The sequence below is a fragment of the Dyadobacter sp. 22481 genome (assembly GCF_052044875.1).
Taxonomy (GTDB): Bacteria; Bacteroidota; Bacteroidia; order Cytophagales; family Spirosomataceae; genus Dyadobacter; species Dyadobacter endophyticus.
Window position 1 is genome coordinate 1,672,337 of record NZ_JBQENV010000003.1, and the last position, 57,671, is coordinate 1,730,007.

At 49.5% G+C, this 57,671-nt stretch carries 48 protein-coding genes (2 of these 48 running past the window's edge); 29 read left to right on the top strand and 19 right to left on the bottom strand.

Going from position 1 to position 57,671, the window contains the following annotated elements:
* Nucleotides 1-223, bottom strand: the beginning of a protein-coding gene (locus tag ACTJJJ_RS25710; RefSeq protein WP_426292092.1) for an efflux RND transporter periplasmic adaptor subunit. The gene continues 845 nt to the left of window position 1, outside the view; only the first 223 of its 1,068 coding nucleotides appear in the window; it begins with the start codon at nucleotides 221-223; the stop codon falls past the left edge of the window.
* A gap of 238 nt (nucleotides 224-461) precedes the next feature.
* Here ACTJJJ_RS25710 and ACTJJJ_RS25715 point away from each other — a divergent pair, with 238 nt between their 5' ends.
* Together ACTJJJ_RS25715 and ACTJJJ_RS25720 are read left to right on the top strand one after the other, a co-directional pair.
* Nucleotides 462-6,560 carry an alpha-2-macroglobulin family protein gene (locus tag ACTJJJ_RS25715; RefSeq protein ID WP_440703443.1) on the top strand — a complete coding sequence of 2,033 codons (6,099 nt, stop codon included), beginning with the start codon at nucleotides 462-464 and terminating at the stop codon, nucleotides 6,558-6,560.
* A gap of 1 nt (nucleotide 6,561) precedes the next feature.
* Nucleotides 6,562-7,077 carry an N-acetyltransferase family protein gene (locus tag ACTJJJ_RS25720; protein WP_440703444.1) on the top strand — a complete coding sequence of 172 codons (516 nt, stop codon included), beginning with the start codon at nucleotides 6,562-6,564 and terminating at the stop codon, nucleotides 7,075-7,077.
* A 24-nt stretch (nucleotides 7,078-7,101) separates the two neighbouring features.
* Here the strand turns inward: ACTJJJ_RS25720 and ACTJJJ_RS25725 are convergent, their stop codons facing one another.
* Entirely contained in the window at nucleotides 7,102-8,325 is a 1,224-nt protein-coding gene (locus tag ACTJJJ_RS25725; protein WP_440703445.1) for a DegT/DnrJ/EryC1/StrS family aminotransferase, read from the bottom strand.
* A gap of 153 nt (nucleotides 8,326-8,478) precedes the next feature.
* Between ACTJJJ_RS25725 and ACTJJJ_RS25730 the strand changes: the two genes are divergently transcribed.
* From ACTJJJ_RS25730 to ACTJJJ_RS25740, 3 genes are all read left to right on the top strand, one after another.
* Complete coding sequence (locus ACTJJJ_RS25730; RefSeq protein WP_440703446.1) at nucleotides 8,479-9,765, top strand: hypothetical protein; 1,287 nt, start codon at nucleotides 8,479-8,481, stop codon at nucleotides 9,763-9,765.
* A 79-nt stretch (nucleotides 9,766-9,844) separates the two neighbouring features.
* Nucleotides 9,845-10,135, top strand: a complete 291-nt coding sequence (locus ACTJJJ_RS25735; RefSeq protein WP_188937094.1) for a nucleotidyltransferase family protein — start codon at nucleotides 9,845-9,847, stop codon at nucleotides 10,133-10,135.
* Nucleotides 10,128-10,463 (top strand): DUF86 domain-containing protein, encoded by a 336-nt coding sequence (locus ACTJJJ_RS25740; RefSeq protein WP_426292097.1) that lies wholly within the window; start codon nucleotides 10,128-10,130, stop codon nucleotides 10,461-10,463. Before ACTJJJ_RS25735 ends, ACTJJJ_RS25740 begins: the two co-directional genes overlap by 8 nt.
* Before the next feature lie 41 nt (nucleotides 10,464-10,504).
* Here ACTJJJ_RS25740 and ACTJJJ_RS25745 read toward each other — a convergent pair whose 3' ends face one another.
* From ACTJJJ_RS25745 to ACTJJJ_RS25775, 7 genes are all read right to left on the bottom strand, one after another.
* Nucleotides 10,505-11,347 (bottom strand): glycerophosphodiester phosphodiesterase family protein, encoded by an 843-nt coding sequence (locus ACTJJJ_RS25745; protein WP_440703447.1) that lies wholly within the window; start codon nucleotides 11,345-11,347, stop codon nucleotides 10,505-10,507.
* Between the two features lie 21 nt (nucleotides 11,348-11,368).
* Nucleotides 11,369-13,150 carry a fibronectin type III domain-containing protein gene (locus ACTJJJ_RS25750; protein ID WP_440703448.1) on the bottom strand — a complete coding sequence of 594 codons (1,782 nt, stop codon included), beginning with the start codon at nucleotides 13,148-13,150 and terminating at the stop codon, nucleotides 11,369-11,371.
* 48 nt (nucleotides 13,151-13,198) lie between these two features.
* On the bottom strand, nucleotides 13,199-14,563 hold the full coding sequence (locus tag ACTJJJ_RS25755) for a PhoPQ-activated pathogenicity-related family protein (RefSeq protein ID WP_426292100.1): 1,365 nt from the start codon (nucleotides 14,561-14,563) through the stop codon (nucleotides 13,199-13,201).
* Between the two features lie 24 nt (nucleotides 14,564-14,587).
* Complete coding sequence (locus tag ACTJJJ_RS25760) at nucleotides 14,588-15,883, bottom strand: hypothetical protein (protein ID WP_440703449.1); 1,296 nt, start codon at nucleotides 15,881-15,883, stop codon at nucleotides 14,588-14,590.
* 92 nt (nucleotides 15,884-15,975) lie between these two features.
* The gene (locus ACTJJJ_RS25765; protein WP_426292101.1) at nucleotides 15,976-17,619 is read right to left on the bottom strand and encodes a SusD/RagB family nutrient-binding outer membrane lipoprotein; all 1,644 of its coding nucleotides are present in this window, start codon (nucleotides 17,617-17,619) and stop codon (nucleotides 15,976-15,978) included.
* A gap of 37 nt (nucleotides 17,620-17,656) precedes the next feature.
* Nucleotides 17,657-21,049: a SusC/RagA family TonB-linked outer membrane protein gene (locus tag ACTJJJ_RS25770; RefSeq protein WP_440703450.1), complete on the bottom strand. Its 3,393-nt coding sequence runs from the start codon at nucleotides 21,047-21,049 to the stop codon at nucleotides 17,657-17,659.
* A gap of 296 nt (nucleotides 21,050-21,345) precedes the next feature.
* Nucleotides 21,346-21,543, bottom strand: coding sequence for a hypothetical protein (locus ACTJJJ_RS25775; RefSeq protein ID WP_188937119.1), 198 nt, complete (start codon nucleotides 21,541-21,543; stop codon nucleotides 21,346-21,348).
* 244 nt (nucleotides 21,544-21,787) lie between these two features.
* Here ACTJJJ_RS25775 and ACTJJJ_RS25780 point away from each other — a divergent pair, with 244 nt between their 5' ends.
* From ACTJJJ_RS25780 to ACTJJJ_RS25795, 4 genes are all read left to right on the top strand, one after another.
* A complete protein-coding gene (locus tag ACTJJJ_RS25780; protein WP_440703451.1) occupies nucleotides 21,788-23,212 on the top strand; it encodes a BamA/TamA family outer membrane protein in 1,425 nt (474 codons plus the stop codon).
* A 116-nt stretch (nucleotides 23,213-23,328) separates the two neighbouring features.
* Nucleotides 23,329-23,925: a hypothetical protein gene (locus tag ACTJJJ_RS25785; protein WP_188937124.1), complete on the top strand. Its 597-nt coding sequence runs from the start codon at nucleotides 23,329-23,331 to the stop codon at nucleotides 23,923-23,925.
* Between the two features lie 5 nt (nucleotides 23,926-23,930).
* On the top strand, nucleotides 23,931-24,638 hold the full coding sequence (locus ACTJJJ_RS25790) for a peptidylprolyl isomerase (protein WP_426292104.1): 708 nt from the start codon (nucleotides 23,931-23,933) through the stop codon (nucleotides 24,636-24,638).
* Between the two features lies 1 nt (nucleotide 24,639).
* Nucleotides 24,640-25,545 (top strand): SDR family oxidoreductase, encoded by a 906-nt coding sequence (locus ACTJJJ_RS25795; RefSeq protein WP_426292105.1) that lies wholly within the window; start codon nucleotides 24,640-24,642, stop codon nucleotides 25,543-25,545.
* A gap of 15 nt (nucleotides 25,546-25,560) precedes the next feature.
* Here the strand turns inward: ACTJJJ_RS25795 and ACTJJJ_RS25800 are convergent, their stop codons facing one another.
* From ACTJJJ_RS25800 to ACTJJJ_RS25815, 4 genes are all read right to left on the bottom strand, one after another.
* Nucleotides 25,561-25,929 carry a Uma2 family endonuclease gene (locus tag ACTJJJ_RS25800; protein WP_440703489.1) on the bottom strand — a complete coding sequence of 123 codons (369 nt, stop codon included), beginning with the start codon at nucleotides 25,927-25,929 and terminating at the stop codon, nucleotides 25,561-25,563.
* A gap of 63 nt (nucleotides 25,930-25,992) precedes the next feature.
* Nucleotides 25,993-27,642, bottom strand: a complete 1,650-nt coding sequence (glgP, locus tag ACTJJJ_RS25805) for an alpha-glucan family phosphorylase (RefSeq protein WP_440703452.1) — start codon at nucleotides 27,640-27,642, stop codon at nucleotides 25,993-25,995.
* A gap of 86 nt (nucleotides 27,643-27,728) precedes the next feature.
* Nucleotides 27,729-28,478 carry a hypothetical protein gene (locus ACTJJJ_RS25810; protein ID WP_440703453.1) on the bottom strand — a complete coding sequence of 250 codons (750 nt, stop codon included), beginning with the start codon at nucleotides 28,476-28,478 and terminating at the stop codon, nucleotides 27,729-27,731.
* Nucleotides 28,479-28,574: 96 nt separating this feature from the next.
* Nucleotides 28,575-29,141 (bottom strand): hypothetical protein, encoded by a 567-nt coding sequence (locus ACTJJJ_RS25815; RefSeq protein WP_188937135.1) that lies wholly within the window; start codon nucleotides 29,139-29,141, stop codon nucleotides 28,575-28,577.
* A gap of 235 nt (nucleotides 29,142-29,376) precedes the next feature.
* Here ACTJJJ_RS25815 and ACTJJJ_RS25820 point away from each other — a divergent pair, with 235 nt between their 5' ends.
* Nucleotides 29,377-31,797 carry a TonB-dependent siderophore receptor gene (locus ACTJJJ_RS25820; protein WP_440703454.1) on the top strand — a complete coding sequence of 807 codons (2,421 nt, stop codon included), beginning with the start codon at nucleotides 29,377-29,379 and terminating at the stop codon, nucleotides 31,795-31,797.
* Between the two features lie 77 nt (nucleotides 31,798-31,874).
* On the opposite strand, the gene ACTJJJ_RS25825 is transcribed toward ACTJJJ_RS25820, so the two are convergent.
* A complete protein-coding gene (locus ACTJJJ_RS25825) occupies nucleotides 31,875-32,639 on the bottom strand; it encodes a 3-keto-disaccharide hydrolase (RefSeq protein WP_188937140.1) in 765 nt (254 codons plus the stop codon).
* Between the two features lie 192 nt (nucleotides 32,640-32,831).
* On the opposite strand from ACTJJJ_RS25825, the gene ACTJJJ_RS25830 reads away from it, so the two are divergent.
* The 3 genes from ACTJJJ_RS25830 to ACTJJJ_RS25840 all read left to right on the top strand — a co-directional run bounded on the left by ACTJJJ_RS25830 (nucleotide 32,832) and on the right by ACTJJJ_RS25840 (nucleotide 39,419).
* Nucleotides 32,832-34,679: a family 16 glycoside hydrolase gene (locus tag ACTJJJ_RS25830; RefSeq protein WP_426292109.1), complete on the top strand. Its 1,848-nt coding sequence runs from the start codon at nucleotides 32,832-32,834 to the stop codon at nucleotides 34,677-34,679.
* Between the two features lie 27 nt (nucleotides 34,680-34,706).
* Nucleotides 34,707-36,653, top strand: coding sequence for a c-type cytochrome (locus ACTJJJ_RS25835; RefSeq protein ID WP_188937141.1), 1,947 nt, complete (start codon nucleotides 34,707-34,709; stop codon nucleotides 36,651-36,653).
* 201 nt (nucleotides 36,654-36,854) lie between these two features.
* Nucleotides 36,855-39,419: an ATP-binding response regulator gene (locus tag ACTJJJ_RS25840; protein ID WP_440703455.1), complete on the top strand. Its 2,565-nt coding sequence runs from the start codon at nucleotides 36,855-36,857 to the stop codon at nucleotides 39,417-39,419.
* Here the strand turns inward: ACTJJJ_RS25840 and ACTJJJ_RS25845 are convergent.
* A complete protein-coding gene (locus ACTJJJ_RS25845) occupies nucleotides 39,407-40,780 on the bottom strand; it encodes a sigma-54-dependent transcriptional regulator (RefSeq protein WP_188937143.1) in 1,374 nt (457 codons plus the stop codon). The two genes, ACTJJJ_RS25840 and ACTJJJ_RS25845, sit on opposite strands and share 13 nt — an antisense overlap.
* Nucleotides 40,781-40,919: 139 nt before the next feature.
* Entirely contained in the window at nucleotides 40,920-41,222 is a 303-nt protein-coding gene (locus ACTJJJ_RS25850; protein WP_440703456.1) for a hypothetical protein, read from the bottom strand.
* A 596-nt stretch (nucleotides 41,223-41,818) separates the two neighbouring features.
* On the opposite strand from ACTJJJ_RS25850, the gene ACTJJJ_RS25855 reads away from it, so the two are divergent.
* The 13 genes from ACTJJJ_RS25855 (at nucleotide 41,819) to cysM (ending at nucleotide 54,886) form a co-directional block, all read left to right on the top strand.
* Entirely contained in the window at nucleotides 41,819-42,538 is a 720-nt protein-coding gene (locus ACTJJJ_RS25855) for a ferritin-like domain-containing protein (protein WP_188937146.1), read from the top strand.
* A 27-nt stretch (nucleotides 42,539-42,565) separates the two neighbouring features.
* Nucleotides 42,566-43,357, top strand: a complete 792-nt coding sequence (locus ACTJJJ_RS25860) for a ferritin-like domain-containing protein (protein ID WP_188937147.1) — start codon at nucleotides 42,566-42,568, stop codon at nucleotides 43,355-43,357.
* 225 nt (nucleotides 43,358-43,582) lie between these two features.
* Complete coding sequence (locus ACTJJJ_RS25865) at nucleotides 43,583-44,815, top strand: sulfite oxidase (protein WP_188937148.1); 1,233 nt, start codon at nucleotides 43,583-43,585, stop codon at nucleotides 44,813-44,815.
* A gap of 35 nt (nucleotides 44,816-44,850) precedes the next feature.
* Nucleotides 44,851-45,243 (top strand): hypothetical protein, encoded by a 393-nt coding sequence (locus ACTJJJ_RS25870; RefSeq protein WP_188937151.1) that lies wholly within the window; start codon nucleotides 44,851-44,853, stop codon nucleotides 45,241-45,243.
* 48 nt (nucleotides 45,244-45,291) lie between these two features.
* Complete coding sequence (locus ACTJJJ_RS25875; protein WP_440703457.1) at nucleotides 45,292-45,861, top strand: thermonuclease family protein; 570 nt, start codon at nucleotides 45,292-45,294, stop codon at nucleotides 45,859-45,861.
* Between the two features lie 4 nt (nucleotides 45,862-45,865).
* Nucleotides 45,866-46,513 (top strand): hypothetical protein, encoded by a 648-nt coding sequence (locus ACTJJJ_RS25880; protein ID WP_440703458.1) that lies wholly within the window; start codon nucleotides 45,866-45,868, stop codon nucleotides 46,511-46,513.
* Nucleotides 46,514-46,610: 97 nt separating this feature from the next.
* Nucleotides 46,611-47,852: a hypothetical protein gene (locus ACTJJJ_RS25885; protein WP_440703459.1), complete on the top strand. Its 1,242-nt coding sequence runs from the start codon at nucleotides 46,611-46,613 to the stop codon at nucleotides 47,850-47,852.
* Nucleotides 47,853-47,931: 79 nt separating this feature from the next.
* The gene (locus tag ACTJJJ_RS25890; protein WP_440703460.1) at nucleotides 47,932-49,323 is read left to right on the top strand and encodes a hypothetical protein; all 1,392 of its coding nucleotides are present in this window, start codon (nucleotides 47,932-47,934) and stop codon (nucleotides 49,321-49,323) included.
* Between the two features lie 32 nt (nucleotides 49,324-49,355).
* Nucleotides 49,356-49,865: a GNAT family N-acetyltransferase gene (locus tag ACTJJJ_RS25895; RefSeq protein WP_188937159.1), complete on the top strand. Its 510-nt coding sequence runs from the start codon at nucleotides 49,356-49,358 to the stop codon at nucleotides 49,863-49,865.
* Nucleotides 49,866-49,998: 133 nt separating this feature from the next.
* A complete protein-coding gene (locus ACTJJJ_RS25900) occupies nucleotides 49,999-51,717 on the top strand; it encodes an AMP-binding protein (RefSeq protein ID WP_188937160.1) in 1,719 nt (572 codons plus the stop codon).
* 67 nt (nucleotides 51,718-51,784) lie between these two features.
* Nucleotides 51,785-52,516, top strand: coding sequence for an alpha/beta fold hydrolase (locus ACTJJJ_RS25905; RefSeq protein ID WP_229222991.1), 732 nt, complete (start codon nucleotides 51,785-51,787; stop codon nucleotides 52,514-52,516).
* A gap of 85 nt (nucleotides 52,517-52,601) precedes the next feature.
* Entirely contained in the window at nucleotides 52,602-53,813 is a 1,212-nt protein-coding gene (locus tag ACTJJJ_RS25910) for a lipase family protein (RefSeq protein ID WP_440703461.1), read from the top strand.
* A gap of 200 nt (nucleotides 53,814-54,013) precedes the next feature.
* Entirely contained in the window at nucleotides 54,014-54,886 is an 873-nt protein-coding gene (gene cysM / locus ACTJJJ_RS25915; protein ID WP_188937164.1) for a cysteine synthase CysM, read from the top strand.
* A gap of 82 nt (nucleotides 54,887-54,968) precedes the next feature.
* Here cysM and ACTJJJ_RS25920 read toward each other — a convergent pair whose 3' ends face one another.
* Nucleotides 54,969-55,388 (bottom strand): cytochrome B, encoded by a 420-nt coding sequence (locus ACTJJJ_RS25920; protein ID WP_188937165.1) that lies wholly within the window; start codon nucleotides 55,386-55,388, stop codon nucleotides 54,969-54,971.
* A 68-nt stretch (nucleotides 55,389-55,456) separates the two neighbouring features.
* On the opposite strand from ACTJJJ_RS25920, the gene ACTJJJ_RS25925 reads away from it, so the two are divergent.
* The 3 genes from ACTJJJ_RS25925 (at nucleotide 55,457) to ACTJJJ_RS25935 (ending at nucleotide 56,879) form a co-directional block, all read left to right on the top strand.
* Nucleotides 55,457-55,759 (top strand): DUF4286 family protein, encoded by a 303-nt coding sequence (locus tag ACTJJJ_RS25925; RefSeq protein ID WP_188937166.1) that lies wholly within the window; start codon nucleotides 55,457-55,459, stop codon nucleotides 55,757-55,759.
* Between the two features lie 230 nt (nucleotides 55,760-55,989).
* The gene (gene hpf, locus ACTJJJ_RS25930) at nucleotides 55,990-56,367 is read left to right on the top strand and encodes a ribosome hibernation-promoting factor, HPF/YfiA family (RefSeq protein ID WP_188937173.1); all 378 of its coding nucleotides are present in this window, start codon (nucleotides 55,990-55,992) and stop codon (nucleotides 56,365-56,367) included.
* A 98-nt stretch (nucleotides 56,368-56,465) separates the two neighbouring features.
* Entirely contained in the window at nucleotides 56,466-56,879 is a 414-nt protein-coding gene (locus tag ACTJJJ_RS25935; protein WP_188937176.1) for a MaoC family dehydratase, read from the top strand.
* Between the two features lie 58 nt (nucleotides 56,880-56,937).
* On the opposite strand, the gene ACTJJJ_RS25940 is transcribed toward ACTJJJ_RS25935, so the two are convergent.
* Together ACTJJJ_RS25940 and ACTJJJ_RS25945 are read right to left on the bottom strand one after the other, a co-directional pair.
* On the bottom strand, nucleotides 56,938-57,120 hold the full coding sequence (locus tag ACTJJJ_RS25940; protein WP_188937178.1) for a histone H1: 183 nt from the start codon (nucleotides 57,118-57,120) through the stop codon (nucleotides 56,938-56,940).
* 261 nt (nucleotides 57,121-57,381) lie between these two features.
* A protein-coding gene (locus ACTJJJ_RS25945) for an aminotransferase class I/II-fold pyridoxal phosphate-dependent enzyme (protein WP_426292117.1) crosses the window boundary here: on the bottom strand, nucleotides 57,382-57,671 show its end. The gene runs 982 nt beyond the window's last position; 290 of the gene's 1,272 nt are visible here — the last part of the coding sequence; the start codon falls outside the window, past its right edge; the stop codon is at nucleotides 57,382-57,384.

The window sequence follows — 57,671 nt, forward strand, 5'->3', positions numbered from 1 at the left end:
CTTCCTCGTTGGGCAGCACCGTACCTGAGGCGAAAATCTGGTTTTCAATGGACTCTTTACCTACAATAAATACATTCACCGGCACGGCACCGGATTTCGCATTCTTTGCATCCCCGCCCTTTTTCGCATCGGCACCTTTCCCCTCACCGGGTTTTGAGAAAATGAAGAGCTTTCCCAAAACCAGTGCGACGATGATCCCCGCCACCAACATGATCGTACGCATGATTACCTAAAAATAAAATTCGTTCAAGAAGAGTAGTAATTAGTTATATTTTGTAAAAGTAGTATTTAAAGATACTTCATATTGTAAAAAGAGGCAATGTAGATGTTTTATACTTCTGCACGGCAAGGCTTTCCCCGGTTGTTTGCTGAATGACGTATTCCGGCTGCTCAATGCCGCTTTTGGCGCTGCGGCGATTTATTATCTTTATCAAATCATCACAAACCAAACTCTTCACGCGATGAAAATAGCGTACACCACCGGTTACTACCTGATCATCACCATTATCCTATTGTTAACTATGCACACCTACGGACAAAGCCCGGTCAAGAATTACGCCGCAGAATGGAAAAAAGTCGATGAACTCGCCGGCAAAGGACTTAGCAAGGACGCCCTTGAACAAGTGAAAAAAATCTATGGACTTGCAAAGAAGGAAAAACAGGATGCCCAGTTGATTAAAGCGGCTGTGTATATGACCCAATTGCAGACCGAAAACCGCGAAAATAACGCCATTGCGTCTATCAAGGAGCTGGAACAGGAAGTGGCTGCAAGCACAGGCCCGGCGCGATCAATCCTGATGAGCCTAGTAGCTTCGGAGTATTACGCTTACTACCAGACAGTTCGCTGGCAATTGTACGGCCGGACAGCCACCGTAACCTTCGACAAGGCTGACATTGCAACCTGGGGCACCGAAGATTTTCATCAAAAAATAGGTGCATTGTTTCTCGAATCGATTCAGGACGAAGCTGTTCTGAAAAAGACAAAGCTCGATAACTACGACGCTATCATTACCAAAGGCAACATGCGCAAGCTACGTCCGACGCTGTTCGATCTCCTCGCATTCAAGGTTTTGGATTATTTTTCTTCGGATGAACGAAACATCAAAAAGCCTGCCTATGCATTCGAAATCAATACGGCGTCGGCGTTTGATCCGGCTGCGGATTTCATACACAGAAAGTTTGAAACAAAAGATTCGGCCTCGCTGGAACATCATGCGCTGCTACTTTATCAGAAACTGATCGCATTTCACCTGGAAGACAAGGACCCGGGCGCATTGATCGACGTGGACCTGGCGCGGTTGCAATATGTGCGGCAGAAATCGGTGCATCCGGATAAGGACGAGCTGTATTTGATGGCGGTGGGCCATGTCGCGGATCAGTATCAATCGACTCCCGCGGCTGCGCAGGCATGGTACCTGAAAGCGGCATATCTGAATGAAAAGGCGGATAATTACAAACCTGGGGCTGATTCGACGATTCGCTTTGAGCGTGTGAAGGCATTAGAAGTCTGTCAAAGAATCGCCCGGGAGAATCCGGAGACGGAAGGAGGCATTAATGCATTCAATCTTGCCAAACAGATTACCCGCAAAAGCCTCTACTTTTCAGTGGAGAATGTGAATGTTGTCGGCAAACCGTTTCGGATGCTGGTGAAGTATAAGAATTTCAACAAGTTGTTTTTGCGGGTCGTGAAGGCGGTCGATCTGATCAAAAACAGTTTGGAACGGGATGATAACAATGCAAAATGGCCCCGATTGACCAGTGCGCAACCGTTGCGTGCCTGGGAACAATCACTTCCTGAAACCAACGACCATCAGGAACATGCTGTGGAAGTAAAATCCGATGGCTTGCCCTCCGGCGAATACGTGTTGTTGGCCAGCTCCGATCCGGGTTTTAAAAATAGTGAAGCAGTGCTCGGGGCTACGTTGTTTTACGTGTCCGACATCAGTTTTGTCCAAAAGGAAGACGACTTCTTTGTCCTGAACCGTGATAACGGTCAGCCTCTGCCAGGGGCAACAGTGCAGTTGTGGGAAAAAAGCTACAACTATAATACAAGGGCTTACGTCAGCAATAAAGGAGCGCGACTTACTACCGATCCATCCGGGCATTTCAAGGTGCCGTCGCCGTCCCAAAGCAAGAGAGACAAGCAACGGCTGTTCGAAATCACTTATCAGCAGGACAGGCTCTTTTTGCAAGAAAACAACGGCCGCTACTATTATAACGCGGAGGAAACGGAGGATCAGGAGAAAAATACTGTGCAAGCATACCTTTTCACAGACCGCAGTTTGTACCGCCCCGGCCAGACGGTTTATTACAAAGGCATCGTCAGAAAGGGTAACAGTGTGCTCAACGACCAGCGGGAGGAGTTTACCGTTACACTTTATAATGCGAATGCAGAGCATGTTGCTGAAACGAAGCATCACGTCAATGCATTTGGCAGTTTTTCAGGCTCATTCAACATTCCGCAAGGCGGGCTCACCGGTAATTTCTATATACAAATTCGGGATGAGTACAGGGCTGATTTCCGTGTGGAGGAATACAAACGCCCCCGGTTTGCCGTCGGGTTTGATACATTAAAAACCAGTTACAAGGTTAATGAGCAGATTAAAGTAACAGGTAAGGCCTTGGCCTACGCCGGAAATGCGATCGATGGGGCGACAGTGAAATACCGGGTCGTGCGCACGCCACGGATAATCTATCCGTGGCTGGTCAAACGCTGGTGGCAACCGACGGAGCCAATGGAAATTGCGCACGGCGACACCGTCACGGGTATTGACGGTACATTCCACGTTAACTTTAAAGCCATTCCCGACCTGAAAATCGACCCTAAAACGGACCCGGTGTTTGATTACACCGTCTACGCGGATGTAACTGACAGCAATGGAGAGACCCGGAGCTCGCAGACGCAGATTTCGGTCAGTTATAAATCCTATGTGCTGCAAGCCGATATCCCTGCAAAGCTGGATATCAGCCGGTTCAAATCATTGTCAGTCCGCACCGAAAACCTGGCCGGAGCATTCGCTCCTGCGGATGCAACGATCCGGATCGAACGGATCATACCGGAAAAAAGGTTGATCAGGAATCGTTTCTGGCAACGGCCCGACCTGTTTGTCATGACCAAAGATGCGTACACGGCCAGTTTTCCAAACGACGAGTACGATGAAGAAACAGAAATGGAAAACTGGGAGGTAATTGGCGCTGGCGTGAGCAAAACGGTCAGCCTCAGTCCGGATACCGAAATCTCGGTTTCAGATTTTGCGCTTCCCGCCGGTTTTTACAAAATTCAGATCAGCACCGTGAATGCCGCTGGAGAAAAACTCACCGACATAAAGTTCATCGAGTTAACTGATCCGAATGCCAAAAAACTGACTCACCCTCAGTATTTCGCTCCCACGCACAGCAAGGCTATTGAACCAGGCGACAATGGACACTACGCATTGGGTACCTCCGCCGAAAAGGCATTTCTGATCACCAGCAGCAATCGAAAATCGGCGTCGAAGGATTTCTCCTACATAACATTAAATGATGAAGTAAGGAGATTCGACTATACCGCTTCGGAAGCAGACCGTGGGGGCTATTCAGTGTATTACATGTTCGTCAAGCACAACCGTGTGCACACTTACATGGAAACCATCATAGTACCGTGGACAAACAAAGAGCTGAAAATTGAATATCAAACATTCCGTGACAAAACACTGCCAGGCAGCAAGGAAACCTGGAAGGTAAAAATCAGCGGTTATCAGAAAGAAAAAGTAGCTGCCGAAATGCTGGGTAGTATGTACGACGCGTCTTTGGATCAGTTTAACCCGCATCAATGGACGAAACCAAACATCTGGCGCGAACGAATCGGCTTGAAATACTGGGCCGACAACGGCAACTTCCGGTCGGCAGATGCAGATATCCGGTATGCCGAGTATGGGGAATACAAGTCTTTTGACAAAAGATATGATGTACTATTTCAGGGGTTGGGGATATATAGTGAAGGAAGACCTATGAGTGCAGCAGGCGGTGGGCGTTCAAGGCTTATGCGAATGGCAGTTAAGGGCTCAGTAGCAGAGCCCATGCCACAAGCCGCCCCAATGAAGATGGATAAATCAGAAGTAGAAGAAACAACCATCGCGATGGAAGCAGGCGAAGGCAATGACGTCAGACAAGACCAGGAAAAATCCAAAACCGGTAACGGTGAAAACACCCCGCCAAACAATGCGGCTCCACCCATTCGTACCAACTTCAACGAAACCGCCTTCTTCCTCCCCGATCTGAAAACGGATAGCGAAGGCAACATTACCTTCTCATTCACGCTGCCCGAGGCGCTTACCAGGTGGAAATTCCAGGCGCTCGCGCATACGCAGGAACTTGCCTTGGGATATAGTAGCAAGGAGATCATCACGCAAAAAGAGCTGATGATACAACCGAATGCACCCCGCTTCCTGCGCGAGGGCGACCGGGTCAGTTTCCCGGTAAAAGTTGCGAATCTGAGCACTTCGGAGGTGAATGGAGCGGTTTCATTGTCCCTATTTGATGCGGAAAACAATGAGTCTCTGGATAAACTTTTCAAAAACGAAAGACCGTCAAGCCAGTTTTCCCTCGCTGCCGGACAAAGCAGTACCACCCTTTTTTCATTGGAAATACCAAAGGGTTTCAACAAAATGGTTACCTGGCGGGCGGTTGCGAAAGCCGGAAGCTTGTCGGATGGCGAAGAAAATATCCTGCCCGTCCTGCCGAACCGGATGCTGGTTACCGAAAGTATGCCCATATCGATAAGAGGAAGCGGCACGAAGCACTTTACACTTGAAAAACTCCTGGGTTCGGCCAGATCGACTACGCTAACCCACCAGTCGGTAACAGTCGAATATAGTAGCAACCCCGCCTGGTATGCGGTGCAATCGCTGCCCTATTTGATGGAATATCCATATGAATGCGCCGAGCAAACCTGGAACCGCTATTATGCCAACTCCCTGGCCTCGCATATTGTGAATGCTTCGCCCAGGATTGCCGCGGTTTTCAAGTCTTGGAAGGGTACGGATGCCTTGCAAAGCAATCTTGAAAAAAATCAGGAACTGAAATCACTGCTTATTCAGGAAACACCCTGGGTATTGGCTTCAAAATCCGAAGAGGAGCAAAAAAGGAATATCGCATTGCTCTTCGACCTCGTCAGAATGGAGAACGAGCTGAATGGAAGCATGCGCAAATTACAGGAAATGCAGAGCCCTAACGGCGGCTTCGTGTGGTTCAAAGGCGGCCCGGACGATCGCTACATTACCCAGTACATCGTTACAGGAATTGCCCATTTGCAGAAAATCAATGCGCTGCATTCTTCACAACTGGAAAATGTTAATGCGATCCTGGAAAAGGCCCTGCCTTATCTCGACAAGCGGATCAAGGAGGATTACGACAGGCTGATCAAATCTAAATCGGATCTGAAACAGTATGTCCCAGGCCCGGGCGAACTGCAATATCTTTATGCGAGGAGTTTTTTCAAGAATCCTATTCCCGCTGGTTCACAAAAGGCTTTTCAATATTACCGCGATCGTGCCAGGCTTACCTGGGTTTCTCAATCTAAATTCCTTCAGGGCATGACGGCCTTGATATGCCATCGCACGCAGGACCCAAAAACGGCTAATCAGATCCTCGAATCATTGCGACAAACGGCAGTCCGTCATGAAGAATTGGGTATGTACTGGAAAACCAACCAACGGGGATGGTGGTGGCATGAGGCGCCCATTGAGCGCCAAGCTTTGCTTATTGAAGCATTTCAAGAAATCGGTAATGACCAGTCGACAGTGGCGGAGCTTAAAACCTGGCTCCTGAAAAACAAGCAGACTAATAGCTGGGAGAGTACCAAAGCGACCGCGGAGGCTTGCTATGCCCTGCTAATGAATGGAGGCGATTGGCTGGCCGAATCTCCGAAAGCCACAATCCGTGTAGGCAATACCGAGGTCAGTTCAACGGATCAAAAAACAGAGAGCGGTACAGGTTACTTTAAACAGACCATCGGTACAGGCATAACGGCACAAATGGGCAATATCGACCTTATTGTAAATGGCAACGCAGCATCTTCCCAACTGCCCGGCTGGGGCGCCGTCTACTGGCAATACTTCGAAGACCTCGATAAAATCACCTTCGCAGAAACGCCCTTAAAACTCTCCAAACAGCTTTTTGTAGAAACGAACAGCGATTCCGGCCCGGTACTCTCACCCGTACGCGAAGGCGCTACCGTGAAGGTGGGCGACAAAATAAAGGTTCGCATCGAACTGCGCGTCGACCGGGATATGGAATATGTGCATTTGAAAGACATGCGCGCATCCGGCCTCGAACCGGTGAACGTGCTGAGCGGCTACCACTGGCAGGGAGGATTGGGTTACTACGAAAGCACGCGCGACGCCAGCACCAATTTCTTCTTCAATGCATTGCGAAAAGGAACTTATGTGTTCGAATATCCGCTTTTTATTATACATGAGGGCGATTTCAGCAATGGTATCACCACGATCCAATGCATGTACGCGCCGGAATTCACTGCCCACAGCGAGGGCGTCAGATTAAAAGCATTACCCAGCAAGTAATATGTCAATACAACTCATTAAAGCTACCATCGACGATCTGGACACCGTCAGACAAATCGGGATAGATACTTTTTATGAATCGTTTGCTTCGGTTAATACGGAGGAAAACATGGCTCATTACCTGAAAACCGGTTTCAGTCTGGAAAGAGTAGCGTCTGAACTGAATAATCCGTTTTCAGAATTTCACCTTGCCTATGACGGCGGTAAGCTGATCGGTTATCTCAAAATCAACCACGGCCCCGCCCAAAGCGAGCTGAAAGACAGTACATCATTGGAAATCGAGCGGATATATGTCCTCCAAGCCTGGCAGGGACTGAAAATCGGGCAGCTGTTTTATGACAAAGCCATCGAGATCGCCCGCACGCACCAGTACGCTTACGTGTGGCTGGGCGTGTGGGAAGAGAATAAAAAGGCCATCGGCTTTTACAAACGGAATGGTTTTGTGGAATTCGACAAACACCTTTTCAAACTCGGGGACGATATTCAGACCGACATTATGATGCGTCGGAAGCTATAATGCGCCACTCAGAAGGCATCGCTATTAGCTGACTGCCTCTTGAATTTTCAAAACTGCGCTTGCAAAAGCTTCCATGTCTTCTTTTTCGCCCAACATTGCATGTTGGAGGATCCAGACGGCGTCGGTATCGCAGGCCTGTTCGGCCACGGGGCAGAACGTCCGGCTGTAATCTGCACTATCGGGAATGGCGTAGCACATGAAAGTTTTATTCTGAAAAAGCGGCTGCTTGTAGAGCGGATGTGGGTAACCCTTGAAACTGGGCACACCTTCGGCAGCGAGCATTGCCGCAAATTCACTTTTGGGCAGGCCGCCAAACTTCGTCGCGTCGTATTTGAATATATAGATGTGATAACCGTGCAGCGTAATGGTCTCGTCGCGTTTCAGAGGGAATATCCCCACTATTTTTTCCAGCAAACCACTCAAATACAACCCATTACCATTCCGGCGGCGGGTTTGCTCTTCCAGGCGTTTGAGCTGTTCCGTAAGCAGCACGGCCTGCATTTGGGTGATGCGGTAATTGCACCCGGGATTGTAATGCTCGTACCATTGCCCGCCTTCGATCCGCCCAACGTTGCGCAGGGAATGCATGGTCGCGTATAACTCATCGTCATCGGTAATGACAATGCCGCCTTCGCCGGAGGTCAGGTTTTTCGAAGATTGAAAACTGAAACTGCCCACGTGACCAATAGAGCCTAGTTTTTTGCCTTTGTACTCCGCCCCGTGCCCGTGCGCAGCATCCTCTATCACTTTGAGGTTATGTCGTTGCGCAATGTCCATGATCGCGTCCATATCGCAGGCCAGCCCGCCAAAATGCACCGGAATGATCGCTTTCGTGCGCGGGGTAATGGCCGCTTCAATGGCTGCTGGGCTGATATTGTAAGTTTCGGGATCGATATCCACAAAAACAGGCACACAATTGCATTCGATCACTGTAGAAGCCGTGGTAATGAACGTATAAGGCGGAACAATCACCTCGTCGCCCGGTTTCACGCCGCACGCCATCAATGCCAGCCGGAGTGAAACCGAGCCATTTACGCAGGTAATGGCATACTTGCTCCCGCAATATGCTGCAAATGCACGTTCGAAACGCTCCACTTCATCCCCGCAATCAGGGTTGCCCCATTTGCCGCTCGCGACAACGGCTGCAACTGCGTTCACCTCCTTTTCATCGTAAATCGGCCATGGAAATGTCCTGTCGAGGGTTTTGGGTCCGCCGTAGATCGCTAGTTGTTCCTTTTTGCTGCTCATGGTATGGTATTCCTGAAATGTCGTGGCAAGTTTTAATGGAAATACTATGGGAGAAAGGAATCGGGCTATTTCCTGTCAGCCAGCAGCTCGATTATAGTCTTTTTCAACGACTATCCAGTATTTATCCCACAAACCCATAGTCGCATTGCATTCATGAATAACAGACAACTACTTTACGCCTTGCTTGTTGCGGGCATGTCATTAGGCACGGCCTGGGCCATACGCGGCCAGTTTGGGCACGAACAAGGAGCCGCCTGGGCAGGTGGCATCGGCGGATTAAGCATCGTCCTCATCGCAAAACGCAAAGACTGGTATGCCAAAGCATTCCAACTTGCACTGGCTTCGGCTGCCGGTTGGGGCGTAGGCGGCATCATCAGCTACGGCAAAGTGGTTGGTTTTGCGCGCGGGCTCGAATTCGGGAATGTGTATTACGGATTTCTGATGCTCGGCATTATCGGCGGGCTGTTCGGGCTGATCGGCGGCGGGCTGTTCGGCCTTACCCTGGCCTCCTCCCCCGAAAAGCCTGTGCGATGGTCGCAGCTGATCGCGGAAATGACCGCTGGCGCGATCCTATTTTACTATCTTCTGATCGAACAGCTCGGCTGGCTCATGACCCCTCCACGCTCGGAAGCCTGGGCAGCCTGTCTCGGGATGACCGTCGCGCTGTTCTGGTATATGATCCGCCACAAGCAACATTCGGCTATAAGACTGTCCATTTTCGCTGGGTTGGGCGGCGGGTTCGGATTCGCATTCGGCAACTTTTTACAGGTAATGGGAAACGTTTCCGGCATTCATTTCAATTTCTGGAACGTTATGGAATATTCGATCGGCTTTTTTGGCGGTGTGGGAATGGCTTATGGCACTTTCACATCCGAATGGGAAACCACCGACGCACAAGCCTCGCGCTCCGGCTTACTGGCCCCGATTGTTATTCTGACGTTGATTATCCCCTTCATCGTCTGGGATCAATCGTTCAAAACAGAAAGGCTGGTTGAAACGATCCGGAGCTTCGACCCACTCGCCGATGCAGCCGGAATTACAACTTACATTCAATGGATAGCATTGTTGCTAGTGCTGTCTTTTGCCGCCTATAGTCTGTTTAAATATTATGTCCGGGCAAATGCTCCGCTTTCTGAGCTGCGGTACGAGGGAATCCAGCTGTTCTTCTTTCTCAATCTGGGTTTGTACACAATTTACAGCATCCTCATCACCTGTGCGTTCATGAGCTTGTACCGTATCGAGCAATACCTTTACATCCTGAACGTCGCTATACTGGGTTTCCTGGTCAAAAAGACACAGGCTTCTTTTTCCGACCGCGGACTGAACCTCAGCCGCTGGGCGATCAACTTCGCGTTCATCATCGCCATTTTCGCCATCCTCACGGCCGTCGCCATCAGCACGCACGGCGAATTGAATGGGGCTAACAGGCGGTTTGAGTAATGGTACAGACTGAAATTAGTTTACGGCTGGCTCCGTTTTAGTAGTAAAAAGAGTTAGATTAGTATGCAAAAAAATTCGAATGGACGCGCTGTCAGACATTGTTCAAATATTGAAAAAGCTAAAACCGGAGCTTGTGGATAAATATCACGTAAGTTCCATCGGCCTGTTCGGCTCAATCGTTCGGGATGATTTTACCGTGAGCAGCGACGTCGATATTATTGTGGATTTCAGCCAACCAGTGGGTGTCGAATTCATTGAGCTCGCCGACTTGATCGAAGACCGCATTGGCAAATCTGTCGACTTGGTTTCTAAAAATGGAGTTAAACCGAGATACTATGAAGAAATCGCTCCCGAAATAATCTATGTCTAGCCGCAAATCGTCACTACTGATTCAGGACATTCTTGAGAGCGGGAAAAAAATCCTTACTTACACGCAGGATCAATCATTTGACGAGTTCATCAACGATGATAAGACGATTGACGCCGTAATCAGAAACTTCGAAATAATTGGCGAAGCCGCGAATCGCTTACCAGAGGAATTCAGAGATCTGCATTCAACTATTGACTGGCATAAGATCAGGGGTTTCAGAAACCGAATCGTCCACGACTATTTTGGTATCGACTATGCGATTGTCTGGGAGATCAAAACCAACTATTTACCTCATTTGCTGGAAGAATTAAGCACTTTACATTTATAATCAAAAAGCCACTCCGGTTTTTCCCGGAATGGCTTTTGTTTTCATCGGTGCAGCCCAAGCTCACGTAACCCCCGGATCATCTTCTCCGGTTCATCGGTCTGGATGATATTGGCTCCTTGTTTCGTGAGGTTTTTCAACGTTTCGCTGACATTGCCTTTTCTGATTTCTTCGTCCGGAGCGCCCAATGCATTGATCCAGATCCTCGCACCCTTGTTCCTGATCAGGCTGGTGACTTCGGGCGTGTAGAATTTCGAATCGATATGTATAACTTCCGGTTTGAAGCGCGTCAACGCAGAATCGGCCATGGCCTGAGAATAGGCCCGCGGCATGAGCATGTACTTTTTGGAAGCCGCATCGACTTTCGAAAGAATTTCATAGTCGCTATCGAAGAAGAACACAAATTCCCTGCCATCGGCTTTTTTCACCACCTCAATTACCTTATCGATTTGTTCCGTTTTCAGGTCAAGATCGACGAGAATGCGCCCTTTGGCCACTTGTAAGGCTTCCTCCAACGTGGGAATTGTTTCTTCCGTCACTTTACCATTCGAAAGGAGCCGTAATTTCCGGAGTTCATCGAAAGTCTGTGTTTCAAGATTGCCTTTACCCGTTGTCGTACGATCAACCTTGCCGTCGTGCATGAGCATTGGAATACCATCTTTACTTACTTTCACATCAATTTCTACAATATCGACGCCCAATCTGATTGCTTCCCTGATCGCAGGCAGCGAGTTTTCGGGTAGTTGATGGTGCACCGCGCGGTGCGATGCAACCAGCACATTTTTCGACGTTGGGTCCAAAAATTCCTTTCTGATCGGTCGGACTTGCGCATTGGTTTTAAAAACAACAAATAGTAATAGAATCGCGGATACTGTAATGCGGGTCATTATAATTGAAATTATGAAATACTACTTCGTAATCGTCAGCTGGTCCTTGATCTCGCCCTCGGGATTGTAACATTTGTAATGCAGCGTGTTTCCCTTGATGGATATGTGCTGATAAAGCGGGCCGTCTTTATATCTTACCAGGGCATAATCCTCCTTCGGCCAGCGCACCTGCTTGCCGGGAATGCTGATAGACATCAGGTAAATCGTCCCCTTCGCCGGGCTGGCAACTTCTTTTTCATTAAACATCGGCTTGGTGCGCAGGTAGTAATGCATGTGCCCGCTCATGACCATATCCACGTGGTATTTGTCAAAAAGCGTACACCACTCGCGCTTGATCTCGTCATACGGCTCCTCGAAGTTGTAGGGCGGAAAATGGAACATCGCAAACTTCCATTTGGCTTTCGAATTCCTAAGCTGATTTTCAACCCACGCACTTTGCTGAGGCACCGAAAGCGTGGCGTCAATCATCAGGAACAATGCATCCTGATAATTGAATGCATAGGTCATTTCAGAAGGCTGGCCCGATGGGCCGTTTTCCGGCAGGCTGAACATCTCTTTGTACATCGCTGCACCCAGGCCATCCTGGCTATCGTGATTACCAGGCACCGGCATCAATGGCCGTGTGCTGAACGTCGGGCCGGCGTGTGCCCAAAGCTGGTCCCAATCGTCGCGGTGCAAGCCGGTTGTTACCAGGTCGCCGGCGATCGAGAAGAAAGCGGTTTCAGGATGCCGTTTGATCGATTTTTGCGCCATATCACCCCAGATAGGTGAATAATGCGTGTCGCCGAACCAGATGAACGAGAACTCTTTCACACGGTCGGAGGCAGTTTGGAACGACGCCGGCGCCGACCATTGCAATTGCCCTGTACCGATCGAGTAATAGTACAGAGAGCCCGGGCTCAGCCCTTTAAGCTGCGCGGTAAAGCGGTTTACGAACCGGTCGTTCTGCAAAAGCCTGTCCTCCATATTGAATGCAGAAGCATCCGTAAAAAGCGTGTCGGAAGCACCTGGTTTCCAATATTTCACTTTGCTTCTGAGCACCTTGGGACTGGTTCGCCATTGGATATTCGCCGTGGTGGCGGGGTCGCCGCTCCATGTCATGACCACCTGGTCGGGCTTTTCAGAGGAAGGCGTCGAAGTCCTTCTGAATGCATTTACTAAATGCGCCTCGCGCGCGCGTCCCCGCACGGTCGTGAGGAGCGTCTGGCCTTTCAACTCCTCGGGAACTTCGGTCAATACCAACCCATCCCAGTCATGGTAGGTAAATGCCCCCTTTTGCAATGTGCTTAATGCATACTGTGCGGGGATGACATTCGAAACGGTCAATTTTTCGGCCTTGTCGAGCGGCGCCACGCTGATGAAATAAACCGGCCGGTCTTTGTCAAAACCATTGATACCAAGCCCGACCTCCCCTTTTTCGAAATCTTTCTGCCATACCTCGTAAGTATATTCTTCGTTTTTAACGAGCATCTGTGTTTTCCGGAACCCGCTTTTTTGTATCCAGAAAGGCGGCACGGCTTGGCCGGTATGCCGCATCAGTGACACTCTTACGGGCACACTCACTTCGAAAGTCCAGAAACGCGTCGCCAGCGTTTCCTTGTCACGCTCGCTGAGAACGCTCAGAATATACGCATCAGAAATCGTATCGAGCTGCGTCGGTGTAAGAGTTGCATACAACCTGGTCACCGCACGATCGATCACCTCCTTCACCGTTCTCTCGGGTTGTTCACCGCTTAGCGCGTAAAAAGACATCCAAACAGGGCATAGCAAGGCCCACCAGCGCATTCTTTTGTTTTTGATCATGGCTATTTTAAGTTTCCCGTCAGGTATAGATACATCTATTTCAGGGATTTACAGAACTGACTTATTATCCGTTAGGAACACCCTCGTACTTTCGGTGTAAGTGTCACCCTGCGGTGTTTTATATTTTAAATCCACATAAAATGCGCGGAAGCCACTTGCCGGTAACTCTGCGGTCACTTTCACGCTAGACTTTTGACTTATTTTCAAACTTTGAGCCGTCCAGGTGTCATTCCGCAAATCCTGGTCGGGCGAGTTGGCCGACCACAGAATCACGTCTACCAATGCATCCGGCGTAGCCTTAATGTCCAGGTTTACTTTCCGGTTAGCCACCGACTGGCTCCATTTGCATTCGGTATAAGGCCGTTTGTTAATCGTCGCCCCGAAGAATGCACTCAGGGCTTCCATCGCTTGCTTGCCGTCGCCGAGGTCGTGGCCCGCGTTGGGCACATAATGCAGCATATTCTTCCCTGGGATCTTGTCGAGATAGTTTTTGATATTGTCGACCACCCAATATTCATCGTTTGTTCCCATGAATATCATCTTCGGCATCGTCAGCTTGGCGCGGTAGGAATAGGGGTCTATCATCGCCGTAATGGCCTGCCCATCGGCCGAGCCGGTCGACTGCGGAATGCCCAGTTTTACATAATCTTCGATCTGGACGCTGTAATCGCCCCATGATTTGATCTGATAATCAAGACTAACCGGCATATTCAGCACATCGATCACCATCGGCGCGATCGCCTCCACACGCTTATCACTAGCGCCCGTAAGCCAGGTGGTCCAGCCACGCTTCGACGCCCCGGTAACCACGAAGCTGTTGACGGTATGTTTCAATTGTTTTTGAGAAAACTGCTGCACGGCATCCATCGCCTTCACCGCGCTCTTCACCATTGGAAAAAGCAGCGGCCAGGTATAGTCCTTGTCCTTTTTGAAGTTGTGCAAAGTATAGGAAATCAATGCATCCTCCGTAAGATCATCGAAAAACGGCTGGTTGGGCGTCTGTTTCAGCAATGCTACGATGGCATGGTTCGTAGTAGCCACCGCACCAAGCGAGGCATACATTTTTTCATCCTTTTTGCTGTTCCAATTCGGCAGTCCGTCGGCATTGGAGCCGCCGGTGATGAAGAGCAACGCGTCGTCATGCCGGTTTTCTTTGGGTACAATCACCGTCATCTGGTGTGTCCAGGTGAACTGGCGCCATTTCTGCGAGGTAACGAGTATTTGGTAAAATGTCAGATCGTCGCGCTTGAACGTCTCTTTCAGCTCCCATTTAAAGGTTTTGTCGCCATTATTAAGATAACTTTCCAGGGCATTTTCAGGTGTTACTTTTTGTGCATTCACAAACACGATGGCCACAATTGCCAGCAGCATGGACAAAACGGACCTGACGGCTATTTTCAAAAACATGATCACTCGGTTTTGGTTTGAAGAATCGGTTTACTTGCCCGCTGTGGCGGCCGGCACGGATGCGGCCGGCTTAGGGCTGTCTTTTACTAGTTTCAATGCCTGCTCGATATAAATCTCTCCTGTCATTTCGCCCAGGCTTGTGCGGCTCACGTAGTCATACCTTTTAAAACTATTGAAATCGACTTTCGTAAGCATATAACCGAAGGCGTCGTTCGTAAGTCCGAAAAGAAACGGTTGTTTGGTATTCATATTCCTTTTCACATAATACCCGATATTGGGCAATGCTTCGCCGGGCACCGTCAGTACTTGAGCGGTACCGATATTAAGCAGGTTAAGCTGCGTAACAATACGGTTATCACCGGCCATCTCATTTTTAATCGGTGATTTTTGGAGGATATAACGCATGACCTCCGAATCGACCGGAAACTCAATCCTGCGGGAAACGCAATAAACGTCGGGGTTTTCCTGCACCGCCGCGTCTTTCACGATCCGCAATGCCTCGTCGGCCAGCAGCTCGCCTATCCTTTTGCATTCAGTCCAATCGCTGGCTTCTTTCCCGTTTTCGAGGCGGTTGTCGGCCGTTACCATTCCGCCTTGTGCGCCATTCATGAAAATGGCCGTTCCGCCGCCCTGCGACTCAATCCGATCGTACAGCGGCCCGCAAAGGTCCGGGCTCAGAATGCCCCTGCCCGATCCGATAATTTCCGGGTGCACCGCGTAATTGACTAACGTAGCAATGGCCTTTCCCTTATTGACTCCGGAGGTTGCCACTGCCTGGATCACCCCGCAACGGGGATCATAAAGCTGATCGGCATAGTAGTTGTAGGCGATTTTCCCTTTTGCATCGCTTACCGCGATTTTCAACGAAGCATCTTCCAGTTTCCCAACGGCCTCATTCACAGCATCGGCGATTTGCTGTACGCACCGGTCGAGGTAGGTAAGGTCGGCGAAAGATTCACCTTTTTCATTGGGAAAACCATAAGCATCGGGCCCGCTATGCGTATGCGTGGCGCCTATGAGCACGTTCTCGGGTGCGATGCCCTTTATCAGCTTCCGCGACTTGTTTCCTAATGCAGCTGGCCACCCCAGGTTATCCACATTCACAATTGCGACCCGCACTCCACCTTTTTCCATCACAAATGCCCTCGCGTACAGTTCACCATTCTTCTGTGTCGCTTTTTTGGGAGTACCAATGCCCCCCGAAACCGGCAGCAGCGGATCGGGCGTGATCACCCGCACAGCCGCCGCAGCCCTGAAATGCTGCCCAACTGTAACCTGGTTCAGAAACAGGCAGAAACAGCAAAATACAATGGCCCTAACTTTCATGTTGAAATGGGTTTACATATTAAAACTAAACCGGAACCGTGGGATGATCCCGACAGTCCCGGTTTTAAATACTCACCTTAAAACAAATATGACTACCACGGCTTGCCTGTTCCTTGCAAAAGCCATTGCTTAGACCAGGCGCTGTTGCCGTTGTCGGCCTGTGAATAGCCGGTAACTTCCAGCTTGCTCACCGCGGTCTCGGTATTCGCCTTGTTGATGCGCAACTCATCCTGCATGTAGTAGAAACGCACAGGCAAAACCTCTCTTTTTGCTGCCGGGCCAGCTTTCAACGCAGGCAAGCCGGTGCGGCGGAAATCGAACCAGGCTTCGGTGGCGGCAGTCCAACTGGCAATCCACTTCTGTTCGAGGACCTGTTTCAAAGTATTGTCGAAAACCACACCCGGCGTAGCAACATAAGCGGCATACTTGTCGCCTACCTTCCAGGTTTCCATCGATGCTTTCACACCGGCTTCGTAACGGTCTTTTGCAACGCCCGTAGCCCAGCCTTTCAATGCAGCCTCGGCGAGGATGAAGTTTACTTCGGCAGCCGAGATCAGCCGTGCGCGCAACAACGGGCCCTTTGCAGCCTTATAAATATCATTCAAAAAGGACACGTGCGGGTTGAAAGACGTTTGTCCGGGGGTCGGATTGAGGTTGTATGCCGATGGCAATGCTGAAAAACTTGGCGGCAAACCTACGTATTCAGGGTCGGTGTCGACTGGTGTATTCTTCACTTTATCCGGCGAAAGTATCCGCTTGCCGTCTACGATTTTGTCCGTTCCGGCTGGTTGTGTCGGATCTACTACCAGCGGCACTTCCACCTTGTTGGCCCAGATTCCGAGCCGCGGGTCTTTCAAAGTCTGCAATTTCTCCACCAATGTGGCGCACATTTTGATGCGGCGGTAGTTGCTTCCGCTGGCGTCGCTTACGGTGTTGGCAGGCCATGAATCGGCTTCGCTGTTGCCGGGAAAGCCCATTGTGGCATCATCCGCATTGGATGTGATGATCGGATATTGGGCCGCATTGGCGACAATCTTCTCGATACCCGCCTTGGCGATGTCCGGCTGCTTGGCCGAAATGCGCAGATAGTAACGCAACATCAGCGAATTAGCCATTTTGCGCCATTTAGCAGGGTCTCCGCCGTAAAAGACATCCACGTTGTCGACAATTCCCTCATACTCGGCCTTTGATTTGGAAAGCAGCGCATTAGCCTTTTCGAGGTCTGCGATGATGCCCGCATAGATCTTGTCCTGGCTATCGAATGCCGGCAGAATGTCGGCTACCGAGCCCGCCTCCCCTTTCAATGCATTGGTGTAGGGTGCATCGCCCCAGAGATCGGTGATGAGCCCGAACATAAACGATTTCATTACCAGGGTAACGCCCTGGTGAAACTCGAAATTCGTCGCAACGGCCCGCTGATAAACGAGGTCGTTGTTGCGAAGCACGTCGTAATAGGCATTCCAGCTCTGGTCGCCGCCCCAATCATAATCGTTGTGCCCGCTCGACCACGCGTCTTTCTGCGTATGCTGCACCACGCCAGCAATGTCCTGATAACCCAGGTTTACATACAGTTTCGCGGCTTCCGTCAGGACGGTCGGCAACACAAGGTTCGGGTTTACCGACTCCGGCGCGACACCATTCGGGTTTTCGTTTATCTCCGTCAGGTCTTTACAAGAAAAGACCATGCACGCCAGCAGCAGCGGTATGATGACGAACTTGTTGTGATTTTTTTTCATGAGTATATTTATATAAAATAAACTATATGATTCTGTATCAGAAAGTTAAACCAATCTTAAAGCCAATCGGCATCACCCAGGGAGTAACGTTGTAACGTTCGATGCCCTGCTTGAACTGGGTACCCGCCTGTGCGCCCGACTCTTGCTGGAACGCCTGCTCCGGATCGATACCGATTTTCGCTTTGGTCCAAAGGATGATATTGCGGCTATAAACAGCGACGTTGGCATTTTGAAGGCCGAGGCGTTTCACGAACGTAGAGGGCAGGTCATAACCCAGGGACACTTCACGCAGCTTGATAAATGAAGCATCGAATGTAGCCGCGCGGGTGAAATCCCATGGGTAGTTGTCGCCATAGGGAATGTACTTGGTGTCCTTGCCACCCAGGTTTTCGGTATAACCGGTAATTTCGCCGGCTTCGTTGTATTGCGCGATCACACCCGGGTTGAACACCGCATAATCGTAAGTGTTGCCTCCGTACTCAAATGGGAAGCCTCCGTATGCTTTGGTAGGGCCGCCCACGATATTGAACTTGTTTCCATTGACAACCACTTTGTTGTTTTCAACCAGGTAATTGCGCAACTGGTCGCCCGTCATTCCGTTCGGATTGATCAGGTTATCCAGGAAGCGTTGGGATTTGAGATCCGATTCGCCGTAGCGATATGTTTGCGACACGAAGTCGCCTCCCTGGCGCCAGTCGAACGACATATTCAGGCTAAACCCTTTGTAGGAAACGGAAGTCTGTAACCCCATCGTGAAATCCGGATTGAAATTACCGATCTTATTGCGGGTTTTGGAAGCGCTGACCGATTGCCACGAACCGTTTTCATCCAGGATCGGATATTTGTAGTAAGGCGAACTCTTATCCTGAACTGTCACGAGCTCGGCATCGTAAATATCACCGATCTTGTCCCCGACATAGGTCCAGGCGCCACCTTTTGCGTCTGTCCAGAGGGTGTAGAATTCAAGACCGTCCGACAACGATTTGATAGTGGTCCGGTTTTTCGACCAGTTGGCGTTAATGTCCCAGCGCCATCCATTCTTATCGATCGGCGTACCTCCCAGGGTAAATTCAAGCCCTTTGCTCACGAGCAAACCTGCATTGATGTTTTTTGAAGTAAACCCGCTGGACCCCGGAAGTTTGGTCGGTATGATCTGGTTGCGGTTTTCCACCTGATAGTAAGTGGCCGAGAGCCGTACGCGGTTATGGTAAAGATTCAGGTCGAGGCCATATTCATAAGAAGTCGCGATCTCGGGTTTGAGGTCGGGTAGCAGAATTTGTCCTGATTTCGACAAACGTGTGATGCCGTCCCATGCCCCAGCATTGCCGAGCGTTGCCAGCAAGCTGTAAGGATTAGTATCGTTACCAACTTGAGCAACACCGCCTCTTAGTTTCAGCAAGCTGATCTGGTTCGCGATCGGGAACATTTCATTTAACAAAACACTCAATGAAGCCGATGGATAGAAATAGGAACGATTGGCTTTTGGCAATGTGCTCGACCAGTCATTCCGGGCCGTCAGATCCAGGTAAACCATGTCTTTGAAGCCAAGGTTAGCCAATCCGTACACACTGAATACCGCCTTTTCATACATCGCGCTACCGTAAGAGAGGTTCGCAGGAGCGATGTTCGACATAGTATACAGGCCCGGGATAATCAGCCCTGTACCGTTTTTGGTAGCCGTAGTCATGTCTGTATTTTTCTGATAGCGCGTATTGCCACCACCCGAAACGGACACACTGAAATCGCTGATGTCGCGCTTGTAGGTCAAAAGGAAGTCGGCATTACGCTCGAATCTCGACAGATTAATTATCCCGTAACCGCCCCGGCTGTCGTTGGTGTAGCTATTGCCGATCTTGGTCTGGCGCTCTTCGCGGTAAGTATCGAGTGCATAACGGCCCATAAGGCTCAAATGCGGGGTAATCTGCCAGTCAGCCTTCACATTTCCGAAAACACGGTCGCGAACAAAGCTGTTGTTTACCTCGTAGGCCAGGAACCATGGGTTGTTATAAGCGCCCGGACCTTGCGAGAGTTGCTTCAAGCCTTCTTGCCCCGGCACCCAGTAATTACGCAGGTCGTTGATATCAATGTGCGGCGAAACAGCGTATGCCCATTGCAGCGGGTTCGTACCACGATTGGTTGCTGGCCGGTTGTTCGAATTGTTGCGGCTGACATCGATGTTCGTACTCAATGTCAACTTTTTACTTAGCCTGACCGACGAATTGATGTTCAATGAATTCCGGAAAAGGTCGGAGTTCGGGATAATCCCCCGGTTGGACATGTTTGAGTATGACAAACGGTACGTGACGAGGTCGTTGCTATTGGAAATCGAGACGCCATTGGTCGTGGTGATACCCGTGCGTACGAAGTTTTTTACATTATCAGGGTGCGAAACGAGGTCTGTTGGAATGGGCTTACCATTGGCGTCTTTCGGGCTATTCCATTGGATCGCCTTGTACCCTTTATCGAGTTCCGGTCCCACGCCCCCGGCTGAACCCTCATCGATGAGCAGCACGCCGCCCGGGTAAGGATTATTATCGGGTGTAAAAGGAAGAATACCCGTTGCAAACTTGCTGTGCATGTTCAGGTATTTGTAAGGTCTGTCAAAAACAGTGCTCGAATTAACAGAAACGGTCATTTTCTTCGCTTTGCTGCCATTTTTAGTGGTAATCAGCACGACCCCGTGACCTGCACGTGAACCATAAAGCGCTGCCGCGTTAGGTCCTTTAAGGATCGAAACGCTTTCTACGTCGTCGGGGTTAATATTTGAAATCGCATTTCCATAATCGACGCGGTTGTCATTTCCTACCTGGCTTATATTGTTCAGGGTGTTGGCAATAGGGACACCATCCACGACAAAAAGTGGCTGGTTGTCATTACTGAGGGATGTCGCACCGCGGATGATCATACTCACCGACGAACCGGTTCCGCCCGTAGAGCTGATGGTAACACCCGGAACCTTGCCCGACAGGGAGTTCAGCACGTTCTCCTGTGCTACCCGGCTGATATCTTTTCCCTGAACTTCCGCGACCGCATACCCCAATGAGCGTTTTTCGCGCGAGAGACCCAATGCTGTGACTACGGTTTCTCCAAGGGTTTCGACACCTTCCGCCAAATCCACATTGACCACCGATTCATTACCCACAATCACCTCCTGGGTTTCATGACCAATGTAGGAAAAGACCAGAATGGCCTTCGAAGCGTCACTGACATTGATCGAATAATTGCCGGCTGCGTCGGTAGACGTTCCGACCTGGGTGCCCTTCACAACAATGCTGACACCGGGAAGCGCCGCCCCATCTATTTTCGAAGTAACTTTTCCCTTAATCGTCTTATCAAAATTTTTCCCCGCAAACGCCGGAGCGACGAGGAAAACGGCCACGAAAATGCATAAAAGCAACCTTCGCAGACTAGCAGTAGAATTTGGATCCATAGTTTTTGTTTTTAAGGTGATGGGCACTGTTCATGATACTGGGAATAGAGATTTATGTTAAAAACTGGAACACAATACAGACTTATATAATCCGTGTCAGCGGTATTAATAACATGGTATCAGGTGAGTGGCGGATCAACTTCCGGAAGGTTTGCTCCCGGGAGAAAAACTGATTGAAATCCTGCTCACGTTACTAGGAATGGTGTCTTTTGGGCTATTCTAACGGATCTAAGTTTTTTAATTTCTGACCAAACAATTGATAGAGGAGGGTGAGTAATGGTAATATCTGTAATCTGCTATAAATCCTTCGGCCCGGCTTCACCGTTGGGCCTGCTTTCCCTTAACAAACGGTTGAAATAAATTTCGAGGGCGTCGGAGTAGTTTTTACCTCGTTCGTCATCGGAAATTCCTGCAAGCAACTCCGCCAATTCGTCCCCGGATATCTTGTTGCTGATTAGCTTGTTAATCAAAATTTCAGCACGGGATAATGACATGGTGTTAGTTAGTTTTGGTATGTGACAAGGATACTGGCAAAGCCCCATAACAGACTACTCCCGCGACACGGATTTTTCATCCCGTCGCGCTCCTTTTTTTGAAAGCCGATAAAAAACATAAGCGCCCGAAAGCCCGATTTCTGTCAACTGATTGTTGCCATTCTTCACTAACCCCTATTTTTGCTAAAATTTTATCATATTAACAGGAAGTATCGTTTCTATACCGAAACCCGGATCGTGAAGAATGAACCCTAAGAAGTGCTGTCAGGAGATTTACTTTCTGCTTTTTATCCTACTGATTTCCCATTTTGCCTCCGGCCAGACGGTCGTTGCCGATAGTACAGGCAATGTGATCGTGGGCGATGTTACGGTGGAAGGGAACCATCGTACCCGCACGGGCATTATCATGCGGGAAATGGCGATCCGTCGGGGCGATACGCTTACGGCAGAATTACTCAAAGAAAAGCTCGAAATCGACCGCAGGAAGGTGGTTAATACCAATCTGTTTGTTACCGTGGAGTTGCTCACGAAGCCTAATCCCGACTCGGTGCACACCGATATCCTCATTGCGGTAAAGGAACGCTGGTACTTTATCATGCTCCCCGTCTTCCAGCTCGCCGATCGCAATTTCAATGAATGGTGGTACGAACGAAAGCGGGACCTTTCCCGCACGACTTACGGCGTATACCTCAGCTACGGTAATGTTACAGGCCGGGCCGATAAGCTTCGTTTCCTGGCCGAATTCGGCTTCATTCCAAAGTTCGAGCTGGCCTATACGTTACCGTACATCGATAAGGCTCAAAAAACGGGGATTACCGTCGGGACCTCCTATTCCATCAACAAAAACACCGCATTCAGGACCTGGCGGGACAAGCTGCAATACCTCAGCAGCGAGGAAATCAACCGCGAGCGATTCTTTACCTATGTGAGCCTGACACGCCGTAATAAATACTACACATTTCATTCCCTTGACCTCCGTTGGAGCTACCTGACGATCTCTGACACGGTAGCGGCTTTAAACCCCAATTACCTGCTGAATGGGGATAAACGGCAACGTTATTTCCAATTGACCTACACCTACAGTTACGACAAGCGCGACAATGCGCAATATGCACTGCAGGGCCAAGCCGCCGGATTGCAAATTTCCAAAACTGGGCTACTGGCTTCCGACGACGTCAATACGCTTTACTTGTATGGCTCCTACCGAAAATTCATCCCGCTTGGCAAGAAATGGTTTTTCAACACCAATGTGCGTGGGCGGATTTCATTTCCGAAACGCCAGCCTTATACACAAACTGTGGGTCTCGGTTACCGCAATGATCTCGTGCGCGGGTACGAGCTTTACGTGATCGACGGTCAGGATTACGCATTGATCAAAAACGAACTGAAATACAGGCTTTTCTCTATTCAAAAGCATTTTTCATTTATTCCCGTCCGCCAGTTCAATACCATTCCACTCGCAGCTTATATCAACACTTTTGCCGATGCCGGCTATGTCAAAAACAGCTATCCCGAGTTCAGCAATACGAGACTCGGCAATTCGACATTATATGGCGCCGGGGCCGGGCTCGATGTTGTGACGTTCTATAACATCGTCGCCCGATTCAATATCACACTGAACGGCTTGGGCGAGCGGAGGTTCTTTTTTAACCTTTCGAGAGAATTTTAACCAGATTTCCCCAAGCCGTAAATATGTATATATTGCATTTGACCGATATTCGAACTAGTTGCAAGGCACGATAATTTCTCAACTTATTTAAACCGAATGCCACAACCTCTACACTTATGAATACGCTGAAAAATGGAATCGCATTGCTCATGATGGCATTACTGGCATCAGCTTGCGACACTAAAACGAACGAAAAAAACGAAGCGGCAGCGGATTCCGTTGTCCTGCACGAACCTGTCCCCGCTGATCTGAATAGCGATCAATCGGCATTGTTGAAAACGATCCTTGGCCCGTCCGCGCAAAATCCTTCCGGTACGGTCCTGCGGGGTATTGCGTTCGGTGATCCGCTCACAAAGGTGAAAGCGACGGAAACATTCGAAATGTTTGAAGAAACGCCCGACCATCTGGGCTATACCTCGGAAACGGCACGGTTGGAGACGATCGATGTACAGTATTTTCTGACCCCGGAAAAAAAGGTGAACAAGATCACGATCGACGTTTACCTGAACAGTTCGGAGGCAACAAAACAGCTCTGGAACGCCAGCAAGCAGTATTTTAGCGAGACCTATTCTTCACCCAAAGAGGAAACCAAAAAAATCACCTGGAACAACAAGACTGTCCGAGTGAATATGGAGGACGTTTCGGAGGGGAAAGATTACGGTTTGAAATTTCAATTCTTCCCGGCAGACAAAAACGTTCTGGCCGCCAAATAACACCTATGAAAACAAAAAGATCGATTCTACTCGGCGCGCTGTGCCTCATTGTCCTGAATGTTTGTGCACAAAAACCGTCTAAAAAAGACGAGGTAATCACCATCAATACCGACAAGGGCACGATGCGCTTCATCCTTTTTGATGAAACCCCGAAACACAAAGCCAATTTTATCAAACTTGCCAAGGATAAGTTCTATAACGGACTGCTTTTCCATCGCGTTATCGACGATTTCATGATCCAGGGCGGCGATCCCGAATCACGTAATGCAAAGCCGGATGCAATGCTCGGCCGCGGTGATAACGGCTACAAGGTTCCGGCGGAATTCAATGGCAAGTTATTCCACCAAAAAGGCGCCTTAGCGGCCGCACGCGACAATAATCCTGCGAAAGAATCCAGCGGATGCCAGTTTTATATTGTAGAAGGCCGGAAATGGAGCAAGGCCGATCTTGAAAAACAGTCGGCACGCGCGGCACGCAAATTGACCGATGCCCAGAAAAAAGTATATGAAACAGTTGGCGGCACCCCGCACCTCGACGGCGCGTATACCGTTTTCGGACAGCTGATCGACGGCATGGATGTGCTCGACAAGATTGCATCCGTGGATAAGGACGAGCGCGACCGTCCGGAGAAAGACATTTCGATGAAAGTGTCTGTCAAAAAGATGAAAAAGAAGAAGATTACCCGCAAATACGGCTGGAAATACGAAGCTTAAATTGGAAAAGAAGAAAATCCTGATCACCGGCTCCAACGGGTTGCTGGGGCAAAAATTAGTGGAACTGCTGGTTTCAAAAGCGCATATTGAAACCGTTGCTACGGCAATAGGCAAGAACCGGCTGCCGATCAGCGCGGGATACCGGTATATTGAAATGGATATTACCGATCCCGGAGCCGTCGATCAGGTGCTCGGAACCGAGCGCCCCGACGTGCTGATTCACACCGCCGCCATGACGAACGTGGACCAATGCGAAGCAGAGAAGGACGCGTGCTGGAAGCTGAACGTCACTGCTACCGAAACGCTGGTCACTGCCTGTGCGAAGTATGAAATTTTCCTCGAACACGTCTCGACGGATTTCGTTTTCGACGGAACTTCCGGTCCTTACCGTGAGGAAGATATTCCTAATCCGATCAGTTTTTATGGATGGAGTAAATATGCCGCCGAAAAGGCAGTCAAGTCTTCCGACATCGAATGGGCCATCGCCCGCACGGTGCTCGTATACGGGGTCGCGCACGATATGAGCCGGAGCAATATTATTCTCTGGGTCAAAAATTCATTGGAAGAAGGCAAGGCGATCAACGTCGTAACCGACCAGTTCCGCACGCCCACACTGGCCGAAGACCTGGCATCAGGCTGCTTCCTCATCGCCGACCAGGAAGCCAAGGGTATTTACCATATTTCCGGCAAGGATTTCCTGACGCCCTACCAAATGGCGCTCGCAACCGCAGACTACTTCGGACTGGATGCCTCGCTGATTTCGCCTACCGACGCATCAGCATTCACCCAACCCGCCCGCAGGCCTCCGCGCACGGGATTCAATCTTACGAAATCAAGGAATGTTTTGGGCTACGAGCCGCATTCGTTTCGGGAAGGGATTGCGTTGCTGGCTAAGCAAATAGGTTGAATAGCATTTCGCATTTCAGAAGTTTCCGATCTCACCCAAATTCAATACAAACCCGGGAAAAACCTGCTCCCCGGAAAGTTGAATGTCAAAGCCTGAATGCTCGATGATGGCACAGCCGGGTTCGTAAATGTAGACTTTCTTTCCATACCGGTCTATCAGCCAGGAGAGGCGGCAACCATTCGCCATATATTCCTGCATTTTGTTCTGTAAATAAATAATGCTATCCGTTTTTGAACGCACTTCAATCACAAAATCAGGACACAAAGGAGCGAATCTTTCTTGTTCGGATTCCGACAGTGCATTCCACCTCTCACTATTAATCCAGGCGACGTCCGGCGAACGGACAGCTCCATTTTGCCGCGAAGGCTGCGCGGCGACCAGCAGTTAATTTTCACAGGACATATTCATAAGGACCAACTGCCTGCCGCCGCTTCCCGCGGATTAAATTTAATTATACAATAACTCATAATACTCCCTGGCCATCCGGTCGGAACTGAACGGTTCGGAAACGTCATTCATACTATTCAAAGTCATCTCCCGCCATTTCTCAGGCGCATTATAGTAAGTCGGGATCACGGAACGCTCCAAAGTTTCCATCAGATTATCGCAATCTTGCTTATTAATATCCTCCCCTTTGGCAACCGGCAGAAGAAATGCATTGTGCCCGTCTTTTGCGAATTCGCAGATCCAGCCATCGTAGGTCGAAAGGTTCAATGCCGCATTCATAGCCGCCGTCATCCCGCTGGTACCCGATGCTTCGCGCGTCACGACCGGCGTATTGAGCCATATATCGGCCCCATCTTTGAGCAGCTTGGATAATGCCAGCTCATAGCCTGTCAGTACGGCCATGTTAGGAAACAAGTGGCTCAGATAGAATAGATGGTTAAAGGTCCCAACTGCACCTTCATCTTTCGGATACGGCTTTCCAGCCCATATCACCTGCACCGGCTGCTCCTTATTGCCCATTATGCGTTTGAATCTTTCCAGGTCCCAAACCAGCATATCCGCCCGCTTGTAAGCCGCAAACCGCCTCGCCCAGACGATCGTGAGCACATCCGGGTCAAATAACTTCCCACTCTGGTCGGCGACTGTTTTGAACAAAACTTCTTTCAGCTCCTTCTTACGTGCGACAATCGCGCTGGTATCCTTTTTTTTCCTGGCCTTTTCCAAAATAGGGTCAACCCAGTAAGCATTGTTTTGCGCATTGGTAATGTGCCCGATCGGCGCGATTTTGGGATGCGTTTTCCACATTTTTCGTGAAACTTCCCCATGCAGTTTGGAAACGCCGTTCGCTTTATGGCTAAGGCTCAATGCAGCCAGCGAATGGTTGAATACTCCGTCACGAATGCCGCTGATCTTACGCACCGTTTCCAGGTCCAGTCCTGAGAAAAAGCCCAGTTTATCCAGAAAATGAATATCGTGCTTTTCATTACCGGCTTCTTCGGGGGTATGCGTTGTAAAAACTACCTTTTTCCTTACCTCAGCCACATCCTGGTATTTTTTATACAGATGAAAAAGGGCGGATACCGCGTGCGCCTCATTCAAATGGTAAACTTCCGGCTCATACTGCAGCGCTTCGAGCAACCGCGCGCCACCGATACCGAGCACCATGCATTGCGCTACTTTGTAGGTAACGTCCGAGTCGTACAGTGAATAACTGATCGCTCGCGTGGATTCGTCGTTGCCGTCGGTATCGGTAGTCAGGAGAAATAATGGTGCGGAACCGAATGTTTCAGGAGCCAGATAATAGGCTGCTACCCAAACGTTTTTACCCATAATGGGTATCTGAAAACGGATTTTGGTATCGGCGAGATACGAATATATTTTCTCCGTGAACTCCGGCTCCATACTGCCGTCCTTTTTCCGGCCCTGGTCGTAATAGCCGTACTTCCAGAGCATCCCAATGCCGATCAGATTCTGTTTCAGCCCGTATACGCTGCGCATATGCGAACCTGCGAGGAAGCCCAGACCGCCGGAGTAAATCTTTAATGCCTGGTCGACGGCGAATTCCATCGAAAAGTAGACGACTGATTTTTTGTATTTGCTGTCCGCGACAAACGGATGTTGGTAGGGGAGAACGAAAGTTTCCTGTGACATCAGAAGCAATTTTGATAAAACAAATAACGTAAATAAAAAACCCGGCCAATCGAAAAGGGCCGGGCCGGGAAATTATCTGCAAATAGTTATCCGCCAAAGAGCCGCGCCCAGAATCCTTTTGTCTTGGTCTTCGTTTCAGCGACTTTTTCCGTTGCCTCTTCTTTCAATTCGGCTATTTCCTCAGCTGCTTTCGCTTTCAGTTCGGCGGCTTTGGCCTGCGCTTCCGCCAGCTTCTCGGCGGCTACTTCCTTCGCGTCTTCGAATGCTTCGGCGGCATCTTCTTTAATATGTTCGTACTTATCGGTTGCGGCTACCTTAATGTCCTCAAACTTCTCCGCAGCAACTTCCTTGATGTCCTCAAACTTGTCTGTCGCAGCCTCTTTCAGGTCTTCGAATTTCTCTGCTGCTGCCTCCGTCAGACCGGCGAGTTTCGCAGCAAAGCCGGATTCTACCTCCTCGACCTTTTCCGCAACCTCCTCTTTCACCGCCTCAGCCTTCACGGCCGCCTCCTCCTTCACTTCTGCCACAGCTTCCTTAACCGCTTCCGCTTTTTCTTCGATCACCTCTTCCACTTCGGTGGTTTTGGTCTCGGCCTGCGCTTTCAGGTCATCGAGCGTCTCGTAAACTTCGGTTTTAATTCCATCAGCTGCATCCACTACCTCGTCCACTTTGTCCTCTGCCTTTATTTCCAATGCGTTGGCTTCCTCTTTCACCGCTTCGGCTGCCTCTTCCGCGATCTGGTCTTTGGCTTCGGTAGCAGTAGTTTTGAGTTCTTCAACTTTATTTTCCAGCGATTCTTTTTCGTCTTCTGGTGTAGGTTCAGTATTCTCGGCCATGGGAAATGAGGTTTTAAGGTAAAAAACAGTTGATACGATGAATGCGTAAGCTACAAAGGAGTTGCCAAGGTTGCAAGCAATCCGGGCAGCTTTCTGTCAGGTTAACCTTCTAACCATCAAATTTTTAACAAGCTCATAAAACGGCTCCGGCTGCAACGTACGCCAGTTATTGAGGTGCAGCGTACCACCGAAATTAATATAATAGTCGAGCCGGAATTTCGTCCATTGCTCCTCCACATGCTCGCGAAAATTGACGGCGACGATCCATCCGTCCTCCACGTCATCGAACCATTCCGCATAGTAATCATCCTCCGCGCCATGGAAGTCCAGGACATTTTCTCCCAGCAATATAAACTGGTTAATACCCTCATCGACAAGGGGATCGACCACCTGCCGTTTCAGGAACATGATATCATTATGCAGCGCATCGTTCCATTCCCCGAACATTTCAATAATCACAAAGCGCTTTTTATAATCGGCAAAAAGGATTTTCACATACAACGTCTCCGACCCGATATGGTCCCAAAGCGGGTGGATATAATAGCCGTAAATCGCATTCTCATAATAATCAAGATTATACGTGCGGCCATAGAACGGCGAACGCTCGTCGTGGCTGGCTACATAGTGTTTTTCCCAATTGTAATAGGGTTCTATTTCCTGCATGGCAACTTTTGGAATGGCATTGAAAACGAATATAAATGAAAAATAGAAAAGGATTAACCGATGCTACCAATCGTTTAAGGCATTATCATTATTGGACTCAGACAAATTATTATTTGGACTTAATATAAATAGTGTTGTAGCTTTGCCACGAACCACGCTCCCGCGCCGCATTGCAAATCCATCCGTTTATATTAATAGTATCCCAATGAATCCGAGGAATAAATTCCGAAAGTGCATGGCCGTCATGCTTTACATTATTGCTTTATTTTCCGCCAACCAATCCCACGCTCAGGCCAACGAAGGCCGCGGTGCATTGCGGGGCACCGTGAAAACTTCCGACGGCAAGGCCGCCGAATTTGTCAACATTACCATTAAAGGAACTGGAAAAGGAGCGCAAAGTGATGCAGACGGGCAATTTATCATCCGGAATATCCCTGCCGGCGAGCATAGGGTCGTAATCCAGTTGCTTGGTTATGAGCCTATCGAACGCCCGGCAGCCATCGGTTCTGATCAAACCGTCATATTCGAACCGGTATTCCTGAACGAGGACAGTAAGGCATTGCAGGAAGTCGTGATCAGCGGGGATATCAACAAGTTTTCCAAAAAAGAAAGCGATTACGTAGCCAAGCTCCCCGTGAGCAATATGGAGAACCCGCAGGTTTACAGTGCATTATCCAAAACACTTTTTACAGAACAGCTTATTACAGACTTCTCCAACATTGTTAAAAACGCGCCGGGGGTTTATAAAATCCAGGCCAATCGTGGTATTAACTCCGATGGAGCAACATTCTATGCATTGCGCGGTTTCCGCACGGAATTGTCCGTCGTGGATGGGTTGCCGGTACAAACGAACGGCGAGTTCGACCCGATCAATGTCGAAAAAGTGGAAGTGATCAAAGGGCCATCGGCTACACTGTTCGGCAGTTCGGTTACTTCGTTTGGCGGGCTAATGAATATCGTGACTAAAAAACCGGTTGAAATAGCGGGCGGTGAAATTGGTTACACAACCGGCAGTTTCGGCTTGAACCGTCTGACCGCCGACATTTATTCTCCTATTAATGCTTCCAAAAATCTTTTGCTGAGGGTTAATGCAGCCTATCAATATCAGGGCAGCTTCCAGGATGCGGGTTTCCGGAGAAGTCTCGTGATTGCACCATCACTGGAATATCGTGTGAATGAAAAGATGACCATCCTTTTCAACGCGGGCATTTACCAGAGCGAGATGACGAGCCCGTCGGCCGTTTTCCTCAACCGTACCCGCCAGTTTGCAGCACACACGCCTCAGGAACTGGGTTTTGATTGGAACAAGTCCTACACCAGCAACGACCTGACGATGAAAACGCCGACCATCAATGTGTATGGTCAGTTGAAATACAAACTTTCGCAAAGCTGGACGTCGCAAACCGCGTTTTCGAGCAATACACGTAGATCAGAAGGTTTTTACCAATATCAGTTCATTCGAGGCGCCGTGGCCGATACCTTGCTCGAACGCAATATTTCTTTACAAAACACGACCAACAATGCGATCGACATCCAGCAGAATTTTATTGGCGATTTCAAAATCGGCACGTTACGCAACCGCGTCGTAGTCGGCCTCGACTACCTGAACCGCACGGCGCACAACAACAACTCGCCTTACATCGTGTTCGACAATGTAAGCGGGATTCACAATGACCCGAATTACCTCAAAATCAACCGCACGTCCGTGGAGGCGCGACTGGCCATGAACAACGACGCGCCTTTACGTAACTATAACTCGGGTAATGTGTACAGCGCCTATTTCTCCGACGTCCTCAATGTTACCGACCGCCTGCTGGCGATGATCAGCCTGCGCATCGACCGTTTTGAAAACAAAGGCACATTAAACCACGCGACCCGCACCTACGTCGCTAATACACAGTTCAAGCAAACTGCCGTTTCGCCCAAACTGGGCCTTGTCTATCAGTTGATCAAAGACCGGCTTTCTGTTTTTGGAAACTATATGAACGGCTTCTTCAATGTTGCCCCTGTAACCCAGCCGCTACCTGATATTTCCGGGGTTTTTAAGCCACAGCAGGCCAATCAGCTCGAAGGCGGTATTAAACTGGAAAGCTATCAGGGCAAGCTGAATATGACCGTCAGCTATTATGACATTAAAGTAGACAACACCACGCGCACCGACGTGCTCGTACGCGACGGCAAGAATTACAACGTCACCGTGCAGAACGGCACGCAATACAGCCGTGGAATTGAGGTAGAAATTATTGCTAACCCGATAACGGGGCTAAACCTCGTGGCGGGTTATAGCCATAATGATAGCAAACTGACCAAATCTACCGTCGCGCTGGAAGGTCGCCGCCCCGCTAATGCCGGCCCGGCTGATCTGGCGAATGCGTGGATCAGCTACAATCTGCCTTTCGGAAAGCTCAAAGGAATCGGGGCCGGTATTGGCGGCAACTACATCAGCGAACATTTGACTTCGAATTCGGCGGTGACGGGTATTTTCACGATTCCTTCCTACACGGTTCTGAATGCGACGGTATTCTATAACACCAAAGCATGGCGGCTGGGGCTGAAACTCGACAATATGCTGGATAAGAAATATTTTGCCGGACAGGGTGTGCTCACGCCCCAGATGCCGAGGAATTTCTCGGCGAACCTGGCGATCAAGTTTTAGCTAGCTGGTGGATTAAAAATCAAAACGGGCCGCCTCATTTGAAGCAGCCCGTTTTTGATTTCAATATCCTCTAAAATTTACAATTCACGAATCCAGATATTGCGGAAGCTCGTCGTATTGTTGTGGTCCTGCAATTTGATAGGGCCTTTTCCGTGCGGCTCGATTGTCGGCTGGCCGATGTAAGGAGTCGTTCCCTGGATCGCGGTGTGGTTTTGAACCAATACCCCATTGTGGATCACGGTAATGTAAGGCGGGATACTCATCTGGCCATCTTTGTTGAAATGCGGCTGTGTGTAAATCACGTCGTAAGTCTGCCATTCGCCCGGGCCTACGGCCGCGTTTACGAGGGGCATTGTTTGCTTGTAGATAGAACCGGCCTGACCGTTCGAGTAAGTCGGGTTGTTGTAGCTGTCGAGTACCTGCAATTCGTAAACGCCCTGCATGAAAATACCGCTGTTACCGCGGCCTTGTCCATTACCGTCTACTTTCGCGGGGGTTCTCCATTCGATGTGCAGCTGGTAGTCGCCGAACGTCTGTTTGGTTTGGATGTCGCCTGATTTCGGGGCAACGGTCATTGCGCCGTCGCCAACTGTCCAGGGAGCAGCCGCTTTGCCGTCTTTACCGGAAACCCACTGATCGAGGTTTTTACCGTCGAACAGAATAATAGCATCCGAAGGGGCTGTGAAGCCTGAAACGGCCGGAGAACCTTTACCTGGCGTTACAACACGGGGAACCGGGTTCCACAATTCGCTGGATTCAGGAGTTTGCTTCGCAGGTTGCAATTGCGCGTGTGCGGCGAAGGCTGCGGCCATGCTGAACGCGGTAAGCATCAATTTTCTCATTTGAAAAGTAACAGTTTTAGTCTAATAACTTTTTGAAATAGTATCAAAACACAACATTAAGTAAAAAGCACTAACAAAAAGGATTCTCATCTATATAAATGTAATTTTCCCGATTCTTATCACGTAATTTGCAGGGCTAAAGGCACTCCTGGCCTGATTGCTAATCTAAAACCGACTAAGCTTACTGCAAGTATGTTTAAAACCAACCGTTCACTTTTTCAATTAATCGCCTCTGGGGTAGCGGCTTTTGCCATGCACACCGCCTACGCCCAGCAGCCTATTCCCCTCAACGACCTCAGTGCTTTTACGACCAAATCCAGTGACTGGAAAATCGTCGGTAATGCATCGGCCGACCTCTCCAAAGAAAACGCGCTGATTACCAGCCCGGGTAAAGGAGTACTGGCTTGCCTCCATGAAAAAGGCAAGTATGGCAGCGACTATGAACTGATTTCCAACTTCAAACACGGCGATCTCGACCTTGAACTGGATTTCATGATGAGCAAAGGTTCCAACTCAGGAATCTATCTGCAAGGCAACTACGAAGTACAGCTTTTCGACAGCTGGGGTAAAAAAGGCGCCAAATACAACGACTGTGGTGGTATTTACGAGCGCTGGAACGATTCCAAGCCCGAAGGTGAAAAAGGTTACGAAGGATACGCACCGCGTTTCAATGTGGCGAAAGCGCCGGGATTGTGGCAGCATATCAAAATCTCTTACCAGGCACCGCGTTTCGACGCAAATGGCAAGAAAATCGCGAATGCGGTATTCCTTTCTATCGTCTTAAATGGTGTGACTATCCACGAAAACGTGGAAGTTAGCGGGCCTACCCGCGGTTCACTGACGGCTGAGGACGTGCCAATGGGTCCGATCCGCATCCAGGGCGACCACGGTTCTTTGGCAATCCGCAATATTGTGGTTAATAATTTTGACAAGAAACCTGCGACCCTTTCCGAGCTGACCTACAAAACCTATTACGGCGGTCTGTCCGAAACCGAGGACCTTTCAAAACTTACTCCTGCGGAAACCGGCAAGTCGGAATCGCTGAACTGGGAGATTTTGAAAGAGAACAACAATTACTCTTACGTTTACAATGGCCGTTTCAATGCAGCTACCGAAGGCGAATACGCTTTCCGCTTGCAGGCTTCGGGTAATTCCTACCTGAAAATCGACGGTAAAGATGTGATCAAACCCGAGTGGAAATCGAACAACGAATTCCGTGTAGGCAAAGTAAACCTGAAAGCCGGCGACCATACGATCGAAGTTTTCAACAACAAAAGAGATGGCTGGATGCGCCCGGTATTGGGCCTTTGGACCAGCGGTCCTGGCTTCCGCGAGGTGGCTTACCATGCAAAAAGCTCGGCCATGGGTGGCGGTTCTACCGATCCGATCCTGATCCAGGCACCTACCAACACGATTACCCGCTCTTTCATGGATTTCCGCAAGGACGAAAAAGCGAAAAGAATACGCGTTGTACACGCGGCGTCTGTGGGTAGCCCTGCGAGCCTGCATTATACGTACGACCTCGACAAAGGCGCAATCCTGCAAGTTTGGCGTGGCGAATTCCTAGATGCAACCCCAATGTGGCACGACCGCGGCGATGGCTCCTCACGCCCGCGAGGCAGCGTGACGTTGCTCGGCGACGATATGTTCTTGGGTAAATCAGGTAAATCTAAGTGGGAAGCGGACACAACCGGCAGCGGTTACCGTCCGAAAGGTTATGTATTGGATGATTCCGACGTGCCTACCTTCCAATATCAGGCATTCGGCTCGGCGATCACCGACTACGTGTCCGTCGTGAATAACCAGTATTTCGAACGCATTGTAAAGGTGAATAACCCTGCAAAAGACCTCGTGGCACGCCTGGCTGACGGTTCTTCCATTGAAAAAATCTCGGAAGGACTTTACGCAGTAGACGATAAATCGTACTACATCCAGCTGGCCGACAAAAAACTTAAACCAGAAATCAGAGGCGCAAAAGGCGAACAGGAACTCATCGTGCCTGTTACCAACGGCGAAGTGAAGTACTCCATTCTGTTCTGATTTTAACCTATTATTCCTGATTTGACAATGAAAAAACTTGCTCATATAGCATTCGCTCTTTTGGCTTCCCTCTCTACGCTGAAAGCGCAGGAGTCTCCGAAAGAAGAAGATTTTTACAAGATCGTCACCCCGCCGATTCCTGAGGGTATTATCCTCGAAGTAGGTGGCTTAACGACCCTGCCAAACGGTTCACTGGCGATTTCAACCCGTCGTGGTGAAGTTTGGATCGTGGATAACCCTACCAGCCGCACGCCATATTTCCGCAAGTTCGCGACCGGCTTGCACGAAATCCTCGGTTTGGCATACAAAGAAGGTGCATTGTACTGCGCACAGCGTGGGGAATTGACCAAATTGGTCGATAAAAATGGCGACGGCAAGGCTGATGTTTACGAAACTGTTTACGCGTGGCCGCTTTCAGGTCACTACCACGAATATTCGTTCGGTCCTAAACTCGCTCCGGATGGCAGCTTTTTCGTGAGTGGCAACGTAGCATTCGGTGACGAAGAATGGTGGAGAGGCGAAAGCCGTGTTCCCGGGCGTGGCTGGATATTCCACATCACCAATGACGGCAAATTCGAACCATACGCAACCGGCGTGCGCTCCCCTGCGGGTATCAGCATGCTGAACGGCGAGCTATTCTACACCGACAACCAGGGCGACTGGATGGGTACCGGTGCTATTTTCCAGGTTAAAAAAGGCGGCTTCATGGGTCACCCGGCAGGTTTGAAATGGGCTGGATTGCCTAACTCGCCTGTAAAACTGACTGAAAAGCAATTCTTCGCGGAGCGCGATAACCGCCAGCACCGCAATGCACAGGACCGCGCTATCAAGCCTGAAAACACAATGGGTGAAGAGCCACAGTTCTTGTACCAGTTGAAACAGAAATATGACATGGTGCAGCTTCCGGCTGTATGGTTGCCTTATGGTGTACACGGTGTTTCTACCGCGGAACTGATTTTGGATGATACCAAAGGAAACTTCGGCCCATTCACAGGCCAGGTGTTTGTGGGTGACCAGGGACAAAGCAATATCATGCGTATCGTGATGGAAAAAGTAAAAGGTGAATACCAAGGCGCCAGCATCGGTTTCCGCAGCGGATTCCAGTCGGGTGTATTGCGTATGGCATTCGATAAGGATGGATCGATGTTCGTAGGGGAAACCAACCGTGGTTGGGGATCTGCCGGTGATGCCAACCAGGGCTTGCAACGTCTCGTTTGGAACGGCAAAATGCCATTCGAAATGTACACTGTAAAAGCACAGCCAGACGGTTTTGAAATCGAATTCACGATGCCTGTTGACCGCAAATCGGCGGAGGATCTGGATTCTTACAAAGTAAGCAGCTACCTCTACAAGCATTACCCTGTTTACGGTAGCCCGCAGATCAACCTGGAAGATGTGAAAATCGCAGGTGTGAAAGTTTCCGACGACAACAAGAAGGTGCGTATCGTACTCGACGGAATGAAACAGTATTACGTTCACAAGATCTCTCTGGAAGGCGTTCGTTCGGCTACCAACAGCTGGTCACTGGTTCACCCCGATGCATACTATACGCTGAACAATATCCCTGACGGCGACAAGCTGAAAGTTTCAGATCTGAAAACTACCCGTTCGGGCAAAGCACAGGCATCGGTTTCGGCCGAGCCTGCGAAAGAGCACGTATCACCGGATGGAAAAGGCAAAGCAACTCCCGCGAAAGCCGGAGCAGCGGCCAAAACCCCAACTTGGGAAGAAGTGAAACCATTGCTGGCGAAAAACACCTGCCTTGCCTGCCACGCACCCGACAAGAAAGTAGTGGGTCCTTCTTACGCGGACGTTGCAAAACGCAAATACAGCAACGAAAAAATCGTGGAACTGATTTACGCGCCGAAGCCTGAAAACTGGCCTGACTACGCGACGCCAATGGCGCCAATGCCTCAGGTTCCCAAGGCAGAAGCTGCTAAAATCGCAGCGTGGATCAATTCGCTTGCGAAATAATTGCATTCAAACCTGGCCTGGCCCGGGTAATCTATAAAAAAGGCTGCTTCCGCATCGGAGGCAGCCTTTTTAGTTGAGGATCAGCTCATTTAGAATACATTTTAAAACATTATCTTCACATTACAAATAAGACTAACGCGGTGTAAATCGCACGTTTTACCCCTGTAAATGCGTTAGTTGGTATTGAATGTTACCAAAACTATGTCTACTCTGCGTGGCCCGTCTTTCCTGAAATCGGTGAAAGGAAAAATCCTTCTCGGTTTTTTTATCGCCTCCCTCGCCCTGGCAGCGTCGTGGGTTACGAGCAAACTGGCGTTCAGCAATATGCTTACTACGCTCACTTCGCTCTCGACCCCGGATAACAAAATGCGGCTGGTCAACAAAATATTCAAGGATATCCTCACACTCGATCACCTTCAGAACGAACGTAAGCTGAAAGGCGAAGAGCTGAACGACGAAGTACTGGCTCAATCCGTCGAACTGATAGCGACACTGGATTCTCTGAGCGACATGAGCATCGGCGACGACATGCAGATCATCCGGATCGACTCCATGAAGAAGATCCTGAAAGAACGCGAAAAAATATACGGCGATTATGTAAAAGTTCGCTCCAAGCTGGTCAGTAACAAGGCCCTGGAAGACGAAGTCAAATCCATTTCCGGACTTATCACCACCAAGGCACTGAAACCGGACAGCACGGTAGTCAAAACCGAAAAACGGACCACTACCACCACCGTCTACACGGAAGTGCCTGACACGTCGCAAAAGGCAGGAGCAAAAAAAGGCTTCTTCGGCCGCGTTTTCGGTGGAAGTAAAAAGACTAAAAAACCAGCGCCGGAACCCACCAAGCTGGTGCAAAAGCAGGAAGTAAACGTCCAGGTCGATACCATCCGCGTGGCCAAGAAGGACAGTACCATTGAAAAGGTAGGCGAGGCCGTTCACGCCATCGAAAAATCCCAGAAAAAACGGGCGGTAACCTTCGTCGACCGCGAACAGGAGCTTGCAACTGCCGGCAACTCGCTGGTGAAGCAACTGCTCGACGTAATGCAAAAGGTTGAAAAGGAAGTGTTGAAAGAATCGGGTGAGAATAGTGTCGAAGCCAAAGAGATTGTGGAGGGCAGTATCGATTACCTGGAATGGATCATGCTGGGCTTTTTCTTCCTCACCGCGGTGATGGCCTATTTCATCTTTACCGACATTACCAAAAGTAACGACTACCGCGAGCAACTCGAAGAAGCCAAAGAAGAGGCAGAATACCACAGCATGGCCAAGCAGCGCTTTCTGGCCAATATGAGCCACGAAATCCGTACACCGCTGCAATCCATTATCGGCTACGCGGAAGCATTGAAGAATGAGGAAAAACCACGGAAGCAAGATCTTGAAACCCTGCATTCCGCTTCGGAACACTTGCTATACCTGGTCAACGAAGTACTCGATTACAGCCGCATCATTTCCGACCGGTTTACTTTCGAAGACAGGGTATTTTCCATCAATCCGGTCCTGAACGAGGTAGTACAGGTATTACGGCCCACAGCGTTATCGAAAGGGCTGGTAATGAGGCTCGAAAATTCACTCAAACCAAACCTGTACCTGCACGGCGACCCGTTCCGACTGCGGCAGGTTCTGTACAATCTGCTGACTAATGCAATCAAGTTCACAGAAAACGGCGAGGTGGTTCTGAAAGTGGCAGGCCATGAAAGCGGTAATCTTGCTAAAATCGAATTCCAGGTTTCGGATACAGGTATCGGATTGTCAAAAGAGCAGACAGAACGCATATTTAACCAATTTGAGCAGGCCGACCCATCTATTCAGCGCAGGTACGGCGGTACCGGGCTCGGGCTCAGCATTGTAAAAGCATTGGTGGAAGGCATGTCGGGCAGCGTCCATGTCATCAGCAAACAGGGAGAGGGCACGACTTTTTTTGTCACCACCAGTATGAAAAAGGCAGACACACTGGAATTGGCAGAGGAAGCGCCGGAAAGAAGCTATCAGATCAATGGCAAAGTATGGCTGGTTGATGATGACGCCTTCATTCTCAAATGGTGCTCATCCGTTCTCGAAATGAACGGCATTTCGCATACAGCGTTCTCCTCGGCAGAGGAGGTCCTGAACCGGCCCTGGGATAATCAGGTGAAGTTCTTACTGACCGACATGCGCATGTCGGGCATGAACGGGGCCGAATTGGTGAAACGCCTCCGCAAATCGGCGCCCGACGGTGTTAAATTTTTCGTACTCACGGCACAGGCATTGCCCGAGGAACGCAAAAAACTGCTCGGAATGGGCTTCGACGGTTATCTGATGAAACCTTTCCATTCCCGCGATTTGCTGGAACTGCTCGAAGCCTCCTCAACCACGGAAGTGCCTGAGACCCCTGCCGCATCTAACGAAAACAATGCTGTGGACGATCATACCGGCCATAATCTAGACTTCGACTTCTCAATGCTAACCGAAATGACTTTTGGCGATGAAAGCCTTCTGCGTGAAATATTGGATCAGTTTGTCAAAGATTCCCGGAATGATATCGGTTCATTAAGGCATCATATCGCGGAAGGTGAGTCCGACCATGCTCAGGAACTCATGCACCGCATGGCAGGGCGCACGGGACAGATCGGCGCGCGCGACTTGTCGGCGCGGTTCCGAAACCTGGAAATCGCCCTTCGCGAAAACCCATCGGAAGTGTCGGAAAAAGAAATGACGCAGGTCGTAAACGACGCTGCGTCAGTAGTGGAGCAAGTGGAAGAAAAAGCGCTCTCCTACTCTATATGATATTTTTCGATCTTGTAATACAAAGTCTTACGATCGATGTTGAGTAATTTCGCCGCTTTGCTTTTATTGTAGCGTACTTCCTGCAATACCTTTTCGATCATTTCCTTCTCGTGTGTTTCCTGCAAAGCCTTCAAGTCGGAACCTGGGGCAGGCTTTTGCTGGTCTTCCATAGCCGTAATCATTTCCGGAGGTAATGCGCTTAGCGTAGCAATTTCTTCTTTCGATAAGAGCACGAGGCGTTTGATCACATTGTTCAGTTCGCGCAGGTTACCCGGCCAATCGTATTTCTGGAAAACATCCATTACCTCTTTCGACAGCTCTCTCACATTGCGATCAAGCTCTTCATTGGCCTTGTCCACAAAATGCTGTACAAAAATCGGCAGGTCCTCGCCGCGCTTGCGCAATGCGGGCACCTCGATTTTAAACTCGTTCAAGCGGTGATAAAGATCCTCTCGGAAATCCCCCGCAGCTGCGCTGGAAATAAGGTCTTCGTTCGTCGCGGCGATGAGGCGTACGTCGACTTTCACCTGCTGTGTACTGCCGATCGGAACGATAATGCGCTCCTGCAATGCACGAAGCAGCTTGATCTGGACATCATAGCTCAGGTTACCGATCTCATCCAAAAATAGCGTACCGCCATCGGCCGCCTCGAACTGGCCTATCTTATCTTGCAACGCACCGGTAAATGCTCCTTTTTTATGACCAAAAAGCTCGCTCGCGGCCAGGTCCTTGGACAACGAACCGCAGTCGATCGCCACAAAAGGGCCGTCAGCACGCTTGCTAAGGCGGTGGATCGATTTGGCAACATGTTCCTTACCGGTACCACTCTCGCCCTGGATGATCACCGACATATCCGTAGGCGACACCAGTCGCACATACTCGAAGAGCTGCTTTGCGATCTTGCTTTTGCCTTCTATATAGTCAAGCGATTGTTTGTCCGACTTCGAATTACTTTTAGCCTTCGGCGCAGTCTTTACGCTCGTCACCTCTCCCTTGTTCAGCGCCTCTCTCAGTACCATAAGCAATTCTTCCGGGTTCACCGGTTTCGTGATATAGTCGAAAGCTCCTATTTGCATGGCAGTCACTGCCGTCCGTACGTCATGAAAACTGGTCATGATAAATGCCGGGGTGCGGTTGCCTTCGCTTCTGAGCGTTTTAAGAAAATCCACAGAATTACCGTCAGGCAGACGGTAATCGAGCATCAGTACTTCGAACGGGCCGTCTGAATTGTTCTTCCCAAGCGCTTCTCTCGCCTCTTTGATATTTGAACAAACTTTTACCTGATGACCATGCTTGCCGAGGAAATTGGTGAGCAACTTTGAAAATGTGGAATCGTCTTCAACGAGGAGCAGATGAGCCATGGGTGATACTATTTCTAAGAAAAATAAATACTAATAAACGAGTGGGTATTATGTAAAAGTACAAAAACAAACACCAAAAAGCCGGAGAAGTCTCCGGCTTTTGATAATGAGCCTGTCAGACATCGGGAGCGACCACCTCTCAGTCGATCTTCTTTCCGTACTTGTCCAGATTAAGGGTAGATGTTTCTTCCGCTCGCTTGATATTGACTTCGTAATACTGTGAATTATCGTCACGCGTAACCAGGTAGGCACTGGTCACCTTCCATTCGGCATAGGCGCCAGACAGGGTACTTTTGACTGGTTCAGGAAGATCCTCCGGCCTAATGGCAACCTTACTCTGTTCGGCAATAACGGCTACGTTTGTAGAAGATTGTACGGATGCGTCGACATCCGGAATAATGGCTGTTAGCAAGAGGGCGATGACTATCGGGGTTATTCGCATGTTAGATCAGGCATTTAATTTTAATATATATTGAAAAGATATTCGTGCCAACAAGAGTAAGGTGCAAAAAAAGCTGATAATGAGATATTAACCAATTTAAATTAATGTCCGGGCAACCGGAGGAGACGGGAGCTGTGCCACAGGTTGTGGAATTTCACGTCAGCAATGTGAAATTTAATAGCCAGTTTCTACATGTGCCCATATCCTATAACACAAACTAAAAAAAATTCTAAATATTTATTGTTTTTATAGGAACATATTCGCTTATATTTGCGTAGAAATTATTTACCAAGAATAGGTAGCACAAATACTACACACCGCTCAAAAACTTAGCGCTATACATTCAATATTGAATTATATCTCAGGCATTATTTACTCAACGTTATTTAATACCAACATCGGTTAGTCTGAAAGCATCAAGAGTCCCAACCCGGGACTCTTTTTGTTTTTTGGTCCAAGTCTCTCCTCCATCCTCCCTTTCCTCCATCCTCCCTCTTTGTCTCCTTTCTTCACTCCGTTTGATCTAAAGTAATCCGCGCTGCGTAGGTCTGCTTAGACTCTTCGACACACGGGGAGAGCTCAACAACATTAATGCTATGATCAAACACACAAACACGAAGCACAGCTCGGGTGAGGCAGAAGGAGAAATTACATCGGTCGTCAACAGACGCCTTTTCCTTCGCTCGGCCGGATTAGCGACCTCATTAGGAACGATTGTAATCGCTGCCGGATGCAAGGACGACGACGACCCGATTCCTGGAACCGGTGACGCGGTAGACCTCGGCTCGGGGGACATCGGCGTACTCAACTATGCATACGCTTTGGAACAATTGGAGGCTGCATTCTACACACAAGTGATCCAGACGCCTTATAACGGCATGACCGACGCAGAGAAAACAATCCTGACCGACATCCGTGACCACGAGATCGTACACCGTGATTTTTTTAAAGCCGCATTGGCAGACAAGGCCATCAAAGGACTGACCCCTAACTTCGACAGCATCGACTTCACCAAAAGAGACGCCGTACTTGGCGCAGCCAAATTATTCGAAGACACCGGCGTAGCTGCTTACAACGGTGCCGGAAAGCTAATTAAAAACCCTAACTACCTTTTACTCGCCGGAAAAATCGTTTCCGTAGAGGCACGTCACGCTTCCGTTATCCGTGACCTGATCAACCCCAAATCCGCCGACTTCGCCGGTGACGACATCATCGACATGAATGGAATGGACAAGGCCATTGCGCCTGCCGACATTCTTATGGCCGTAAAGGGCTACGTGAAAGACACCATTTCCGGTCCCAACGTAGGTAAATAATCATTCACACTAACAGGATCAGACACAATGGACATTTTCAAAATTATAGACAAGTTCCAGCAGATTGACGGCGACGCCGTGGGGAGACTCGAATACGCGTCACGCCGCCATTTCATGAGCAGGGTTGGAAGCAAGCTGGCTTCGGCGGCGATCCCGACCGCATTTGCGGCGATCGTGAACAAGGCATTTGCGCAATCGGCTGCGGCCGTGGATGTGCTCAACTACGCACTTACGCTCGAATACCTGGAAGATGAGTTCTACAAGGCGGGCATCGCGGCTGCAAACCTGATTCCCGCCTCCGACAAAACGATCTTCATGCAAATCGGCAAGCATGAATCGCAGCACGTCGCATTCCTCGTGAAAGCATTGGGCGACAAGGCTATTAAAAAGCCCACTTTCGATTTCACCTACAAAGGTGGCTTTGCGGATGTTTTCAGCAATTACAAAACATTCGTGACCGTTTCGAGTGCGTTGGAGGATACCGGTGTGCGTGCCTACAAAGGACAAGCCGGCGCGTTGATCGCCGATCCGCAAATCCTGGAATATGCGTTGCAGGTGCATTCGGTAGAGGCACGCCACGCGGCTGTGGCCCGCAGGCTGGCGGCTATGCTGCTGGGTATGCCTGCCATGAAAGGATGGATCACCGGCAAGGAAGGTGCGGTTGCCCCTATCTACGCGGGCGAAGACAACATGATCCAGGGCGGTGTGAACATCAAAGGCCTCGCATCCAAATCGGACGCGGCCGTAACAGAAGCATTCGACGAGCCTTTGACGAAGGAAGCTGTACTGGCCATTGCCGGCCCGTTTATCAAGGCTTAATCAAAGTAATTAACGTAAACTTTCCCTGTTGGGCATATACATGCACTTTCTGTTGGGCTACGCTCAAAGTGCCAGACTACACACTATTATGAATCAGGAGGTTACCGGCAACGGTGGCCTCTTTTTTATGGGTAAAGTGTCCAAATTGGCGTGATATAATGGTTTAAGCCGCGTGGTTTATGTAAATTTGAAAATAATGTTTTACAAGTTTTCCTGAACCAGTTGATGAATTCCGAATTAAACAGAAGAGATTTTCTCAGACAAGGGAGCCTTACAGCGCTGGCTACCGCAATGGGCAGCCAGATCGTTTTCGCTAACCGGATGCCGGCGGGTTACCGCCCCATTTTTCTTGATGAAAAGGATGCATTGAAAGGCAAAAGTGGGGAAATGATCGTGCAGGGCGACAAACCCTGGAACGTGGAAACACCGGTACACTTGCTCGACGACCGCATTACGCCGGTCGAGAATATGTTTATCCGCAACAATGGCCTTGTTCCCGAGAAAATTGACGTAGCTAACTGGACGCTGACCATCGACGGCGAGTCGGTGAAAGCGCCGAAAACCTACACATTGGCGGATCTCAAAAAGAAATTCAAAACACATACCTACCAACTCGTGCTGGAATGCGGCGGAAACGGCCGCTCCGGGTACCAGCCGCAGGCGTCGGGCAACCAGTGGGGCCAGGGCGCAGTGCATTGTGCGCAATGGACGGGCGTAAGGCTGAAAGACATTCTGAATGATGTGGGTATTAAAAACGACGCCGTATATATAGGTTACCACGGCAAGGATCTCCACCTGAGCCGTGACCCAAAAAAAGAAGCGATTTCGCGCGGCGTGCCTATGGCCAAGGCATTGGAAGATGAGACGCTTATCGCCTGGCAAATGAATGGCCAGGATATTCCCGAGTTCCATGGCTACCCGCTCCGGCTCGTAATCGGCGGCTGGCCTGCCTCGGTTTCAGGGAAATGGCTGAGCGGTATTTCAGTACGCAACAAGGTGCACGACGGCTCGAAAATGGAAGGGCACAGCTATAAATTACCACGCAACCCGGTAGCGCCAGGCACGGATGTTCCCGCTACCGACGAATATTACAAAATCATCGAATCGATGCCGGTGAAATCGCTGATCACTTACCCCAAAACGGGCGCGATGATCGATCCGGGAAAAGAACTTGCCTTGCGCGGACACGCGTGGGCGGGTGATCATTCGGTCAAAAAAGTGGAGGTCTCCATCGATTTCGGTGCTACCTGGAAAGAATGTAAGCTTGAAGCCCCGGTGAACCGACTGGCGTGGCAGCATTGGAATACGAATATCAAATTTCCGGTGAACGGCTACTATGAGATTTGGGTCAAAGCAACGGACGATACAGGTAAGGCACAGCCGATGCTGACGCCGGCCTGGAACCCGGGCGGGTACCTCAACAATGCATGTGAAAGAATTGCCGTCAAGGTAGGATAATGTATAATAATGCTCCCGGGCAAATCTGATATTTTATGAAAACCCTTTTGATTGCCATGCTCGGTGCAGGTATTGTATTTCAAACCTTGCCCGAAACACCGGCTACACATAACAATGTAGGCGCAGTGCTCGCCGATACCACGAAGAAAGATCCGGAAACAGGCCTCATCGTGGATGAGAACCTGTATATGGTGAAAGCGCAATGTACCAATTGCCATTCTACTAAACTCATTACCGCCAACCGCTTCACGCGCGATGGCTGGAAGCAGAAGATCCGCTGGATGCAGGCCAACCATAACCTCTGGGAGCTCGGCGATGCCGAGAAGCCAGTACTCGATTATCTGGAAAAAAATTACTCGCCAACTGCCTCAGTGGCAAGGAGAGCGCCTTTGAAGGACATTAAGTGGTACAAACTGGAACAAAACTGATCGGAAACAATACCTATCTTTGGCACTCAAACTTTATGAATCATTCGCGTGCCCCATTTCCGTTTCCTGATTTCCCGATTTGCTTTTTCCAGCCTGCTGTTTTTCGTTCTCACCAGTACCCCGACCATCCTCGCTTCGTGTGCACTGACGTCGGAAGAAAGCCAGCAACTACGCAGCAACAGCGATTTACCCAATCCGCTCAAAGCCGAAGTGATCGGTATCCAGGATGGCGACACGATTGAGCTGAAATTTATCTATTCAGGTAAAAAGGCAGGGCGCAGAATGGGCAAGAATGTGCGGATACGCTTTTTGCACGTGAACTGCCCGGAGCGCGGTACACCCTTTTACAACAATGCAAAGCAGTTTACAAGCGAAAAATGCTTCCGGAAGATCGTTAGCATTCGTCACAAAGGCGAATTTGACAAGTATGGCCGTCTATTGGGCGAAGTGGTACTGCCCGACGGTAAAGTTTTAAACAAGGAATTGGTAAAAAAAGGGTTGGCAGTGCATTTCAAAAAGTATTCGCACGACCAGGAATATGCCAATCTTGAAATAGCCGCTAACAAACAGAAAATAGGCATTTGGACACAGCCCGGAATGGAGCTCGGTCATTTGTAAAAATATGGAGCATTCACCGGTAGCACTTTTTCAGATCCTTTATCAGAATGAAACTTTGTTTCAACTGGAAGATCGTGTGCTGCCCGAATTACCTGTTGCAGAGGTCGCGGAACAACCCGCTCCGCCTGTACCCGAACCCGTCACGGTGCAAGCGCCTGTGCCGTCATTACCCGCCACGCCAGCGGTGCCGGCAACTCCGCTTGCATCGCCTCAGGCGGCCGTTGCGCCAGCTGCGCCTGTAAATGCACCCGCTCCGATGCCGGGCACTGAATTTCCCGCACTGAAACATAAGGTGCTCGTTCTTACCGACGAGCCGAAGCAACAGGAAATGCTTATGTCGGAGGCTTTATTCCTCGATAACATCCTGAAAGCCGTTGGCCATTCGCTGGAAACGAGCGATGTCCTGAATTTCAGCTTCATGCCCGGGCAAGATGCGCGCACAGTGCTTTCGGGCAAAAAAACCAACTTCTTTATCTCCTTCGGCGTACCGCTGATCAAGCTCAACCTCGACCTGCTGCTGGTGCCTTATACGCCTAAGAATCTGGAAGGAATCTGGTTCCTGCTCGTCGATCCGTTAGTGGTAATCGAAGCCGACCGGAATCTTAAGAAAAAACTCTGGCAAGCGTTACAGAAGATGTTCGAAATGTCCTAATCCCCAGACGCTTAGCTTTTTTAATAGCCGGTCATCACAATATTTTAGTGATTTTGTTTGTTTTCATGGATAATCGCAGGCTAACCCATGAAAAACAATGGCCAAACTGACTGAATTAATTGCCGGCTGGTTTCGTCCGAGAGAGTCCGACGAAAACGATTTTTACGATGACGAGCCTGTTCAGGCGAACGACACCCCTCCCCAAACAGTGAAACAAAATCCGATCACGCAAACGACCGTTGTGCAATCCGCACAACCCGTAATGGCTGCTGCACTGCAGTACCAGTCTCCTGTAAATCAATCGGGGGCACCTCTGCATTTAGCTCCTCAACCTGTTGCCGCTCAGCCAGTGACGCCACAGCCGGTAGCGACTCCACCAGCAGTACCTCAGCAGCCGGCGCCGCAGGAATTACCCAAAGTGGAAGTACCGATCCCTTACTGGCTCGAAGACGAAGATACGCTGCGCGATGAAGGGGTGCTTTTCGGCCTTTCAGAATCGGACCCGCACGAGAAGACCGACATTATTCACAAATACTTCTCAAACCTGGCCGCTTCGCATTTGGCCAACATCGAGGAGCATAATGAGCGCATTCAGGAGCTGAACCTCTTTATTGGTCAGAAGCAAAACCGCATCGACGAGCTGCAAGAACGTTTGAAAACCCCGGGTGCGCGTACGGAAGGCGAGCATCAGCTCCCGCGCACGCTCATAGGCATTACGCTATGCGCGGCGATGTGTGTAGGTAATTTCTTTTTGATCCGCGAGTCGCTGAAACCGGCGTTTGCAGATAACTCCTGGATCGCATTAGGCGTATTCCTGGCCGGGATGTTCAGTTTATTCGGCCGCATTTCCCTCTTCCATGATACCGATTCGAAAGTGACCTGGAAATCGCTGCTGGAAGAGATCGGGCTGCCATTTGCGGCTGCATTGTTCGTCTTCGCGAATGTAATCACCTACCAGACCTGGTGGCAGGCATTTGCGCTGTTCGTATTCGTGTTTTTCCTCTTCCTTTTTGCGGGAAAACTCTTGCTCAGCAACATTACCGTCCTGCGCAACGACCTGCAAGTTTGGTTAAATATTCGCCGCGACCGGCAGGATTATGTTGAAAATAACTACAACTGGGAGTCGGAATGCCAGACGTTGCAAGAAGAGATCGACAACCTGCGTGTAAATAAATGGCAGGTGCTGCGTGAACAGAGCTACGCCGAAACCGAGCGCGACCGCCTTTTTGCCAAGCGGGACATGCTAATCAAGCTTTTTGAGAGTGAATTCTTCCTCGCGCGCCGCATGAAAAACGAGCTCACTACCCGGCAGCTCAACCTGATCCAAAAGGGCAAATAGTGGCGAAAGATGATCAGGAAATGCGCTGATGGCGCGATTTTTTACCCAAACTTACATTCGATCAACCCTAAATAGGATCATGAACGAGCAAAATCTAAATGAAAACGGAGATTACCAACACGGCTACACGCGTGGAATGGAAGGTATCGACCGTGAAGTATATGAAAACTATTTGTCCAGCAATGTAAACCATGGCTGGTTAGAGGAACGGCTCAGTGAGAAGAAGCAGGAGCTTTCCGAAACAAGAGGAAGGAACCAGCAAGCGCTGGCAGAACACAAAACTGCGTACGGTAGATTGCAGAATGAGGTAATGGGCCTTAACAATGCAGCTACGCAAATGAAGGATATGGAGCGGTCGGTTAATGAAATCGATGCACAGACGGAGGAGCTGAAAGAGCGGCGTGCCGACAAAGCGCCTTCCTATTCGCTGATCGCCGGTTTGATCTTTCTCGCCGCCGGTATTTCATTCATCGCCGGTGACCTCATCATTTCGCACGAAATTGTAGCCTATGCATTGAATATCAGGAACCCGAACGAGGCCTGGGCATTTGCGATCGGTTTGGCGATGCTTTCGGTATTGCTGAAACCTGCCTATGATCGCCTGGTGGAAGAGCCTTACCACAAAGACGAATCTCCGAAAGCGAAATCAAGGTATGCGGGTTTTAAACTGGTATTGTCCATTTTCGCGATCGTGACGCTGATCGTCCTCGGCTGGTTCCGTTACGAAGCCTACCGTACCGACAAGCTGAAAGAGGCGATCAACAAATCGGTCAAAAACCTGCAATTGAATGCGGTTGACCCGTTGACCGGCGCCCCGGTGGATAGCCCGGCCTTAACCAAGAAAATTGAGCAGGCGCTTCAAAATTCCGATCAGCTGAACCTCGACCTGGTTAACAGCCCCTGGGCTTTACTATCGTTCGTGCTTAGCGGTGTGCTGTTTGCGATCGCCGGGGCGGTCTCACTGGGTATGGCCTTGCCGGTGCTGCAAGCTTTCTGGTACCGCTGGTTGCAGGTTGACCCCAAACTATGGCGGCTACGCAGAAGAAGAAAGCGGATCCTGAAACAAATGGAGCCACTGCAACTATTGTTAACCCAGCACATGACCCAGAAAACCGTTCTGGAAAACGACATTGAGCTTTTGCCTAAGTTGGAAGAGCTGAAAGCGGAAGAAGCGAAGATCAGGGCCGAAATCGAGGCGCTGGAAAACGAGCGAAAAACCGCATTGACCGATAGCCGCGTGCAGTCGTTCGGCGACGGTTATGCGCACGGGCAGGTAACCCGCGACGTGATGAATGAAGAAGAATATGACGCCTGGCGCAACAGCCATCTGACGGTTTCCAACCTCGCATTGCGCGCCAGATCGAATGCGTCGGCCGACCGTGCCGTGCCCCGTACCCGGAGCACCGGAATGCGCCCGCACCAGGCGATCCGCAAGGCAATTACCGACCGCTTTGACGAAAACAATTCATAGTTTCTTAAATTGGGGGGTTCATTTCCTTTATTATGATTCTGACCCCCCATTTAAGAATTATCTCGTGCGACGATACGCTTTATGATGCAATCCGCATGGGAAACAATACATTAGCCCGTGTAATGGGTGTAAATGTCCCTAAAAAGTGGACTGAATTCCGCGATACTTTCACACCATCTTATCACCGTTGGAAAGCCCACCCGCCGCTGCGCGACTGGTGGGTTTACCTTGTTATACACGTGCCAGACAATATGCTGATCGGCTCCTGCGGATACAAAGGAGAGCCGGACTCGGACGGCATGGTGGAAATCGGCTACGAGATCATTCCGTCTTACCGTGAGAAAGGCCTGGGTACCGAAACCGCCAAAGGATTGCTGGATAACGCCTTTCAGCACCCTTCCGTACGTAAGGTGATCGCGCACACGCTATCGGAAGAGAATGCCTCGGGGCACATTCTGGAAAAACTGGGTTTTGCTCAAACGGAGGATATCAGAGATCCCGACGAAGGGCTGCTGTGGCGCTGGGAAATTAGCCGCCGGTAATCGTAATGTCCGCGATTTAACGCAAATTCGCCGGTTTTACAGCCAAAAATAAATTGGATTGGTTCGATATTTTTTTGGCTTAATTGATTACCTTAATTCACAAATATTCGTCACACCCTTTGCTCTCTACATTATGATCGCGATATCGAAGGATACCTACCCATGGCTTAAAAACTATCCGGAAGGCATTCCCTATGAAATAAATCCGGATGCGTACTCTTCGCTGCTCGAACTGATGGAAGCGAGTTTTCGGGAACACGCCGACAAAGCAGCTTTTTCGAATATGGATAAAAAGCTGACTTTCGGGCAATTGGATGAACTTTCACAGAACTTCGCCGCTTATCTCCAGAGCATCGGCCTGAAACAGGGCGACCGCATCGCCCTGCAAATGCCCAATTTGCTGCAATATCCAGTGGTAATGATGGGTTCGCTACGGGCCGGGCTTACGATCGTGAATACCAACCCGCTTTACACGCCCCGCGAAATGCAGCACCAGTTCAAGGATTCGGGCGCGAAAGCCATTGTAATATTGGCCAATTTCGCCGCTAATCTTGAGAAGGTTATTGCCAATACGACTATCGAACATGTGATCATTACCGAGATCGGCGATTTGCTGGGCTTTCCCAAAAAGCTAATCGTTAATGCGGTTGTGAAATATGTGAAGAAAATGGTACCCGCGTACCACCTCAAAAATACGGTAACGCTGGCCCATGCCCTGTCGATAGGCTCGGGGATCACATACCAAAAACCGAACGTATCCGGGCTGGACATCGCATTTATCCAATATACCGGCGGCACCACCGGCGTATCCAAGGGCGCTATGCTCACGCACAGGAACCTGATCGCCAACGTAGAGGGCATTAATGAATGGTTGATGTCCAAAATGCGTAACTCGGAGACCACCGGACAGCTGACGCTCATTGCTGCATTGCCGCTCTACCACGTATTTGCCATGACTATCAACGGCTTATGTGGCATTAAATGGGGTGCATTGAATGTAATGATCACCAACCCCAAAGATATTCCTGCATTTATCAAGGAACTTAAAAAATTCACTTTCCATATATTCCCCGGCTTGAACACGCTCTTCAATGGCTTGCTCAATAACCCGGAATTTGCCTCAGTCGACTTCTCTAATCTCAAAATCACGATCGCGGGCGGAATGGCGCTGCAAAAAATCGTAGCCGAGCGCTGGGAAAAAGCAACAGGCTGCCCATTGGTGGAAGGTTACGGGCTTTCTGAGACCTCGCCGGTGCTCTCCGTTAACCCATTGAACGGCAAACACAAACAAGGTACCATCGGTCTGCCGTTTCCAAGCACCGAAATGCGTATTCTCAGTGAGGACAACAAATGGTTGCCGGTAGGTGAAAGAGGCGAAATCTGTGCGAAAGGGCCCCAGATCATGCTGGGCTATTACAACCGTCCCGATGAAACCGCCAAAGTAATTTTGGAAGACGAAAGCGGCCGCTGGTTCAAAACGGGCGATATCGGTATCGAGGACCCGGATGGTTTCTTCAAGATCGTGGACCGGAAAAAGGATATGATCCTCGTTTCGGGTTTCAATGTTTATCCCAATGAAATCGAGGACGTGGTAGCCCAATGCCCCGGTGTTGCGGAAGTGGCTTGCGTCGGAATTCCGGATGAGAAATCGGGGGAAATGGTGAAGATTTATGTAGTCAAAAAAGACCCGGAACTGACTGAGGAAAAGGTGAAAGCATTCTGCAAAGAGAACCTCACGGGCTATAAATGCCCGCGTCAGATCGAGTTCCGGAAGGAGCTTCCCAAAACCAATGTAGGCAAGATACTCCGCCGCGCGCTGCGCGAGGAAGAAATGGCGAAAGTTAGCCACTAGGGCCGCAAACGGGAGAAGGTTTAGTATATTTAGGCAAACAAGTTCTCAACCTTGATTGCAAATCTATATGAATCTACACCGGAAAACATTGGTACTTCTACATGGTCATGGCATAGACGACACGATTTGGGACAGCCTCGACGCTGCGTTAAATGACACTTACACGGTAGTAAGGCCAAACATTTCGCTCTTCACTTCCTGCCAGTCGGTAGAGGACTATGCCGACGAGCTGCATCGCTTCCTGACCAACGCGAACATCCGGAAATGCACGTTGATCGGCCATTCGATGGGTGGTTATATTTCCCTGGCATTTGCTGAAAAATATGCAGATATGCTCGAAGGTTTCGGGCTTTTCCATTCTACCGCTTACGCCGACGACGATGCCAAAAAGCACCAGCGCGGCCAGATGATCGACCTGCTCAGGACTTACGGGACGGAATCGTTCGTTAAAAGCACCGCCGCAAACCTTTTTGGCGATCGCTACAAAGAGCTTTATCCCGAGCGCATCAAAGAACACATCGCCTATTTCGGCAAGCTACCCGCCGAGGCGCTGATTGCCGGTATCACGGCAATGCGCAACCGCCCCGACCGTACCGCGGTACTGGCCAGCCTACCCTTTCCGGTGCTGTTCATTATCGGGATGCAGGACAAACTGATCCCTTTCGAAAGCGTTATCGAACTCGCCGAATTCCCGAAAAAAAGTTATCCGCTGATCTTCGCCGAAGCCGGTCATATGGGGATGGTGGAGCGGCCCGATGCCACTGCCAGGATGATCAACTGGTATATGAGTAAAATTTAATAGAAGAAACTAGGAGAAATCGTCATCAAAAACAGGCCATTATGCGTTACTGAAATTGTACTAATGGCCTGTTTATCTTTTAGCTATGCAAAAAACTATCCCTACCCTATCCTTACGCGCACTTTGTTTTCTGTTGTTGTGGAGTTTGCTTATCCTCAACTCCTGTAACGACGATAACAACAATCCAGCACCGCCAAAGGAGGAAAATGTCTATTTAAAGGAAAGTAGGCCCATTACTTCCCTAAGCAAGGCCCAGGTTCTTGAAAAGGCGGGCAATCTGGCCACATTTGTGTCGGCGTACGTGAAGAACGATATCAAAGTTTACAAGATCACTTATAAAACCAAAAACACCGACGGGGCTGAGATCAACGCCTCTGGTGCATTAATATTACCTGTCGTAACCGGCCCGGCATCCATGATCAGCGTGCAGCACGGCACCATCACCGACCCAAGCCAGGCACCATCACTTTTTACGGACGGATCTGAGGGCTCGTCTTTCGGATCGCTCTTTGGTTCTATGGGCTACATTATCGCTTACCCCGATTACATTGGTTACGGGGCTTCCGACAATCTTCCACACCCGTACGAGCACCGCGCGAGCCTGGCTTCGGCGTCTCTCGACATGCTACGGGCCGCAAAAGAGTTCCTGAAAGGGCAAACAGACGTTAAATGGGATGAAAAGCTGTACGTAGCGGGCTATTCCGAGGGTGGTTTTGCCACGATGTCGCTGCAAAGAAAGATTGAAGAAGAAGCCTCATCGGAATTTAACCTGCGGGCGTCGAGCTGTGGGGCCGGGGCTTACGACAAGACGGCGTTTATGAAACACGTCATCAACGATAAAACAGATGGAATTGCAGGATACAACTCGCTATATCTCTGGGTTTTGCTTACTTACGACCGCATCTATAAGCTTGACAAGCCTGCTTCCTATTATTTTACAGAAAAATACGCTTCGAAAGTCGCAGCAGCCGGGAGAAATGTTTCCATCGCGGAGAGCTTTCACCTGGCACTGAACGACTCGTTCAAAAAGGCTCTCAACGATGGGACGGATAAAGGTTTCATCGATGCCATTGCTGACAACGATGTGTACAAGTTCAAACCGAAAACACCGACCCAGCTGTACCACGGGACCAAAGATCCACTCGTTTTCTATTTCAATTCGGAAAATGCCTATAATGCGATGCAGAAACTGGGCGCGACCAACGTGGAGTTAATCCCAGTCAACGGCGGTACGCACAGCTCGTCCATTTTAGTGTTCCTGACGGGCACGCAGGCATTTTTTGCCAAAACCCCGTAAATAATATGGTATATTTGCAGCCCATTAGCTTAATAGGGTAAATATGCTGTTAACGGTCAAATTTTCTACATTTTCCTCCAAGCGGGCATTCTTTCGAACCGTTCGATGTTGTTGATTTACGCTTTCAAAAAGAGAGGCCGGAATGCCGGTAACTCTTATGCTCGTACCTTTTTTGAATCACAACATCACGAATTTACACCATGTCATCATTACTGGATCTGGTAGGCAATACACCCCTGGTTGAATTACGAAGAGTTAATCCCAATCCCAAAGTTCGCATTTTCGGCAAGCTGGAAGGCAACAATCCCGGCGGCAGCGTGAAAGACCGCGCAGCATACAGCATGATCAAAGGTGCCCTCGAACGCGGCGAAGTAAAATCCGGCATGAAGCTCGTAGAAGCCACCAGCGGCAATACCGGCATTGCGCTCGCTATGATCGCCCGACTCTTCGACCTCGAAATAGAACTACTCATGCCGCAAAGCTCCACCCGCGAGCGCGTGCTCACGATGGAAGCATTCGGCGCGAAGGTGATCCTTACCGAAACCATGGAAAGCGCCCGCGACCTCGCCGAAGAAAAAGCGGCGGCAGGCGACTATTTCATGCTCAACCAGTTTGCAAACCCCGATAACTGGAAGGCGCATTACCGCACCACAGGCCCTGAAATTTACCGCGATACCGACGAGCAGATCACCCATTTCGTATCGTCGATGGGCACTACCGGCACCATTATGGGTGTTTCGCGGTATTTAAAAGAGCAGAATAACAATATCCAGATCGTCGGATGCCAGCCCAACGACGGTTCGAGCATTCCCGGCATCCGCAAATGGCCGGTGGAATATCTTCCCAAAATATTTGAAAAGGAGCGCGTAGACCGCGTTATCGAAGTGTCGCAGGACGATGCCACGCTTACTACCCGGCGTCTGGCCAACGAAGAAGCACTTTTTGCAGGAATGAGCAGCGGAGGCGCCGCATGGGCCGCCATAGAGCTGGCGAAGGAATTAGAAGAAGGCGTGATCGTCTTCATCATCTGCGACCGGGGAGACCGGTACTTGTCGAGCGATCTTTTCGGATAAGCGGCTGCGCCGCTGACCATAGACGATGGACCACAGACCATGGCATTATACGATGGTCCATGGTCTGCGGTCCATCGTCAAATCAGAACCAGCCCGATCCCAGATTCCGGAACGGCCAGGGGATAGCCACAAGAATAATAACCAGCGCCAAACCGTAGAAGTAAAGTACCGTCCGGTGCTTATCGGCACCTGTCAGTTTTTTCGACCGCACTCTGCCCACAGTAATGAGCACAATCGCGATCAGCATCATGAACACGTGCTCTATCGAATAAAAACGAAATACTTTCTCGCTGATCAGATCAAAGTTAACTTTGGGGCTCATGAAATACAGCACCAGCCCGATCAACAGCTGGGTGTGGGTCGCGATGAGGGTAAAGAGGTACAGCTTACTATCCTCCTGGCTGCCTTGCTGCCACTTGGAGTATGCCGTAAAAATGGCTGCAATCAAAAGTCCTAACACCACATAACGGAGGCCCGAATGGGCGTGTAGAAGAATATTCATGATGATACTGGTTACGGTGAATAAGTATATGCATGCAAATGTAACTCGCAAACATAAATTTTTATAAGATGATCGTTTATAACATCACCGTCAACATCAGCTACCAGGCGGAAAAAGATTGGCTGAACTATATGAAATCGGTGTACATCCCGGAAATCGTTGCTACTGAACTACCACTGGAATGCAGGCTGCTGCGGCTGCTGACCGAGATCGAGAACGAAGGATCGACCTACACTACCCAGTTTACATTCAGGACAATGGAAGATTTCCTGGCCTATCAGACCCATTTTCAGCCCACCTTGCAGGAACGTCACCACGAGCTTTTCAATGGACAATATGTCTCTTTCAGGACACTTCTGGAAGAAGCGTGAGAACTTTGCAGCTATTTTTTTGTCCAGTTAATCGTGCTTTAAAAACCACAGTTATTACTTGACATTAACTTAATATTTCCCTTTATTTAATCTACCGTTAAGGAAGATTTAACCAGGAGATCAGCCCGGCTAGTACGGTTTTTTATAACTATCCGAAGATGAATAAAACTCTGGTTCGAAAATCGCGAACGCGGTTGGAAATATGTTTTACTTTAAAATGATGTGTGCTTATGAGACTGCAGATGCAAGCAATTCACTTTGATGCCGATCCCAAGTTACTGACTTTCATTCAGCAAAAATTGGATAAACTGGATACGTTCTATGACCGGATCACCAGTGGAGAGGTATTCCTTAAGCTCGACAGGAATGATAATACCAAGTTGCATACCAAACTCCTTGAAGTAAAGCTCTACGTACCCGGCGGGACGATGTTTGTGAGGGAGCAGGGAACCACGTTTGAAGAAGCAACCGATTTGGCAATAGATACCCTGAAAATGCAGGTTAAAAAATTTAAAAATAAAAGAAACAATTCCAGGGCTCCGAAAAGCCTTGACGGACTCTCCGAAGATAATGGGGTAGTCGTGCTGGCCGAGGATATTGAAGAATAGGCCAGTTCCAACTTAACACAAGAAGCCGCCTCCGCCAGGCGGCTTTTTGTGTTTTAGGTGTATTTTTGAAATTCCATCAAAGCAAAATAACCCCAGTTATGCAAATAGACCCTGTCGTCGACTCGACATTCGACCATCTTTTTAAATTTACGCAGGAACAGGTACAGGCATTCGCCGACCTTACCGGCGACAACAACCCCGTTCACCTCGACGCCGAATATGCTGCCACGACGCAGTTCAAGAAGCCTATCATCCACGGCATGCTGGGCATTACTGTTTTCACAAAAGTGCTGGGTACCCAGTTTCCCGGTTTCGGATCCATTTATCTGAAACAAACCGTGGAATTCCTGCGCCCTATGTTCGTCGACACGGAATACCGTGCCGTTTTCAAAATCGTTTCCATCAATCCTGCCAAGCATATTGCCGAAATCTCCACTGAGATTTACGATGCCTCCACCAAAAAAATCACCGTCCGTGGCATTGCCACGATGGTCAACGAGGAGAAATTCTAAAGAAAGCAAAAGCCCCGGCGAAAATCGTCGGGGCTTTTAAAATCTTCCGTGTGCTTCGTTACTTATCGCCGTCGTTCTTCTTGTTCTGAACTTCTGCGCGAATGTCCTGAGCCAACGTTTTCAGATCCTGCATACCCTTCCGAACACGAGTTCCGGCAGCTTGGTTGCCTTTGTTATAGAACTTATCGAAATCGCCTTCCAATGAAAGAACCAAATCTTTTACTTCATCGAATCTTGCCATGTTTTCCTTGTTTTTTAGTTTTTAAAAATGCCTCTCACACGCTAAAAACGCATGTTTTGACCGAAATTTAGTAATTAAAACCATTTAAGCAACCCAAAAAACAAAAAAAAACACTTCTAAAATACAATTAAATACTTTCATCACTATAATTATCTCAATAACAGATAGTTACATCCGCATACTTTTATTGCCCGGCGGTCAATAAAAAAGAGGGCCCCTTAAAAAAAAGGCCCTCTGCACGCAAAAAAAGCGGTTTTATAACTATTCCACGACTTCCTGCACGTCGTCGCTCTGGTAAACTCTGTTTTTGAGTTTTTCGGCAAGCGTCGTAAAAGCATTCAGCGTATATTCTACATCTTCGAGTGTATGCGACGCCGTCGGAATGATCCGCAGCATGATCTGCCCTTTTGGTACTACGGGGTAAACGACGATCGAACAGAAAACACCCATGTTCTCGCGGAGGTCTCTTACCATGCGGGTAACCTCAGGAACGCCGCCTTCGCTGTGCAGGAACACGGGCGTAACAGGCGATTCTGTTTCACCGATGTTGA

Bases quoted from the DNA above. Each gene is read 5' to 3' on its own strand.
- ACTJJJ_RS25715 (WP_440703443.1), top strand. From the start codon at position 462: ATGAAAATAGCGTACACCACCGGTTACTACCTGATCATCACCATTATC.
- ACTJJJ_RS25720 (WP_440703444.1), top strand. From the start codon at position 6,562: ATGTCAATACAACTCATTAAAGCTACCATCGACGATCTGGACACCGTC.
- ACTJJJ_RS25725 (WP_440703445.1), bottom strand. From the start codon at position 8,325: ATGAGCAGCAAAAAGGAACAACTAGCGATCTACGGCGGACCCAAAACC.
- ACTJJJ_RS25730 (WP_440703446.1), top strand. From the start codon at position 8,479: ATGAATAACAGACAACTACTTTACGCCTTGCTTGTTGCGGGCATGTCA.
- ACTJJJ_RS25735 (WP_188937094.1), top strand. From the start codon at position 9,845: ATGGACGCGCTGTCAGACATTGTTCAAATATTGAAAAAGCTAAAACCG.
- ACTJJJ_RS25740 (WP_426292097.1), top strand. From the start codon at position 10,128: ATGTCTAGCCGCAAATCGTCACTACTGATTCAGGACATTCTTGAGAGC.
- ACTJJJ_RS25745 (WP_440703447.1), bottom strand. From the start codon at position 11,347: ATGACCCGCATTACAGTATCCGCGATTCTATTACTATTTGTTGTTTTT.
- ACTJJJ_RS25750 (WP_440703448.1), bottom strand. From the start codon at position 13,150: ATGATCAAAAACAAAAGAATGCGCTGGTGGGCCTTGCTATGCCCTGTT.
- ACTJJJ_RS25760 (WP_440703449.1), bottom strand. From the start codon at position 15,883: ATGAAAGTTAGGGCCATTGTATTTTGCTGTTTCTGCCTGTTTCTGAAC.
- ACTJJJ_RS25765 (WP_426292101.1), bottom strand. From the start codon at position 17,619: ATGAAAAAAAATCACAACAAGTTCGTCATCATACCGCTGCTGCTGGCG.
- ACTJJJ_RS25770 (WP_440703450.1), bottom strand. From the start codon at position 21,049: ATGGATCCAAATTCTACTGCTAGTCTGCGAAGGTTGCTTTTATGCATT.
- ACTJJJ_RS25775 (WP_188937119.1), bottom strand. From the start codon at position 21,543: ATGTCATTATCCCGTGCTGAAATTTTGATTAACAAGCTAATCAGCAAC.
- ACTJJJ_RS25780 (WP_440703451.1), top strand. From the start codon at position 21,788: ATGAACCCTAAGAAGTGCTGTCAGGAGATTTACTTTCTGCTTTTTATC.
- ACTJJJ_RS25785 (WP_188937124.1), top strand. From the start codon at position 23,329: ATGAATACGCTGAAAAATGGAATCGCATTGCTCATGATGGCATTACTG.
- ACTJJJ_RS25790 (WP_426292104.1), top strand. From the start codon at position 23,931: ATGAAAACAAAAAGATCGATTCTACTCGGCGCGCTGTGCCTCATTGTC.
- glgP (WP_440703452.1), bottom strand. From the start codon at position 27,642: ATGTCACAGGAAACTTTCGTTCTCCCCTACCAACATCCGTTTGTCGCG.
- ACTJJJ_RS25810 (WP_440703453.1), bottom strand. From the start codon at position 28,478: ATGGCCGAGAATACTGAACCTACACCAGAAGACGAAAAAGAATCGCTG.
- ACTJJJ_RS25815 (WP_188937135.1), bottom strand. From the start codon at position 29,141: ATGCAGGAAATAGAACCCTATTACAATTGGGAAAAACACTATGTAGCC.
- ACTJJJ_RS25820 (WP_440703454.1), top strand. From the start codon at position 29,377: ATGGCCGTCATGCTTTACATTATTGCTTTATTTTCCGCCAACCAATCC.
- ACTJJJ_RS25825 (WP_188937140.1), bottom strand. From the start codon at position 32,639: ATGAGAAAATTGATGCTTACCGCGTTCAGCATGGCCGCAGCCTTCGCC.
- ACTJJJ_RS25830 (WP_426292109.1), top strand. From the start codon at position 32,832: ATGTTTAAAACCAACCGTTCACTTTTTCAATTAATCGCCTCTGGGGTA.
- ACTJJJ_RS25835 (WP_188937141.1), top strand. From the start codon at position 34,707: ATGAAAAAACTTGCTCATATAGCATTCGCTCTTTTGGCTTCCCTCTCT.
- ACTJJJ_RS25840 (WP_440703455.1), top strand. From the start codon at position 36,855: ATGTCTACTCTGCGTGGCCCGTCTTTCCTGAAATCGGTGAAAGGAAAA.
- ACTJJJ_RS25845 (WP_188937143.1), bottom strand. From the start codon at position 40,780: ATGGCTCATCTGCTCCTCGTTGAAGACGATTCCACATTTTCAAAGTTG.
- ACTJJJ_RS25850 (WP_440703456.1), bottom strand. From the start codon at position 41,222: ATGCGAATAACCCCGATAGTCATCGCCCTCTTGCTAACAGCCATTATT.
- ACTJJJ_RS25855 (WP_188937146.1), top strand. From the start codon at position 41,819: ATGATCAAACACACAAACACGAAGCACAGCTCGGGTGAGGCAGAAGGA.
- ACTJJJ_RS25860 (WP_188937147.1), top strand. From the start codon at position 42,566: ATGGACATTTTCAAAATTATAGACAAGTTCCAGCAGATTGACGGCGAC.
- ACTJJJ_RS25865 (WP_188937148.1), top strand. From the start codon at position 43,583: ATGAATTCCGAATTAAACAGAAGAGATTTTCTCAGACAAGGGAGCCTT.
- ACTJJJ_RS25870 (WP_188937151.1), top strand. From the start codon at position 44,851: ATGAAAACCCTTTTGATTGCCATGCTCGGTGCAGGTATTGTATTTCAA.
- ACTJJJ_RS25880 (WP_440703458.1), top strand. From the start codon at position 45,866: ATGGAGCATTCACCGGTAGCACTTTTTCAGATCCTTTATCAGAATGAA.
- ACTJJJ_RS25885 (WP_440703459.1), top strand. From the start codon at position 46,611: ATGGCCAAACTGACTGAATTAATTGCCGGCTGGTTTCGTCCGAGAGAG.
- ACTJJJ_RS25890 (WP_440703460.1), top strand. From the start codon at position 47,932: ATGAACGAGCAAAATCTAAATGAAAACGGAGATTACCAACACGGCTAC.
- ACTJJJ_RS25895 (WP_188937159.1), top strand. From the start codon at position 49,356: ATGATTCTGACCCCCCATTTAAGAATTATCTCGTGCGACGATACGCTT.
- ACTJJJ_RS25900 (WP_188937160.1), top strand. From the start codon at position 49,999: ATGATCGCGATATCGAAGGATACCTACCCATGGCTTAAAAACTATCCG.
- ACTJJJ_RS25905 (WP_229222991.1), top strand. From the start codon at position 51,785: ATGAATCTACACCGGAAAACATTGGTACTTCTACATGGTCATGGCATA.
- ACTJJJ_RS25910 (WP_440703461.1), top strand. From the start codon at position 52,602: ATGCAAAAAACTATCCCTACCCTATCCTTACGCGCACTTTGTTTTCTG.
- cysM (WP_188937164.1), top strand. From the start codon at position 54,014: ATGTCATCATTACTGGATCTGGTAGGCAATACACCCCTGGTTGAATTA.
- ACTJJJ_RS25920 (WP_188937165.1), bottom strand. From the start codon at position 55,388: ATGAATATTCTTCTACACGCCCATTCGGGCCTCCGTTATGTGGTGTTA.
- ACTJJJ_RS25925 (WP_188937166.1), top strand. From the start codon at position 55,457: ATGATCGTTTATAACATCACCGTCAACATCAGCTACCAGGCGGAAAAA.
- hpf (WP_188937173.1), top strand. From the start codon at position 55,990: ATGAGACTGCAGATGCAAGCAATTCACTTTGATGCCGATCCCAAGTTA.
- ACTJJJ_RS25935 (WP_188937176.1), top strand. From the start codon at position 56,466: ATGCAAATAGACCCTGTCGTCGACTCGACATTCGACCATCTTTTTAAA.
- ACTJJJ_RS25940 (WP_188937178.1), bottom strand. From the start codon at position 57,120: ATGGCAAGATTCGATGAAGTAAAAGATTTGGTTCTTTCATTGGAAGGC.